This window comes from Croceicoccus sediminis (assembly GCF_007570835.1).
Taxonomy (GTDB): Bacteria; Pseudomonadota; Alphaproteobacteria; order Sphingomonadales; family Sphingomonadaceae; genus Croceicoccus; species Croceicoccus sediminis.
In genome coordinates this window covers 115,343-173,013 of the sequence record NZ_SUNC01000003.1, presented here as the reverse complement: position 1 = coordinate 173,013, position 57,671 = coordinate 115,343, and the positions used below count along the sequence as shown (strand labels likewise).

The following is a 57,671-nucleotide window of genomic DNA, read 5'->3' as shown; positions in this document are numbered from 1 at the left end:
GTGTAAGGCTTGGCCGGGTCCGTCGTTTGGGTCTCCCAAACCGGACTTCCAGTTTTTCTGTCGAGCGCGACTAGGCGGCCATCCAGGGTGCCGACGAAGACTTTCCCCTTCGTCACGGCAACCCCGCGATTCACCACATCGCAACAGGCGTCGTAGCCCTTTTCGCCGGGCACTTCCGGATCGTACTGCCAGAGTTGATCGCCTGTGCGCGCGTCGAAAGCGTAAACCTTGGACCAGGCGGTTGAGAAATAGAGCGTGCCATCGACCATCACCACGTTGGCTTCCTGCCCACGCGCGGTATCAAGGTCGGCATGCCATGCCAGGCCAAGAGCATCGACATTGTCGGTGTCGATCTGGCTGGCGGGCGAATAGAATGTTTCGTTGGTCGATCCCCCAACGACCGGCCAGTCGTTACCGTCCGCAACGCCTTCCCCGTTTGAGAAGCCGCATGCCTGAAGCAGAAGTGCAGCAAGGACGATACCCTTTGTCCCGCGTGGCAAAATAGCGGCTCGGCGGTCGGCTCTATCCAATTTGAACGGCATCGCATCATCCCTGTTTTATCCTCTCCGGGGATTTTGCCGCAAAGCCAATTAAAATGTCAATAAGCTATAAAATGCGTCTGATATGCCATTTTAATCAGATATAGGCATTATCTGACATGTTTGCATGGTGATCCAGATGACTGCCTTGCTTGAAGCAATCGATCATGGGCAATATCTGGGGAGGGGGCGACGGAGGTGACGGCATTGCCTCCGTCTGATCGTGCTGCCTGAACCGTGTTTCGTCCGGCATCCCGTGATGAAGGGCCGAAAGCCGGGCAGCCTGCAAAGAGTATGGCAAAGGCAATTAGACCCGGCCCCAAGAGTTGACTATTGCGGTGGACGTATGAGCAGAATCACCAAATCCTCCGCTGAATCGGTCGAGGACCGCGAGCCTACCAAGACAGACCGCGTCTATCTCGAACTACGTCGGCGCATCCGCGATCTGGAGCTTCCTCCCGGCGCCCAGCTCAACAAGAACGAGCTGGCCGAAGAGTTTGATGTGTCCCGCGCGCCGATCAGCGAGGCACTTGCACGGCTGGCCAATGAAGGGCTGGTCGAAATCTATCGCCAGAGCGGAAGCTTCGTCGCCCCGATCCGAAATCAGGATCTGCGCGAGAGCATGATCATTCGAACCGCGCTTGAGATTGAGGCGGTGCGCAGGGCCACGACAATCCTGACCGATGATGACCTGGAGGTCCTTCGCGAAAATCTCCGCGGACAGGAAGAGGCATTGGAGACACATGACTTGGCGCGGCTCGACGCCCTTGACGCGGCATTTCACGCACAGATTGCCTCTATCATCGAGTGTCCGCGCCTGGCGAGCGAGCTTGAAAGCTGCCGCGCAAGGCTTGACCGTCAGCGTTTCAGCAGCCTTGGTTCCAACGAGAGGCCGGACGACACCTTGCGCGAGCATCAGAGAATCTTCGATGCCATCGCGTCTCGCGATCCGGAATATGCGGCCTCTGCCATGCGTGCACACCTGGGCTATGTTTATACCGCGATCGAACGTTGGTTCGAAGAAGAAGCGGCTGGCTGATTTCAGGCGATTGCCGGGGAAACCACCGGCTCGGCCCGCTCTTCACGCACTTCGCGCATCAGGAAGAGGCCGATGGTCAGCAGCAGTAGCAATGACGCAATGCCGAGTGTCAGGCTATTCGATGCAGCGGTCACACCGGCGACCAGCGCGTGACCGGCGAATGCGGTGGCATAACCCGACAGCGAATAGATTCCGAAGAACTGTGTGGCCATCCCAGGCGGACAGAGTTTGACCAGAAGCGACCGGCTGCTGACCAGAACCATGGTCGCCACCGCGCCTAGAACCAGAAACGCGATGATGAAGACCATCTCGGGAAGACTGGCAGGCAAGGCAAAGAGGCTGGTCCCGCGAAGAAGGCTCGTCACCGGCACGAACAGTATCTGGTCTTGAGAGCATGAAACCATGAGGATGAGCATCGTCCCGATGGCGAAATTGCCATAGACGATAACGCCGCGCGAACCGATTGCGCCATCTGCTCGACTGGCAATCAGGCCGCCCAGTGCGCAAGCCGTGGCGAGCATCAACGCGAAGATCAGGATGTCGCTGCTCTCCCATCCGAAAACGCTGGCCCCATAGATGGCGGCATAGGCCTGAAGCGCGATGATCGCGTCGTTGTAGATCATCCGCGCGAGCAGAAAGCGCCCGATGTTGGCCATACTACGTGCTCTTCGCACCGTTTCCCAAAGCTGAGCTACCCCTTCTGTGACAGCCTTGAATACCGGGACGCCGGATGCGGGCTTGTCCGGCGTGAGCAGCGCGAATGGTACCGTGAACAAGACCAGCCATGCGGCGGCATAAGGTCCGGCCAAGCGGTCATGCTGATGCGAAGCGGCATCCAGCCACTGCCCGATGCCCATGCCCGGGATAAGGATGGTGCCGCTTGCCGGCAGAACGATGAAAACCAGCATTGCGCCCAACGCGCAAAGCGTGCCCGCATTCGAGGCGGCATAGCCAAATCCTGAAAGTCGTCCGGCTTGTGCCGGGGCGGCGACAGTGTCCAACATGGCATTATGCAACATGGCGGTGACTTCGACCAGGAACGCCGATAGCGCCAAGACCATGACGATCGTTCGCCAGCTAAGCCCCCCTTGGCCGGAGGGGAGCGCGAACCAGAGACTGCCCTCAGCCATCGCGAGCAGGACGACGGCGAGGATAAGCCAGGGTTTGCGTCGGCCCATACGATCGACGACCGCGCCGATCACTGGCGCCAGGCATGCAATCAGCACGGCACCGATGGCGTTCGCCATACCCCAGTATTCGACCCCCTTGACCGTATCCCCAACCACGAAGCGGGTAAAATAGGGAGCAAAGACGAACATGAAGATGATCGTGGCGGCAGGTGCCCGCGCGAATTCGAATATCGTCCAGCCCCATTCACCACGATCCAGACCGCCCAGCGACGGGGTGCGGGTGGCCATTGGCAATCCCTTGGAGACAACTTCAGCTGGCATTTATGCTCTCCGCAATTTGGAGTTCGAATTAACATGCCAGATTGCAAACACCTATCGGAATCTTTCCGGGGGCCTATCCGCATATTTTTACGGAGCAAGACCGCCTTTCCACAGTAAAATATGCCATAAGAGGCCGAAATATAGCGATATAATATCGGCAGCATCATATTCGTGAGACGAGAAGGACAACTGTTGCATCGCCCTAACTAACATGTTACACGGGGTCAGATCGAACGAATGGTGAGGGGAAAAGGGAATGGTTCGGCATACCGGGAAATTCGTATCGACGGTGCCTGCACTTGTCCTGGCGGTGGGACTGGCCAGTCCGGCTCTTGCCCAGGAGGCAGAGCGCACCGGGGCGGGTGATGCAGGCGATGGTTTCGGTGAGATCGTCGTTACCGCACAGCGCCGTGCAGAGAGCCTTCAGGAAGTTCCCATTTCGGCCACTGTCCTGACCGGCGCCATGCTGGAAGCCAAGGGCGTGGACGGTATCCAGAGCCTGCAATATGCGGCTCCCGGACTCACCATGGCGGACTATGGTTCGGCCAACGTGCTCAACATACGCGGTATCGGCCGCAGTGCGGTGGATATCGAGTTGCCATCGGGTGTCGTTCTCTACCGGGATTCGGTGCCGACGTTTCCCGGATATTTTCAGAACGAGCCTTATTTTGACATTGCCGGTGTCGAAGTTCTGAAGGGCCCTCAGGGCACGGTCGCCGGCAAGAGCGCGGCAGGCGGGGCCATCTTCATCCGAACTGCGTCCCCCGATCTCAGCGGCTTTAGCGGCAAGGCGCAAGTCGAGTACGGCAACTACCAGCAGTATGGTGGCACGCTGGTTCTGAATGCTCCGCTCAGCGATACGTTTGGCGTGCGCCTTGCCTATCGCCACTTTCAGCGGGACAAGATCCTGGGCGAGTCTCTCACCGGTGATTTTACCGGACGGCCCGGACGGCCAAATCAGGACAGCGTGCGGCTGGGTGCCTTGTGGGAACCGGACACCGCATTCTCGGCGGAATTGCGCCTGGACCTGAGTGATCTGGATTTCGGCGGCAATCTGACGAGCAGTTACGGTGCCGATCTCTACGATTACGTGCAGAATGCCAATTTCGCCTATCGCGACAAGTCGGCTCGTCTCGTAGGCAAGATGTCCTACACGCTGGACAGCGGCGTGGAACTGCGCTCCGTCAGTGGTTATCAGGGCGTTCACACGATCAATAATTTCGATCGCAACGGCGCGGCCCCATCCAACGATCGCTTCGACAGCGCGGGTACATTCAAACTCTACTCGCAGGAACTGAACCTGATCTCACCCGATGATGACGATCATCCGTTCTCGTACATCCTTGGTGCGTTTTATCAGCGCACCGACACGGTGATCGAAGATGTCGAGAACGATGGCTTCAATTTCTATGGCGAACCGGGAGATCTCGGCGGCTTTGTCCAAAGCTCGGAATTTCCCTATCTTGGCCTGGCGACGCCGTACCGGAAACGTGAGAAGGACCTGTCAGCCTTCGTCGACCTCAAATACAAGTTCGACCCGCGTTTCTATGCGGAACTGGGCCTGCGCTATTCGAACTACAAGACGAGAAACCAGACCGACATCGTGTTCGGTGATGGCACAGCGGACCCGACCATTCCGTTCTTTGCCGGTACCCAGAGCCTGAGCGAATCCGATGTCGACGGGAAGTTCACGTTGAGCTTCAACCCCAATCGGGATCACAACATTTACGCCAATGTCGCCCGTGCGCATATCAGCGGGGGCTTCAACATCGTTGGCGGCGCCAAGTTCGATAAGGAACGGGTCTGGAACTACGAACTGGGCTGGAAAGCGAACTGGGCCGGGCGCAAGGTGCAGACGCAATTTGCAGCCTTCTATCAGACGCTCTCAAACTATCAGGCGCAGTTCGCGAACCCCGATCTGGGTGGCCAGAACCTGCTGCAGAACGCGGACGGGCAAAGTAAGATCTACGGTGCGGAATTTGCATTGCAGGCACGTCTTGGCGGGTTTCATTTCGATGCCAGTGTCGCCTATCTGGATAGCAAGCTGGGGGATTTCCCCAATGTCGTCAGCCCGTTTCTTCCCCCGCCGAACAACGTGATTTCGATCAGCGGCGGCAAATCGCCCTTTGCGCCGAAGTTCGCGTTCAACGGCGGTGCCAGATATGAGTTTCTGGTCAGCGAGGACACGACCATCACACCGCGTGTCGATGTCTCGAGCCAGTCCAAGCAGCTGGGCGCCTTGTTCGACGTTCCCGAAACGCGCTTGCCGTCACGTACGCTCATTAATGCGGGTTTGATGGTCCAGAAGGGTCCCTTCTCCGTCGATTTCTGGGTCGAGAACCTGGCCGACAAGCGGTTCGTGGCCGGCATCCAGGACCTTGGGCGGATTTGGTACCCGGCAGCCCCGCGACAGTATGGGGTGAAGCTGGGCTTTGAATTCTGAACCCTGCAATTTGGCAGGCGGTGCACCGCATAGAGTGCCCCGCCTGCCGGGATAATCCACAGCAGGCCCTTGATCATGACGTCAGAGAGTCAGGTGGCAGGTGCCACCAAGCCAGACCTTATCGAAGCCTGTATTGGCGATGTGCTCGCCGATGCGGCAGGCCGTTGGCCCGATGCCGAAGCATTGGTCAGCGTAAGCCAGAGCGTGCGGATGACTTACGCCGAGCTTGCCGCCGCTGTCGATCGGCTTGCGGCGGGGTTGCTCGCACTCGGGCTGGAAAAAGGCGACCGTATCGGTGTCTGGGCACCCAACTGTGCCGAATGGACCTTGTGTCAGTTCGCCACGGCCCGCGTCGGCCTGATCCAGGTCAATATCAACCCTGCCTATCGCCTGTCCGAAGTCGAATATGCACTGAACAAGGTCGGCGTGCGCGCGCTTGTCTGCACCGAAAGCTTCAAGACGAGCCAGTATGCAGATATGATGGAAACGCTCGCCCCCGAAGTGAAATCCAGCGGCGGCGAGGCGTTTGCCTGCGCCCGTTTACCAGCTCTCGAACGGCTGATCCTGATCGGCAGGGCCGAGCGGGTGGGGTGGTTGCCGTTCGCAGCGATAGACGCGGAACCGGGCGACACTATTGATCACAGCGCTGCCGTGCTGGACAATCGTGATCCGATCAACATCCAGTTCACCAGCGGAACGACGGGCAAGCCCAAAGGGGCGACGCTGACCCATCGCAACCTTGTCAACAATGCCTTCTTCGTTGGACGCGCTGCAGGTCTTGGCGCGGGAGACAGGCTTTGCATTCCCGTGCCGCTTTATCACTGCTTTGGCATGGTCATGGCCAATCTGGCTTGCGTCGTTCACGGGGCGACGATGGTCTACCCCTCGGAAGGCTTCGACCCCCTCGCTGTTCTGGAGAGCATCGCGCAGGAACGATGCTCGATGCTCTATGGCGTGCCGACGATGTTCATTGCCGAACTGGAACATCCGGATTTCGAGCGGTACGATCTTTCCACTTTGCGCGGCGGGATCATGGCGGGGTCGCCGTGCCCAATAGAGGTGATGCGGGACACGGTCAGGCGCATGCACATGAGCGATGTGACCATCGCTTACGGGATGACGGAAACCAGCCCTGTCAGTTTTCAGAGCGATACCGAAGATCCGCTGGAACGGCGGGTCAGCACGGTCGGGCGCATTCAGCCCCACCTTGAGGCGAAGGTCGTAAATCCTGAGACCGGATCTGTCGTCCCACGCGGCACAGCGGGCGAACTGTGCGTTCGCGGATATTCGGTAATGCCCGGATATTGGGACGACGAAGCGCGCACGCGAGAAGCCATCGACGATGCAGGATGGATGCATACTGGCGACCTCGGCGTCATCGACGAAGAGGGCTATTGCCAGATTGTCGGGCGCATCAAGGACATGATCATCCGTGGCGGCGAGAATGTTTACCCGCGGGAGATCGAGGAATTCCTGTACAGCCACCCGGCCATTGCCGACGTTGCTGTGGTCGGGGTGCCCGATGTCAAATTCGGCGAGGAAATCTGCGCATGGATAACCCTTCGCAGTGAATGTGGGCTCGATGAATCTGGCGTGCGCGATTTCTGTTCGGGGCAGATCGCCCATTACAAGATCCCGCGTTATATACGCTTTGTAGAGGCACTTCCCATGACGGTGACGGGAAAGGTCCAGAAATTCATTATCCGCGACAGGATGGTCGTCGAGCTGGAACAGCAAACCGGTTGACCGTTCGCCATCCGGCATCGTCAGCTTTGCCAAAACGCCGATCAGGAACCGCCAGGCTCTCAAATCGGAACGGGCGCTTTGTCAGGAATGACGCCCTCGTCCTTCAACGATCGCCAGAACGCGGGCGGTATTTCCTCCTGCAGAAACGCGCCGTTTGAACGAACTTCCTCGACGCTCATCGGCCCAGGTATGACACTTGTGACAACCGATGGCGCATGGGCGAACTGCAGGGCGGCTGCGGGCAGGGTTACGCCATGGTCCGCACAGATCGTCCGGACCTTGGCGACTTTTTGCATGACCTCGTCAGGGACGTCGCCGTAGTTGTAGGTTTCTCCGCCGGCAAGGATTCCGGAATTGTACGGGCCGCCAATGACGATGCCCACGCCGCGCGCTTCGCATTTGGGAAACAGCGTTTCGAGGGGCTCGGTCTCGATCAGCGTGTAGCGCCCGGCGAGCAAAAAGAGATCCGGATCGGCGAGTTCCAGCATCAGCTTGCAAGGTTGCCATTCATTGACACCGATCCCGACGGCTTTCACGTCACCGTTATCCCGCAGCTCGCTCAAGGCTTTCCACCCGCCGGTGTCGAACAGCTCTCGTGTGCGGGCAACCGCCGCTTCGCGCCCACCGTGAACCAGCGCGTCGATGTCATGGACGTAAAGAATATCGATCCGTTCCACACCGATCCGTGCAAGGCTCTCCTCGTAGGAGCGCATGACCCCATCATAACTGTAATCATATTGCGGAATGAAATTGGCCGCACCGAGGTAAAGGTCCTGGTTGGTCTGAGACGGGTCACAAGGTTCCAGGATCCGGCCGACTTTGGTGGAGAGCGTAAAGCTGTCGCGAGGCTTGGCGGATAGCAATTGTCCAAGCCGGCGTTCGGCCAGGGAAAATCCATAAAACGGGGCGGTATCGAAGTAGCGAAGGCCCATCTCCCAGCCCGCTTCCAGCGTGTTCAAGGCCTCATCATCGCTTAGCTTCTTTCGATAGTTGCCAAGGCATGCCGTCCCGAAACCCAGTGCGGTGAACTCAACAGACTGTCCCGCTCGCGTCGTGAACGCGTGAACACTGCCCGGCATGGCCATGGGATCGATCCTTCCTGTGTAAAGTGGCTTGCAATCTAACATGCCAGAATAGAGTGGCGCGTCAAGTGGGCTGGGCCCGCAGATGGTCGGCGATAAGGTTTAAGATAGACGATTTTATGAGAGATATGCGTTTGAAATTTGTCCGAAGCGAGGTGTGCGATAGGCGCTTGCTTGAGCTCTACTAACATGTTAGACAGCACCTAATCATGGGTCAGGCTTGTTGGAAGCCCGCTTGAGGAGGCGAGATGCAAAACGAGGAGGGGATGGGGGATCCGGTTTTCGCTGAGCGCAAGCGGGCAGGGTTAACCGTGCCCCTCACGCTTGGCCGTCAGATGCGCATCGGCATGCAAGAAGGCGCCTTGATCGGCACTTTCCTCATCGAGCTTGCTGCACCGACGACGGTTACGATCATTGCTCAAGCCGGATTCGATTTCGTGGTGCTCGATCTTGAGCACTCCGCCTTCGGATTCGAACGTCTCGAAGCGATGATTGCAGCAGCGCATGCGGTTCGCTTGCCGGTAATCGTGCGTCCTTGGGATAATTCGCCAGGCTTGATCGGAAAGATTCTCGATCTTGGTGCGAACGGGATCATGGCACCGCACATTTCCTGCGCGGAAGAGGCGAGGCAGATCGTTCAGGCATGCAGATATGGCGGTGCAGGCGGGCGGGGGCTTTCACCGATCTGTCGCTTCGCATCGCTCGCCGACCAGGTGGCGGACCTGAACCAATCTGTCTTCACGATCGTCCAGATTGAGGGTGTCGACGGCCTTGCCGCAGCGCCGGAAATCGCTTCGATCGAGGGGCTCGATGCGCTGTTCTTCGGACCTTACGACCTCGCGCTCGCACTAGGGATTTCGCCGGGCGAGCAGCGCGTATTCGGTGCGATCGACGAGGCTATTGCGCGATGCGGAAGCGATGTCCGGTTCGGCATCTACATCGACACGATTGCGGACAGCAATGAGTGGGCGGCGAAGAACGTCACTCTGCAATGCCTCAGCTTTGATGGTCGGATGCTGCTGGATGGCGCGAAATCCGTGCTTGCCGGCCGTTCACCGTCAAATGCCGCCTAGCCCAACAAGAACTTCCGCCCACCACGGGCCGCAACAACGAAAGATCTGAGATACCATGCAGCAATCCACCGTTTCTCGCGGAGACCTGTTGGTCGGTCTTGCCGACAGTCTGCACAATGCGCAGGAAACCCGCGCTCCGATCAAACCCTTGACCGACACGGTTCCCGACCTGTCGCTTGCAGAGGCCTACCGGATCCAGCGGCACAATATCGATCGCGCGGTAAAGAATGGCCAGCGAGTGATTGGTCACAAGATCGGTCTGACCGCGATAGCGATGCAGCAATTGTTCGGAGTGGACGAACCTGACTACGGCCACCTCACCGACGCCATGATGCTTGACCCCGGGCAGCCCCTCGCTCTCGATCGATTGATCGATCCGCAGATCGAGGTCGAGCCTGCCTTCGTGCTGAAAAAGGACCTTAAAGGTCCCGGTCTGACAGTCGATCACGTGCTGGATGCGACCGATTACATATCGATTTGCTTTGAAATCATCGATTCCCGGATCGAGGACTGGCGCATCAAGCTTGAGGACACGGTGAGCGACAATGGATCGTCTGCCTTCGTATTGATGGGGGAAACCAGGTTTGGCCCACGGGACTTCGATCTGCGCGAATTGCGTACCGAGCTTCACGTTGATGGGGTGTTGGTCGAAGAAGGAAATACCAGTGCGATCCTCGGCCATCCTGCCAACGGGATAGCCTGGCTGGCAAACAAGATCTCCGAATTCGGAAACCACCTGCATGCGGGTGACATCGTCTTGCCGGGCACATGCACCCGATCTTACCGGATCGCCGGAAAGGGTTCCGCCACCGGCAGCATTGCCCGATTGGGCGAGGTTGCGTTGAACTTTACCGGCCGGCCAACTGTCGTGAAGGAGGCTTGATGATGCGCGATACGACGGCCGCAGGGATGGAAGCCACCATTCGGGAGTATTTCGACGGTTGCAACGAGGCCGACTTTGACAAGATGGTCGGGTGCATGGAGCCGGAGGCCAATCACTACTTTCCGGCCGGGGCGCCGCAGGGCACGTTTTTCGGTGCCGCGGGAATTGCCAATGGCTGGATCGCTGCAGTGCGCAATCTGGGCTCGATCTGGACCGTTGATCGCGTTCTGGCTGACCCCGCCAAGCGAGAGGCGGTTATCGAGTGGACGCATTTCAAGACCGGGCAGGGCATCTATCTGCGCGGAGATGAGTGGTACATTTTTTCTGAAAGGGGTCTGATCACGCAGATCAGGGCATATTACGCCGCCCCTGCTGTGCCCGATCCGATCCAGAGCCACATGCTGGGTGACTACGACTACGAAGCATTGGGCTATCCGATGGAACCGCCTGTCATCCAGGGGCGCCGCTAGGGCCATTGCCATGAAGATCGCCGATACCGAGACATTTATCCTGCATGTGCCTGTTCCCGGCATCGCAGATAGTCAGCGTTCGGTAGAACGGATCGAGTTTGTCGGCCTGCGTGTCAGAACCGCTTGCGGAATGGTGGGCACGGGATGGTTCGCAACCGTCGGTCACGGGGCCGCTGTCGTCAAATGCGCCCTCGATACCCTGTTGGCGGACGAAATTATCGGCGAAGATCCCCGCAACGTGCGTGACATATGGTCGCGGCTCTATAGCGGAAAGGGGCTGTGGATTGGCCGTGCGGGGGCGGTTCACGTCGCGCTTTCGGCCATAGATATCGCTTTGTGGGACTTGTGTGCAAAGCACGCCGGGTTGCCGTTGTGGCGATTGCTGGGCGGTGATGATGCTTCGCCGTTTCCCGCATACAATACCAATGGCGGGTGGCTGAATTTCTCTGTCGAGCGGCTGCGCGATGAAGCGCTGCGCCAGATCGACGACGGTTTCTCAGCTTTGAAAATCAAGGTTGGTGGCCCTGATCTCGATGCGGATATCGCGCGGGTGGAAGCTGTTCGCGCAGTCATTGGCAACGACATTCTGCTGATGGCCGATGCCAACCAGAACTGGGATCTGACGCGTGCGCAACAAGCGGTGCAGCGGTTGGAATCCTTCGATCTGGGGTGGATCGAAGAACCACTCCATCCAGACGACATCGATGGTCACGCGCGTTTGAATGAGGCTTGTCGAATGCCTTTGGCGCTGGGCGAAAATGTCTACTCTTCGCATCTGTTCGATGCGTTTATCGCGCGTGGCGCCGTGGATGTCGTGCAAGTCGACGCGTGCCGCGTTGGCGGGATTACGCCTTGGCTGGACGTGGCAGAGGCCGCTGCAAAATCGGGGCTCCAAATCTGTCCCCACGCTGGCGATATTGGGCAAATCCATCAGCATCTCGTTCGGGCGAACTCCAATGCATGGATGCTGGAAGTCATTCCGTTCTGGGACGAGGGGCCGTTTGAGGATCAACTGAAGTTGAAGCACGGTGCATGTCTGGCGCCGGACCGGCCGGGGGCGTCCACCGAATTTGGCGAAGAGGCTTTCACGCGATTCCGCGTGGCCTGAGCTGCAACTGGAATATAGATTATGGCCATACTCGCATCCGGTCTCGAATTTCCAGAAGGCCCAGTCATGCTCGACGATGGTGGGTTGCTTGTTGTCGAAATGTCGCCGGCGACAGGCCAGATTTCCCGAATATCGGCTGATGGTCGGGAAAAGGAGGTGCTGGCGCAGACCGGGCGCCCCAATGGGCTGGCGATGGACCGCGCGGGCAATATCTGGGTGGCCGAGACGCGGCAGCGCGCGCTGCTTCGGCTGGCCCCGGATGGTCGGATCGACACGGTCGCGGACGCTTGCGACGGAGAACGATTTCTCTTTCCCAACGATGTCGCAGTGGGACCGGACGGTGCCATCTACATGACGGATTCGGGTGTTCTGGAAGACGATCTTGCACCGAATGGTGAGGTCAATCCCGAGTGGTACAAGCTGCCAGTCGACGGCCGCATTTTCCGCATCGATCCGGCTTCCAGAGAAGTGACATGCCTGTTGTCGGGCATCCAGTTCGCCAATGGCCTGGCGTTTTCAAGTGATGGGCAGTTGTTTGCCAACGAAACGCTGACTGGAGAGATATTTCGTATCGCGTCACAAGGCCGGCGAATACCTTTCGGCAATGTCGTTGCAACGCCGCGTGCGATGGAGGAGGTCAAGGGACCGGATGGCATGAAATTCGCGGCTGACGGTCGATCCTTCCACGCCGTATTCGGGCAGGGGGATATCACCGTTCTGGCGCCTGACGGTACGGTCGAAAGCCGCATCCCGGTGGAAGGAACGCATCCCACGAACCTTGCATTCGGACAGCCAGGAAGCGGCGATCTTTATGTCACCGAAGCGTCGACCAATACGTTGCAAAAAATCCATGTCGGAGTGGACGGCCTTCCGCTGTATCGTTGACGATCCAGCCGGGCATGCCCGTTATTCTTCCGGTTGCGTAGTGGCCCAGGGCACTTCGCCAGGCTGTGGCGGCACGATGTAAAGGCCCGCCCCCTCACGACGGGGAAATGGGAACTTGCCCTTTCCTTGCGGCGGATCGGCCTGCAACATGGCCAGCACGTCTTCACGGACGCCGATGCCAAAGCCCGGGGCCTCGCCCATGACGATATGGCCATCTTCTATCCAGTTATCGAATGTCAGGCAGTGTTCCCGTCCGGGGTCGACCACTTCCATCATGGTATGGTTGGGCAGCGCCGCAGCGACATGCGCCATGAAATTCGCCTGACAATTCATCATCGACACCGATACGCCAAATCCGTGTGCCGCCTGGGCGATCTGGCGGCAACCGGTTACCCCGGAATGGTTGGCCGACAGGTTGAGAATGCTGGCTGACCGGTTCGCGAGGAGTGGAGAGACTTGCTCCAGCGACTTCAGATTCTCGGCGCTGGCCACACTTGCGCGAATGCTATCCGAAACCTGGCGTAAGCCGAGGTAATCATGGCGCGCTGCGGGTTCTTCCACCCAGACGATGTCGAATTTCTCTTCGATCCGGGCCATCCAGCGGATTGCGTGGCGCGCTGACCAGTATTCGTTCGCATCGATCATCAGCTCCGGCTTGTCGCTGGCGATGCTGAGCGCTTCCTGCATGATCCCGATGCGGCGCATGTCGGCCTTCAGGTCCAGCCCGACCTTGAGCTTGCCCGCGCCAACACCCCGTTCGGCCATGCGTCTGTAAAACCGGAACAGGTCTTCATCCGACAGGCAATAGTCCAGCCCCGACGCATAGGCCTTAACCCGGCCCTCGCGCCCACCCAGCAGCTGCCAGAGCGGCACGCCTGCGATCTTTGCCTTGAGATCCCACAGTGCGGCATCGATCGCGCTGAATGAAAGCGAGGCCATGCCCTCGTTACCGGCCTTGTGCAGCCAGTCCCGAATGCGTTTCCAAAGGTGAACGGTGTCACGCGGGTCGCACCCCTCAATCGCCGGGAAGAGTTCGGCAATCCCCGTGCCAAAGCCCAGCGAAATACCTTCCAGTCCTTCGTCGGTCCCGATGCGCAGGATTGCCCCGGGCATCATCTCGGTCCCGTCGGGCAGATTGGCATCGCCGACCAGGCGGTCCATCTTCATGACATAGGTGTCGAGCCTGAAGTCTGTGATCTTCACGAGAACCCCTCCAGCCCAATGCCGGGATCATCGCCAAGCGTGGCATCAAGGCCCGGCACGGATTGGCTCTGGTCGGCCCGACCTGTACCGCTTGCGGTGAGGCGCCCATCCCACATCGCGAAGGCAAAATTGGGCATCGCCCCGCACAAGTGTAGCGCCAGATTGCCCATGGACGGTGCAAGCAAGACCGGCAGATCATAAGCTGCAGCGGCATTCGCGACCACCATCGCGCCGGTCAGGCCAAGGGCGTCCACGTCAAGCAAATATCCGTCCAGCGCCCTGCATTCCAGCGCGGGACGAAAATCCGAGATGCGCCCGAAACCCCTGCCATTGCATAGCGCGGCCCGGATGACTTTGCCGATCGCGAGATGCGCCCCTGTACTGTCTAAAGGAAGGGACAGTTCGATGAAGGCTATGTCGAAGTGGCGTTCTATCGCCTGGGCATGGGCGATAACTTTCGCTGCATCGTCTGGGTGGTTCCAATTGGCAGGAAAAGTGAGAGCGATGACCGGTTCGACGATTTTACGCGCGATCGCACTTTGGGCTGCCGCAATGCGTTCAAGGTCCTGGTCAAGATTGCCTTCCAGCTGAACGTGGATGGCCTGGCCCTTGGCATCGCCGCGCATCACGTTCCATGGCCCCCGACTACCGCCCAGGGTCCGCCAGAGCGGTACGCCCTCCGTCTTCGATTTTGCATCCCACAAGGCGATGTCGAGCGCGGCGATCGCGGGCGGAGCGGCATCGGCAGCGTGGAGTGCGTGATAAAGCGCCGGTGCAGCGCGCGGGTCTTTGCCAGCAATCGCCGAATTGCCAAGCTTTGCGGCGATCAGGCCCGTGGCCTTGTCACACAAGCTCATGCCGACGATGCCGACATTCGTGCCAAGCAACAGCCGGCAGATCTCGGCATTTCCCTCGACCGGGACAATCGTGACTGTTTCGACTCTCAAATCCAGCGCTTCCGGACCTTCGTTCATGCCCGGCGATCAGATGGCGAGTTTCGTCATGCGCGCCGTGGCGGATGCTTCGAGTACGTCGATGTTCCGGCTGAAAGGAAAGACGTCTTTGGCAGGAAGGTCAACCGATCGCGTCGCGATTTGAGGTCGCCCCATTGGGAATGCGCACCTGGTCCCTGTCGGCGTGGTGCTCGCTGCTTCGACCATCGCGGAACCTCTCACTTGCAATCCTTCTAACTAACATGTTAGATAGGCAAATATTGTGCCGATGTCTAGCTATATAACCGATAAAAGTGGCTATCTAACATTGCAGAAGGGCCTATGGGCGAGGTCTGATTGAAGCGGGAGCGTTCCATGTCGATTGATTTCTTTGACAATTACCGAATGACGATCGGGGGCAAATCCGTCGATGCGGAAAGCCACTTCGAAGCGGTAAATCCCGCCACTGAGCAGGTCATCGCGCAGGTGCCTGACGCCAGCCATGAGCAGTTGGAGACGGCGGTCGCAGCGGCGAAGGCCGCATTCGGCCCTTGGTCTGCGCGCCCGGTTGACGAAAGGCAGGCGATGATCGCGCGGATCGGCGACGCGATCGAGGAAAACGCCGAAAGCTTCATGCGGTTGCTGACACTTGAGCAAGGGAAGGCGCGTGCAGGTGCCGAGTGGGAGGTTGGCGGTTCCGCGCATTGGTGCCGCGAAATTGCAACGCAGGAATTGCCGCTGCACCAGGAAGACCTGGGCGAGGGGCGCAGCGTGGAAAACCGGCGCACGCCTTTAGGCGTTGTGGGTGCGATTACCCCGTGGAATTTTCCCTTGCTGCTCGCAGTCTGGAAAATCGCACCGGCGCTGGCGGCGGGAAATACCGTTGTGCTGAAGCCGTCCCCTTACACGCCGCTGTGCACATTGAAGCTCGGCGAACTGGCCAGTGAGTTCCTGCCTGCAGGCGTTGTCAACGTCGTCTCCGGGGGGAATGAGCTGGGTGGATGGCTGACCCGGCATCCCGACGTGCGCAAGATCAGTTTTACCGGATCGACCGCGACCGGACGAAAGGTCATGGAATCGGCCTCCGGCAACCTGAAGAGGATCACCTTGGAACTGGGTGGCAATGACCCCGCCATTGTCTTGCCCGACGTCGATCCGGTGGCGATCGCCGAGAAGTTGTTCTGGGCTGCATTTCAAAACAGTGCGCAATTCTGCGTTTCGGCCAAGCGCATCTATATTCACGATGCGATCTACGACGATGTCTCTCGCGCGCTCGTCGAATACGCAGGCACGGTGAAGACCGGGGATGGTTCGATGCAAGGCACTGATCTTGGCCCGATTCAGAACCGGATGCAGTTCGACAAGTTGCGCGACCTTCTTGCCGATGCGCGAGACACCGGATTGCGGTTCCTTTGCGGAGGCGATGTGCCCGACGGCACCGGCTATTTCGTACCGGTTACGATCATCGATAATCCCCCTGAAGATAGCCGTGTCGTCAAGGAAGAGGCGTTCGGCCCGGTTCTGCCGCTGTTACGGTTTACTGACATCGACGATGTCGTGGCGCGCGCCAACGATACCGAATACGGCCTGGCCGCATCGGTCTGGAGCAGCGACATCGATCGCGCGCAGGAGATCGCGGAAAGGATCGAAGCCGGAACCGTGTGGATCAATGAGATCCACAGTTTCTCGCCCCACATTGCCTTTGGCGGTCACAAGCAATCGGGGGTCGGGATCGAAAACGCCATCGACGGCCTTATCGAATACACCAATTCCCAGACAATTTACACGAACAGGGCGGTGGCTTGATGGGCGGTCGGATAGACGGGGCAGCCTCGATCGAGGCGCATGAATTGAGCGGGAAAATGTTGGTAGCCGGACGCTGGACTACCGGTCGTAATGCGACTGTCAGGTCATGCGAGGCGGCAACAGGACGGCCCCTTGATCCTGAATATCCGACCGCCGGAGCCGAGGAGATTGAAGCCGCGTGTTCCGCCGCAGAGGCCGACTTCGACGATTATCGTGAGCGAAGCCCGGCAGACCGCGCGCGTTTTCTGGAGGCGATTGCGACCGAGATCGAGGCGCTGGAAGATCGGCTGATAGTCAGGGTGATGGCCGAAAGCGGCTTACCCCGCATGCGGCTGGAGGGGGAACGAGGCCGCACATGCAACCAGTTGCGGATGTTTGCGAACCACTTGCGCCAAGGCACTTGGGATCGAACGCGCCACGATGAAGCGCTGCCTGACCGGCAGCCTGCGCCTCGGCCTGAGCTTTATTTGCGGCATATCGCGATCGGTCCGGTGGCCGTGTTCGGCGCTTCGAATTTTCCCTTGGCCTTTTCCGTGGCGGGCGGTGACACGGCCTCTGCGCTGGCGGCGGGATGTCCCGTTATCGTGAAGGCGCATCCTGCGCATCTTGGAACGTCCGAACTCGTTGCTCGTGCGGTCGATAGGGCAAGACAGGCGTGCGACATGCCGCCAGGCGTGTTTTCGATGTTGATCGGCGCCGACAATGATTTTGGCGCAGCCCTGGTTACGGACCACAGGATCAAGGCGGTCGGTTTTACCGGATCGCGTTCAGGTGGTTTGGCCCTTGTGGAGATCGCGGCGCGGCGCACGGTGCCGATCCCTGTCTATGCAGAGATGTCCAGCATCAATCCGGTCATCCTGTTCCCCGGCGCTCTTGATGAGAGAGGTGCCGCGATCGCCGAAGAATTCGCGGCATCGCTGAACTTGGGCGTTGGTCAGTTTTGCACCAATCCGGGGCTGCTCCTCGCGATCGAAAGCCCGGCTCTGGATCGCTTTATCCAATCGGCACGTGCCGCGATTGCCGTTTTGCCGGCCGGAACGATGCTGACGCCGATGATCCATGGGCGGTATGACGAAGCCGTGCAGCATCGACGGAATGATGCAGCAGTCGTTGCGGAAGCCGAGCAAACATGCCGAGAGTATGAGGCGGGAGCGATCCTGTTCGAGGCCAGTGCCCGCGATTTCCTTGCCTCAGAAAGGCTCGGGGAGGAAATTTTCGGACCGGCCTCCTTGCTCGTCAGATGCCACGACGAAAGCGAACTACGAGAAGTCATCGATTCGCTGGAAGGACAGCTTACAATCGCGATACATCTGGCTTCTTCCGATCTCCGCGCGGCAGGATCGCTTATGCCGGTGCTGGAGCGGAAGGCAGGCAGAATCCTGGCCAACGGTTTCGGTACGGGTGTCGAGGTCGCAGACGCCATGGTCCACGGCGGCCCGTTCCCGGCGACGTCCGACGGTAGGTCGACTTCGGTCGGCAGTCTTGCGATCGACCGATTCTTGCGACCGGTCTGTTATCAGGACATTCCAGAAAGACTGTTCCGCTGATTTTGGTGGGTCTGTCAGGTTATTGGCCGGCAGAAGAGCGAGTTTTTGCAGCGGTTCGCAGGATGCAATCACTGCCGAAATTGGCGAATTGGGCCAATTGAAGGCTAGTTGCCATCGGACTGGCAGAACCTTTCAGGATATCGAAGGCGCAGACGATGCCGCATCATGGGCATCGTCCAGCTTGGACCGCGCTTCTGCTGCAATGACTTTTGCAATTTCCGCGTAGAGATCGGCAAACGCGGCGCTCGATCGCCATGCGGCGCCGATGCTGCGGAATTCCTGCCATCCCGGCGGATCGGTGACTGCCACCATGTCGAGCCCGCCCGCACCGGACCTGATGTAGAGTTCGGGAAGGATGGCCAGCCCGACGCCCGACCCGACCATCTGTTGCAAGGCATCGAGGCTGGTGCCTTCGTAATCGGACATGATCGTCGCGCCCAGATCCCGGCAGATTTCCACGAGCTGGCGGTGGTAATGATGCCGGTGATCGAGGGTGAGGAAGGTCCGGTCGGCGAAACTCCTCTGGTTGCCCTGCATCACGGTGTGCAAGGGATCGTCCGGCGGCGAGACGATGTGCAGCGGTTCGCGAAACAGCGGTTCGATATGCAGGCCCCGCCCCTCTATCGGCAGGGGCGAGAGCACCATGTCGAGCTGTCCGGCCGCGAGATCGGCTTGCTGCAATTCAGGCAAGCCTTCGCGAATGAACAGTCGCATGCCGGGATAACGTTCGTGCAGGCGCTTGATGACCGCGGGCATGAGATAGGGCCCCAGTGTCGGCGAAACCCCGAACCGGATCGAGCCGACGAACCTCTCTGCAACACGGTCCGCAACGTCGCTGAAATCGCGCACGGCGCGTAGAACGGTAAGGGCTGCGGGCAGGAGCTGTCGGCCGCCGGGGCTGAGCTGCATCCCTTTCGGGACGCGTTCGAAAAGTTTCGATGTCAGTTCGGTTTCTAGCGCCATCAACTGTTGGCTCAGGGCAGGTTGGCTTAGTCCGAGGAGGCGCGCGGCCTCCCCCATGTTCTGCGTTTCGGCAAGTTTGGCGAAGATGGAAATCTGCTTGAGCGTCGGCATCTTGCACCATTAGCAAAACTTATTGGAACGTTGCAATTGTTCGAATTGGATAATCGCCAGCGCCGAATCCATATTCGCCTTGTCGAACGATGGAGAGTGACATGACGAACAGGTCCCCCGACGAGAAAATCATGAAACCCTATTTGCGCAAACTGATGCGCGAGCATCGTGCGCTCAACCGCATGATCGACACTACGAAAGCGATCGGTGCCAGCGAACAGGTGAAAGCGATGAAGCGCGCACGCCTGCGGCTCAAGGACAAGATCGCGGCGCTGCAACGGCATTATTACGGGCGCGGCCTGACGGGCTGACGCCGCGCGGCGACCGGCGAACCTCCCCGATCTCCGCGCCGGTCGCCGCCTTTATGACGATGGAAACTATGAAACCCACTCCTTTAGACCGGCTGCGCGAATTCATCGCCAGCGAAAGTGCCGGCGGCATCACCCTGATGATTGCCGCCGCTTTCGCATTGGTGATCGCGAATTCGCCCCTTTTCCCGGCGTATCAGAACCTTCTGTCCACCCCCGTCCTGTTCAGTGCAGGCGATCTGGTCAGGATCGACAAGCCCTTGCTGCTGTGGATCAACGACGGGTTGATGGCGCTGTTCTTCTTCCTGATCGGGCTGGAGGTGAAGCGCGAGATCGTGACCGGCCAGTTGCGCAGCTGGAAGCAGGCTTCGCTGCCGGTCTATGCGGCCCTGGGTGGGATGATTGTCCCGGCGCTCGTCTATGTCGCGATCAACGCCGGATCGCCTGAAAACATTCGCGGCTGGGCGATCCCGGCCGCGACCGATATCGCCTTTGCGCTTGGTCTGCTGGCACTTCTGGGAAGCCGAGTACCGGTGGCTCTCAAGGCGCTGCTGCTCGCCATCGCGATCATCGACGATATCGGCGCCATCGCGATCATCGCGCTGTTCTATACCGAGAATATGAACCTTGGTGCCCTCGCCCTCGCGCTAGTTCCGGCTGCTGGCATGCTCCTGCTCAACCGTACAAGGGTCGCTCGCACCATCCCCTATTTCCTGCTTGGCGCGTTTCTGTGGATCTGCGTGCTCAAGTCCGGGGTTCACGCCACGCTGGCGGGCGTCGTCACGGCGATGTTCGTGCCGATCGCCACGGGTGACGAGCAGCCGCTGGAACGGCTGGAGCATGCGCTGCATCCCTGGGTCGCGTTCCTGATCCTGCCGATTTTCGCCTTTGCCAATGCGGGTGTCTCGTTCGCTGGCGGCGGACTGGACGTGCTGTTCGCTCCGCTATCGCTGGGTATTGCGGCGGGTCTTGTCATCGGCAAGCAGGTGGGCATTTCCGGCGCTTGCTGGTTGGCGGTGAAGACGGGTATGGCGACCCTGCCACCGGGGATCGGCCTGCGCCACGTTTACGGGCTGTCGTGTCTTGCCGGTATCGGCTTCACCATGAGCCTGTTCATCGGTAACCTCGCTTTCGCCGATCCCGGCAGCATCGCGGCGGTAAAGCTGGGCGTGCTCAGCGGCTCGGTCGTCGCGGCCATCGTGGGCGTGATCGTCCTGACGCGGGCATCGCGGGAGAAGGTGAAAGCAATCGAGGCATGATCACGGCCATCCTTCTTGTCGTCGGCGGACTGGTCCTGCTGGTCGTGGGCGGCGAACTGCTGGTTCGCGGGGCGGTCGGCCTTGCCGAAAAAGCGGGGGTCAGCGCGCTTGTCATCGGCCTCGTCATCGTCGGTTTCGGCACATCGATGCCCGAACTGGTCACCAGCGTGGAAGCCGCGATGGCTGGCTCCCCCGCAATCGCGTGGGGCAACATCGCGGGTTCGAACATCGCCAACAGCCTGCTCATCCTGGGGGCGGCCGCACTGGTCGCGCCGATGGCGATCACCGCGAAGAACCGCTGGCGCGATCCGGGCGTCGCGCTGGGCGCAAGCGTGGTTCTGCTATTGCTCGCCATAGCCGGGGCGGGGAGCATGTTGATCGGCGTGGCGCTGATTGTCGGCCTTATCGGCTATATCGCCTGGTGCTACCGCGAAGAACGCCAGGCAGAGCCCAACGTCGTTCACAATGCGCCTTACGACCGGGCGCAAGCACTCGAAATGGCGGATACGGGCTTGCATGCCGCCAGGAACGGGTGGGCCAAGCCGGTCCTTTTGACGTTGCTGGGCCTTGCCGTCCTGGTCGGCGGGGGCAAAATGCTCGTCACCGGGGCCATCGACCTGGCGCGCCTTGCGGGCCTGACCGAGACGCTGATCGGCCTTACCATCGTCGCCATTGGGACTTCGCTGCCGGAGCTGGTCACATCCGTGATCGCCGCACGCAAGGGCGAGGCCGAGGTCGCATTCGGCAATGTCGTGGGATCGAACATCTACAACATCCTGCTGATCGGCGGCACGACGATGCTGCTCGCGCCCGGAGCGATCCCCGCGAACCTCTTGCCGCTCGACATCGGGCTCGTGGTGGCCGGTGCGGTCGCGATCCTTTGCCTTGCCTTCTATCGCAAGGTCACCCGTCTGCCCGCACTCATTCTGCTGGTGACTTACTTCGCCTACATCGGGTTCCTTGTCGCGAACGCCTGATGCTCAAGTGACACCTTTTCGGCCCGCGCCGCCCATTTCGCATGGGCGGCGCGGTGCCTTTGGTTCAGAACGAGAACTTGACGCTGGCGTACCATTCACGCGGTCTTGATACGAAGCCGCGGGTATATTCCGAGCTTGTCTCGCCGCTCACGATGTAGGTCTCGTCGGTGAGGTTCGTTCCCCCGACGGTCAGCTGCCAGGCCCGCGATGCGGCCTCGTAGGTCATGCTGGCACCCAGCAGGCCATAGGCTTCCTGGTACAGCGAAGGCTCGTTCGAGAACTCCTTGTACTGGCCGCTGCGATAGCTGTAGTCGCCGCGGGCGAACAGGTGGCCGCTGTCGTTGTCGAACATGGTCAGCGTCGCGCCGACATGGGCGGTCCACTTCGGCGTGTTGGGCAGGGACAGCGATTCCGCGTTGGGGAAATTGGCCAGCGCGTCCTCGGTAAAGCTGACATACTTTGCATCGATATAGCCAAGGCTTCCGTCGATACGCAGCCATTCCGTGGGTACGAAGCTGGTTTCTACCTCGATGCCCTTGATATGGGCCGTACCCGCGTTGGCCAGCACTGGCACGAATTCGCCGATGGGGCCTTCGCCGTCGGGATCGATGACGTAGGTGACCTGGATGTCCTTGTAGTCGGTATAGAACGCGGCAACGTTGAGGCGCAGACGCCGGTCGAACAGTTCGGACTTCAGGCCGACTTCGAACGCAGATGCCTTTTCGGGCCCGGCGTAGGAGATGATGTCGTCGGGATCGGTGCCGGGCTCCGGTACCACCGCCGGGAAGTAGCGCATGGTGAAGCCGCCGCCCTTGAAGCCCTTGGAATAGCTGGCGTAACCCATGACGTCGGGGGTGAAGTCATAGCTGGCGGTGATCATCGGCGTGAACGACTTGCTGGTCCGCTTGTACCACCCGGCCGGGAAGAGGGGCGAACCCGGTGCCCCGAAGGCACCGTCGATCACGTTCACGAAACCGGGAATCTCGAGCGTCGGGTCGTAATCGTATCCGACCAGTTTTTGCAGGCCCGGATTGAAGCGGCGTTCATCGATCGTGTAGCGCGCGCCAAGCGTGAGCGAGAGGGCATCGGTTGCCTCGTAAGTGAACTGGCCGAACGCGGCGTAACTGTCGTTGCGCACTTTGCCGCCCGAGAGGAACTGAACCAGCAGGAGGTCGACCGGGAAGTACTGCGTCGCCTTTTCATGGCTGTAGAAAAGGCCCGCGACATAGGACAGCCGGCCATCGGCGAAATCGCCGCTGGCCTGGAATTCCTGGCTGAACTGCGTCCAGTCGATGTCCTGTTCGATCGTGCCGAAGAAATAGGGCGAGCTGTAGAGATCCTGGCCGATGTCGACCTGAACGTCGCGGTAGGCGGTGATCGACTTCAGATCGACCGCGCCCCCGCTCCAGTCCAGCACGATGCTGCCGCCCTTGACGTCGGTGTCCGACTGGTTCGGACCCGACGTCGCGGTGCGCTTGCTGTCGAGATCGGTGACGTACTGGCTGTTGTAGCAATAGGGGTTGTCGAAACGCGAATCCCCCGCCTCGGGTAGGCAGACGCCTCCCGGAACGCCCAGGGCGAACAGGTAGGGCAAACCATCTTCATCGTTTGCCTTGAGCAGGATCGAACCCGGCGTCTGTTCGCGGATGCGGGTCGCGTCGAGCGCCAGCGTCGCCATGAGATTGTCGGAAAGATCGGCTTCGAGCACGAGACGTCCGCTCAACCGGTTCATGTTGCCCTGGCGTTCGCCGGTGGGTTCTCCGTCGGGGGTGGTCCGCTTAACGAAACCGTCGCGGCTCTGATAGGCGCCCGACAGGCGCAGTCGGACGGTGTCGGCCAGCGGTCCCGAGATATAGCCCTTGGCATCGAAGCGGTTGTACGAACCGGTGGTCAGCTCTGCACCGGCCTCCAGCGTGCTGGTCGGTCGCTTGGAAAACAGCTGGATCGCGCCGCCGATCGTGTTCTTGCCGAACAGCGTTCCCTGCGGCCCGCGGAGCACTTCGATCCGTTCGATGTCGACGGTGTCGAGCAGCGAGCCCATCGATTTGCCGACATAGACGCCATCCATGTAGACCCCGACGCCCGGTTCCACCGTCACGACATAGTCGGTCTGCCCGATACCGCGGATGGAAATCTGGCTCGACGCGCCGCCGCCCGATTCACTGGCCGCGTTGTCGAACTGCACGTTGGGGACGAAATTCGTCAGGTCGGACGAAGACTGCATGTTGCGCTCTTCCAGCGCTTCTGCGCCGAAGGCCGAAACGGCGATCGGGGTCGATTGCACGTTTTCCTCGCGCCGGCGGGCGGTCACGACGATCTCGTCGAGCTTGCCAGAACGGGTCTGTGCGCTGTCCGTCCCGCTACCTTCGGTCGTCTGCGCCATTACCGGGGCGCTGGTGGCCAGAAGGACGGCTGCAAGAGATAAACCCAAGTATCTTGGTGCGTTGTATTCGTAGGCCATGTTTCACCTCCCTAGGTGTGCGGGCGTTCAGGATTGCGTTGTGCGTTCTTCCAGGAACTTCCTCAGGATATTGGCCGTCATCGCGGCCACGTCGTTGTCGCCGCCATTCGACAGCAGGCACGATGACCATGCTATCGACGCGGCGGAAAAGGTCTGGGCGCCGGACGGATCGCGGCGATAGGTCAGGTGGCACGACGGCGCGGCCTGCGGGCCGGTTGCGATCATGTCCTCGATTGCGAGGAAGGCCGGATCGCCCAGCGCGGCGGCACTGGCGACGACGACGGTATCGGTCGGCGTGCCCAGCGAATGGCGGGAGGAATCGACTTCGAATCCTGCCGGTCCGCCTGACAGGGTGCCATGGGCATCGACCGTGTCGCCGACACCTTCGAACATCCAGTCGAAGTCCGCCGTCGCATCATCGGTGCGGCGAAAGGCGCTGCCCTTGCCGAAGGAAACCGCGCTGGTCCCCGTGCCGACCAGCCGTTGGGCCGATCGCCCGCGCCAGCGCCACAGTCCCGACAGTTCGCCGGTGGCCGCCTGTCGCGCTTCGCCCGGTTCCGATTGCCAGGGGATCGTTCCCCCGAAACCCCGACGAATTTCGACGACGTCGCCTTCTTCGGCAAAGACCGAGGTCACGGCATAGAATGCATTGCCGCCCATGTGCAGGATGTTGCCGCCGCGCCGAGTATGTCCGGCCAGGGCGTCGAGGACCTGTTCGCTGACATATTCGGGGTGGCTGCCGGTCATGACGCAGCGGTATCCGGCCAGCGCGTCGGCGCCGCGTTCGTGCAGGCAGAAATCTGTGACGATGTCGACCGGTTGGCCGATCTGGCGCAACCAGTCGAGGATCAGGATATCGCCGCTCAACTGGTGCGGTCCCTGCAGCAGGGGGTGCACGTAGTCGGCCCGCATGTTGACCAGCGGACGGCGGAGGCCTGCATGGGCGACACCGGTGTTGTCACCGTGCCGGTCATAGGGGCTGAGGAGCCTTTGCCCTTCGGCCCAGCGTTCGAGCGGTCCGACGATCTCGTCCAGCGGCGCACCGGCAATGGCCTCGATGTCGGGGCTGCCCCACCAGTGCCTTTCGTTGGCGTAGGCTAGGTAGCTGAATAGCGGCACAAGGAACGCGACAGGCGCGCGTGGCTCGGGCGAAGTGACGAAGAAGGGCAGGCAGTCGGAGCCTTCCTCCCCCTCAACCACAAAGCCATAGGTACCGGGCGGCAGGTCCGCCGGAACCTCGAACGAAAACGTTTCGGGCCAATCGGCGTCGACCAGGTCGTCGTCGTGAAAGGCGATGGCGTCGTATTCCTCGGGCGCCTCGGCCCATCCGGTCGAATTGCCGCGCCAGTCGGGGCCTGTCATGCCCTTTTGCGGGCGATTGAGCAGTGTGCCGTGGCGGCCATCCGGTCCGGCGTCGTGGACGATGCGCGATGCCGGGGCGCGGCCCAGTTCCCAACGGGCGACCGGCCTGTCGCCATCGTCGATGCGGGGACGCGCGATCTTGCCGTCGTAATGGCCAATGCGTGCGTCACCTGCCGCGATGGCGGCAAGGCAGAACGGTCCGGCCTCTTGAAGCGGGACCGCGCTTACCGCCGGGAAGCTGCATTCGCGGCTGATGTAGCCATCGTCGGTCTGTGCTGACAGATGAAGGCTTTCGTTCGCGAACCGCATCTCGCAATGGGTCCAACGGAGCGAGGGGAGGGGTGTCGCGCTGCGCACCCGCTGTCCGCGCCATTCTGCTTCCAAATGGCCCTCGGCATCGAGGAACAGGCCGTGCCCCTCACCCCACGAGATGATGCCTTGCCGATCCCCGCGCGCCGGCCTTGTCGGCCAGACCGAAAGCGAAATGCGAGGGGCCTGAGGGGGCGGTACGCCCGCATCGACGGTCATGCAGCTACCCACGGCGACGGACGGCATTCCGGGTGTGAAGCTTCCCTCTATCTCGCTCGGTACCGTAGAGCGGCGGGCCGGGTCGGCTGTCAGTTCGACAAGCCTGACCCGAACCGCGCCCGGGGCATGAAGGTGCGCACCGATCCGGCCGCCGGGGGCGACGTGCAGGCTACTGGTATATCCTGTGATGCGCGCTTCGTTCATGATTTCACGTGGTGTCCATAGGGTTCGGCAACGGTCAGAACCGGACGCTGCTTCACGACGAGCTTGCCATCCTCGACGTCGAAATATTCGGTCGAGACGTCTTCGTCGGCGTCGCGGTTTTCTTCGCGGTCGAGGTCGTAGCAGTCACCGGCGGGGCCGGTTGAACGGGCCAGGATCGGTTCGATCAGTGCAAGGTCTTCGCTCGTCAGGTCGAAATCGAACACCGACAGATTGGCCGCAAGGTGGCGGGAATGGCGCGATCCCATGATCACGGCGGCAACGCCGGGCTGGTCTAGGACGAAGCGGCTGGCAACCGCGGCGATCCCGACGCCGTGACGCCTGGCGATCGTCGACAGCGCCGAAAGCAGTTCTTGGTACAGTGCCCAGCCGCCGAAATCGACGATGATGCGATAGTATTTGTCGAGCGAGACATTCTCGAACGCGGGCTTGCCCGGATCCGCGATGCCCAGCCATTTCTCGCTCAGCAGGCCGCCTGCGATCGTGCCGTAACACATCAGCCCGATGTCGTTGGCCTGGCAGTAGTCGGCCATCCCGTTCATAGCGCGCCGGTCGGTCAGCGAATACTGCACCTGGTTCGAAACGATATCGACGCCTGCATCGACCAGCTTGGCCAGTTCGACGACGTTGTAGTTCGTCGCGCCGATGTGGTGGATCTTGCCGTCCTTCTGAAGCTCCTGCAGCCAGAGCGCGGTTTCGACGCCGCCGGGGATGTCATAGTTCCACCAGTGCAGCTGGACGAGATCGAGACGCTCGACGTTCAGCCGCTTGAGCGAACGGTCGATGATATCGACGACGTTCTGCCGCCCGTGGGCGCGAAGTTCGTCCTCCTGCAGGAAAGCCGGCACGTACTTGGTATGCACCGCCACCGCATCGGCGGCAGATGCGCCGCGCTCTTCGCGAAGGCGGGCGATGAAGCGGCCGATCCTTTCCTCGACGCCGTAATAGATGTCGCCGCAGTCATAAGCGGTAATCCCGGCATCGAGATGTTCGACCATGTGCGTGTACATGGCTTCGTTGTCATCGACCGAGGGGCTGTGATCGTCGGCGATCTGCCAGTTGCCCTTGATGATGCGCGGAGTGGAGAAATCCGCCCTCAGGTCTATGCGTGGTACGGTCATTGTCACGAGGTTCCTTGTTTACTGTTCGCCGGTCGGAAGGGCGGAGTTCTCGGCATGGCTTTGCATGCGCCGGTCGAGGCGGCGGATGCGGAAACGCCCTCCGCAATGCGGATCGGGACAGGCGATCACCGCGTCGCTCAGCATCCAGTCGTTGGGGTGCAGTTCGCGCTGTTTGGCCGGCAGGATCGGAAGGATCGCAGCCAGCGAATACATCGGGAAACGCACGCCGGGGCCCATCGTGATCAGGTCGTCGTCAGTCACCGTGAACCAGTCACCGACATGATGCCGACAAATCATCGGCACCCCTTCGGCCTGCTCTACCTCGACCCTCAGGTCGTAAAGCGGGTAACCGTCTTGCGGCTCGTTCTGCTCCAAGTCTGCATCCTTTTCGGTGGCGACAGGATTTTCGGTTGAAGGCAGACGCTATGGGAGGGCGTGATATAATTCTCACGCTCCATCGCCAATTTTATAAGATTGTTGCTAATCTTTCATAATTGCCGATAATTCACGTGAACAATGGCGTACGACATGAGGGTGACCCACATGCAATGCACGCATCACCAGGGATTCGACTGGTATCGCGGCCTTCCCGCAGGCTTCGAGCAGAAGACCTCGTTTACCGACGACAGACGCCGTTCGGTAAGCTGGTTCCTGCACCGCCTGCCCGAACGGACGGAGACGATGTCCGACCACTCGGATGACCCTGTCATAAGCCTCGAGATCGATGCCGATGGCACCATTGAGCGGGAGATCGACGGCAAGTGGCAGCACGCAAAGCTGCGCGACGACACCCTGACCCTTACGCCCGCCGGGGCGCCCTGCAACTGGCACTGGATGGGCAAGCCGCTCGATATCGTCGATGTCTACCTGCCCAAGGAACTGCTGCAATCGACCTGGTACGAAATGCATCGTGCGCGCGGGAGTGAAATCAATCTCAGCCCGCTGCTCCAACTGAAGGACACGGGTCTCAGTTTCCTGCTCCGCTCGCTCGTCGCTTCGGGAAACAGCGCGCACACCCACTCCGCGCTTCTGCGCGAAACGCTTACCAATCACATCATCGTCTATGTCCTTGGCCTGTCCGGCGCGATCCTGCGCGCCGACCCGGTCCCGACCAGCCAGTTGTCGCTACCGCAGACGCGGCGGGTCCAGGAATTCGTCGAAGCCAGGATGGACCGGAACATCAGCCTGGACGATCTTGCCGAGATCGCGGGGGTGAGCAAATCGCACTTCCTGCGTCTCTTTCGAAATCGCACCGGTCAGACCCCCTATGCCTACCTGACCGAGAGGCGGCTGCAGCATGCTGCCGACCTGCTTGCGCAAAGCGGCTTGCCGATCGGAGAGATCTCCGCGCGATGCGGTTTCAACAGCCAGGCTCATTTTGCCCAGGTCTTCCGCGCCCGCCACGGAATTACGCCGCGAGAGTACCGCAAGCTCATGCTCAACTGAGCAGGCGGGCGCGCCCCACCGGAAATTCAGCCACAGGAAATTCAGATAGACGCCATGACGACGAATAACCCCGAAGTTCGCGAAATCCCGCGGGGCCTGACGCTCCTGGGAATGTTTCTCGTCGTCGTCGGCATGCAGGTGTTCATCATCCAGCCCGGCCTTATCGCGATCATCGCAGGGCGGCTGAACCTGACGGAGGACTGGGCCGGATACATCGCATCGGGTGAGATGGCGGGAATCGCTGCGGCTACGATCCTTCTGGCATTCGTCGGGACGCGCTGGTCTTGGCCGAAAACGGCCGTGGCAGGCGCGGCGCTGGCCCTGGCCGGAAACCTCGCCTCCGTGTTCATCACTGATCCGGCGCTGTTCCTGGCGTCCAGAACCGTCGCCGGCTTCGGTTGCGGTTTCCTGATCTCCATCGGCTATTCGGTCGTGGGCCTGTCGAGCAATGCCGATCGCGATTTCGGGCGATTGATCAGCCTCGTCCTTGTCTATGGCGCGGCAGGCGTCTTCGTCCTGCCGACCGCCGATGCCCTGATCGGTCTTGGCGGGATCATGGCCGTGCTGGCGGCGCTCAATCTCGTCGCAATCCCGATGGCCATGCGCCTGCCCACGTCCGGACACTCGGCAGTGACGGCCCATGGCGAGCTTGCCGCAGAAGCGCCGATGGAAAGTGCCCGCATGCGGCCGGTGCCCGTGCTGATCGCCGGGGGGCTGTTCTTCCTTGGTCAGGGCTTTGTCTGGGCATTCCTCAGCCTCATCGGACTATCCTTCGGTATCGCGGAACAGGCGGTGGCCAACGGGCTGATGGTGGCCCAACTGGCCGGTATCGGGGGCGCGTTCTGCCTGGCGTGGCTGGGCGGGCGATATTCGCAGTCCACGTTCCTGATCGTGGGTTCGCTTGCCTCGTTCCTCCCGCTGCTCGCCCTGCTGGGCGGCGCTTCGGCGGTCGGCTACGGGGCGGGGGTCACGGTCTTCAACTTTGCCGCGAACCTGCTCACGCCGTTGCTGATGGCGATGGCCGCAGTTGCCGATACCAGCGGCAAGACGGTACAGCGGGCTGCCGCCGTGCAAATGATCGGCCTGGCCGCCGGCCCCGCGCTGGCGGCGCCGCTTGCTGCCAGTTTTGGATTTCCGACAGTGCTGGTCGTCGCGTCCGCGCTATTCGCCTCGACCGCGATTGCCGGGATCTATGCCCTGCGCAGTCGCCAGCATCACGCGGCGAAAACGGAAGGGCTGGCCGCGTGATCGGTCCGCGAAATGCAATGGACAGACGCGCTTCGGCATTAGGCTGAGCAAACCGCCCTGAGGACACATCCGTAATTCCATCCTCAAATCGCGCGTTTTGCGAAATACCTGTCCCAATTAATTTCCGAATCGGAATAAATGGGAAAAATCTCTCCTACCCCTCGTCCGCTATCGTCGCGGTGGAGGAGAGGTGATGTCAAACCGTGCCAAGCTAAGCCTGTACGTGCCGGAGCCGAATGCGCGCCCCGGTGAGCGACCTGGCTTCGAACATTTCGAGATTCCGGCTGCCGGAGCAGTCCGCTGCCCCGATATCGGCGCGCCGGAGCGCGAGTTGCGTGATCTCCCCTATACCCTGATCCGGGTACTCGACGATCAGGACGCTGCCGTTGGGCCCTGGGACCCGAAGTTGTCGACCGACACGATGATCGCGGGTCTGCGCGCCATGATGTTGACGCGCACGTTCGATGATCGCCTGTTCCGCGCACACCGTCAGGGCAAGACCAGCTTCTACATGAAGTCCACCGGGGAAGAGGCGATCGGCGCTGCCCAGTCTCTGGCGCTTGACGAGGGGGACATGAGCTTTCCCACTTATCGCGTTCTCAGCTGGCTCATGGCGCGGGGCTATCCGCTGAAAGACCTGGTGAACCAGATTTTCAACAACGCCGAAGACCCGCTTCAGGGGCGGCAGCTGCCGATCCTCTATTCCGCGCGCGACTACGGGTTCTACTCGCTGTCCGGCAACGTGGGCAGCCGGTTCGGCCACGCGGTGGGTTGGGCCATGGCGTCGGCCTATTCCGAAGACGACAAGATCGCGCTGGCGTATATCGGCGAGGGGACCACGGCCGAGGGCGACTTTCACGAGGCCCTGACTTTCGCCTCGGTCTATCATGCGCCGGTCATCCTGTGCGTCACGAACAACCAGTACGCGATTTCTTCCCATGCCGGGATTGCAGGGGCTGACGAGACGACTTTCGCGGCCAAGGCGATCGGTTACGGCATTCCCGGCCTGCGCGTCGACGGTAACGATTTCCTCGCTGTCTGGGCAGCGACCGAATGGGCGGCCGAACGGGCCCGCAGCAACCGCGGCGCGACGCTGATCGAGTTTTTCACTTATCGCGCCGAGGGGCATTCGACTTCGGACGACCCGACCAAGTATCGCCCCGCCGACGAGCCGTCCGCCTGGCCACTGGGCGATCCGCTCGACCGTCTGAAGCGTCACCTGATCGCGATCGGCGCATGGGACGAGGAACGACACGCTGCGCTGGCGGCAGAGCTCGATACCGCGGTGCGCGCCGCCGTGAAGGAGGCTGAGAAGATCGGCACCCTGGGCAAATCGAAACCCCCGGTCGAACAGATGTTCGAAGGCGTGTTCGAGGAACCCGATTGGCGCCTGATTGAACAGCGCCGCGAAGTGGAGGGTTTGTAATGCCCTCAATGAACATGATCCAGGCGCTTAATTCCGCGCTCGACGTCATGCTGGAGCGTGACCCCAAGGTGCTGATCTTCGGCGAGGATGTCGGCTATTTCGGCGGCGTCTTCCGGGTGACCGACAAGTTGCAGGAAAAGCATGGCCTGAAGCGTTGTTTCGACGCGCCGATTTCGGAAGGCGGCATTATCGCGACCGCCATCGGCATGGGTGCCTATGGCCTGAGGCCGGTGCCCGAAATCCAGTTTGCCGACTACATCCTGCCCGCGTTCGACCAGCTCGTGTCCGAGGCGGCGCGACTGCGTTACCGCTCTGGCGGCGAATTCTGGGCCCCGATCACCGTGCGTTCGCCCTATGGCGGCGGCATCTTCGGCGGACAGACCCATAGCCAGAGCCCGGAGGCGATCTTTGCGCATATCACGGGATTGAAGACGGTGATCCCGTCCAACCCCTACGATGCCAAGGGGCTGCTGATCTCTTCGATAGAATGCAACGACCCGGTCATCTTCCTTGAACCCAAGCGGCTTTACAACGGGCCGTTCGACGGGCGTCACGATCAGCAGGTGAAGCCCTGGGCCGGACATCCCGATGCCGAAGTGCCCGAGGGGCACTATACCGTGCCGCTGGGCAAGGCCGCCGTCGTCCGCGAAGGCGAGGCGGTGACCGTGCTGGCATACGGCACGATGGTTCACGTCGCGCTGGCGGGAATAGAGGACAGCGGCGTCGATGCCGAATTGATCGACCTGCGCTCCATCGTGCCGCTCGACATCGATACGATCGTCGAATCGGTGAAGAAGACCGGGCGCTGCGTGATCCTTCACGAAGCGTCCCGATACGGCGGTTTCGGCGGCGAGCTTACGGCCCTGGTGCAGGAACGCTGCTTCCATTGGCTGGAAGCGCCGGTGGAACGCGTGGCCGGCTGGGACACGCCGTACCCCCACGCATTCGAATGGGACTATTTCCCCGGACCAAAGCGCCTTGCGACCGCGCTTCACAAAGTCATGCAGGATTGATCGGCCATGGGCACCTTTAGCTTCAAGCTTCCCGACATCGGAGAAGGCATCGCAGAGGCGGAGATCGTCTCCTGGCACGTCGCGGTGGGCGACATGGTCGAGGAAGACGCGCCGCTGGCCGACCTGATGACCGACAAGGCGACGGTCGAGATGACTTCGCCGGTGACGGGCCGGATCACCCGGCTTTCGGGCGAGGTGGGTGAAATGCTCGCGATCGGCTCCATCCTCGCAGAACTGGAAGTCGAAGGCGACGTCGACGCCCAGCCGGAGCCAGAGCCTGCGCCCGAAGCACCTGCCGCACCGGCAGAGGTTAAGGAGCCCGACCCGGTTCCCGAACCCGTCGAAGCCAAGCCCGAGCCCGAGCCCAAGCCCGAGCCGGAACCTGCACCCGATCCGGCCCCGGTGGCCGAGCGTCAGCGCGTTCTTGCATCGCCTGCTGTCCGCAAGCGGGCCAAGGACCTTGGCATCGATCTCGCCGACGTGAAACCCGCCGAGGACGGGCGCGTCCGTCATGGCGATCTCGACGCGTTTCTGAGCTACAATGCGGGCGGCGGCTATCGTCCCGCCGGCGGCAAGCGAGAGGACGAGCAGGTCCGCGTGATCGGCATGCGCCGTCGCATCGCGGAAAGCATGGCGGCGTCGAAGCGCCATATCCCGCACTTCACTTATGTCGACGAGATCGACGTGACCAAGCTGGAGGAGCTGCGCGCCGACCTTAACGCTACGCGCGGGGCCAAGCCGAAGCTCACCATGCTGCCGTTGCTGATCACCGCGATCTGCAAGACGCTACCCGATTTTCCGATGATCAACGCCCGCTATGACGACGAGGCCGGGATCGTGAATCGTTCGGGCGCGGTCCATCTGGGCATGGCGACGCAGACCGATGCCGGGCTGATGGTGCCAGTGATCCGCAACGCCGAGAGCCGCAATATCTGGCAGCTGGCGAGCGAGATCGTTCGCCTTGCAGAGGCGGCACGCAGCGGCAACGCGACCTCGCAGGAACTGTCAGGCTCGACTCTGACACTCACCTCGCTCGGCCCGATGGGCGGCATTGCCTCGACCCCGGTCATCAACCGGCCCGAAGTGGCGATCATCGCTCCCAACAAGGTGGTGGAGCGGCCCATGTTCCGCGGCGACAAGGTCGTCGCCGCCAAGTTGATGAACCTGTCGATCAGCTGCGATCACCGCGTCGTCGATGGCTGGGATGCGGCAAGCTATGTCCAGGCTATCAAGCGCCTGCTCGAAACGCCTGCGCTGCTGCTGGCCGATTGACTGGAAGGCATGCCCATGTCCGACAAGCCCCGCACGCTCTACGAAAAGATCTGGGACGCGCATGTCGTCCAGCGCCGCGATGACGGCACGTGCCTGATCTACATCGACCGCCATCTCGTTCACGAGGTGACCAGCGCGCAGGCCTTCGAAGGTCTGCGCCTTGCCGGGCGCAAGCTGCGCCGTCCCGACCTGACGCTGGCGGTTCCCGATCACAACCTGCCCACGACAGCGCGGCTGGACGCGGATGGCAAACGCATTCCCATCGCTGACGCGCAATCGGCAACGCAGCTCGCCGCTCTGGAAGCGAACGCGCCTGCCTTCGGCGTGCGCTATATCGATGCCGTTGCGGCGGAACAGGGCATCGTCCACGTCGTGGGGCCGGAGCAGGGTTTCTCGCTGCCCGGTGCCACTATCGTCTGCGGCGACAGCCATACTTCCGCGCATGGCGGGCTGGGCGCGCTGGCGTTCGGCATCGGCACCAGCGAGGTCGAACATGTCATGGCGACACAGACGCTGTTGCTCGCCCCGTCGAAGACGATGGAAGTGCGCGTCGACGGTGTGCTTGGCCTGGGCGTGACGCCCAAGGACGTGATCCTGCACGTGATCGGCGTGATCGGCGCGGCAGGCGGCAACGGCCATGTCATCGAATATACGGGCAACGTCTTTCGCGAGATGTCGATCGAGGGGCGGCTGACGGTTGCCAACATGTCGATCGAGGCCGGTGCCCGCGCCGGTCTGATCGCGCCGGACGAGACGACGTTCGCCTATCTGCGCGGACGGCCGATGGCGCCCACGGGCGACAAGTGGGACAAGGCGCTGGCCTGGTGGAAGACGCTGCCCACCGATCCGGGCGCGCAATACGACAAGGTCGTCGTAATCGACGCGGCCGATATCGCACCGTGCCTGACATGGGGGACCAGCCCCGAGGACGTGGTGCCGATCACCGGCGTCGTGCCCGACCCGGCCAGCTTTGCCGATCCGTCGAAGCGGGCGGCGGCGCAGAAGTCGCTCGAATACATGGACCTGGCCCCCGGTACGCCGATGCAGGAAATCCCGGTCGAGAATATCTTCATCGGCAGTTGCACCAACAGCCGGATCGAGGATTTGCGCGCCGCTGCAGCGGTGGTGAAGGGCCGCAGGATCGCCGCCAACGTGCGGCAGGCGCTGATCGTGCCCGGCTCCGGCCTCGTCAAGCGTCAGGCCGAGGCAGAGGGGCTGGACCGCTTGTTCATCGATGCCGGGTTCGAATGGCGCGAGCCGGGATGTTCGATGTGCCTTGCCATGAACCCCGACAAGGTGCCGCCGGGCGAACGCTGCGCCTCTACATCGAACCGCAATTTCGTCGGACGGCAGGGACCGGGGTCACGGACTCATCTCGTCAGCCCGGCCATGGCCGCGGCGGCGGCGGTTACCGGCCATCTCGCCGATGTCCGCGACCTTGCTCCCCTGGGAGAGAACGCATGAAGCCGATCCAGGTCGTCGAGGGGCGGGCCATCCCGCTCGGCCTCAAGAACGTCGATACCGACGTGATCATTTCCGCGCAGTATCTCAAGACCATTACCCGCAAGGGGCTGGGCCAGGGGGCGTTCGAGACGATCCGTGCGCAGCCCGGCAACATCTTCGACGATCCTGCATTCGCCAGGGCCAACATCCTGATCGCGGGCGACAACTTCGGTTGCGGATCCAGCCGGGAACACGCGGCCTGGGCGCTCACCGACATGGGCATCGTCGCGGTCATCGCGCCGAGTTTTTCGGACATCTTTTCGGGCAATGCCTTCAAGAACGGAATTCTCACCGTCGTGCTGTCGCAGGAGGTGGTGGACCGGCTGCTCGAAGTCGCGAAGACCGACCCGATCAGGATCGACCTCGAAGCGCAGACGGTGACGACGCCGTTTCAGGATCGCTTCGAATTCGAGATCGACCCATTCCGCAAGCATTGCCTGATCGGCGGTCTCGACGAGATCGGCATGACGCTGTCCGAAGACGCCGCGATTGCCGAATTCGAGACGGCAATGGCCTGCGACCGGCCCTGGCTGTGAACATAGACATGAATGAAAAGGACCAAGAGATGTTGATTGCACTGCTGCCCGGCGACGGGATCGGTCCCGAAGTCATTGCCGAGGCGGTCCGCGTTCTCGAAAAGGTGACGGGCGACCGGCTGAGTTTCGAAACCGGCGCGGTCGGCGGTGCGGCGTACAAGGCATCGGGACATCCGCTGCCGCCCGAAACGCTCGACATCGCACGGCGTGCGGACGCGATCCTGTTCGGCGCGGTTGGCGATCCCGATTGCGACCGGCTGGAGCGTCACTTGCGGCCCGAACAGGCGATCCTGGGCCTTCGCAAGGAACTGGGCTTTTTCGCCAACCTGCGGCCCGCGACGCTGTTCAAGGAACTGGCCGATGCCTCCGCGTTGCGGCCCGAAGTGGCGCAGGCGATCGACATGGTGATCGTGCGCGAACTGGGCGGGGACGTCTATTTCGGCGAAAAGGGTATGCGCAAGACCGCGTCGGGCCGCCGCGAGGGCTATGACATCATGTCCTATGACGAGGACGAGGTCGCCCGCATTGCCCGCGCCGGTTTCGAAACCGCGCGCGCCCGGCGCAAAAAGCTGTGCAGCGTCGACAAGGCCAACGTGCTCGAAACCTCGCAGCTGTGGCGCGATGTCGTCATCGAAATCTCGGCCGAGTATCCCGATATCGAGCTTAGCCACATGTACGTCGACAATGCCGCGATGCAGCTGGTGCGCAACCCCGGTCAGTTCGACGTGATCGTTACCGGCAACCTGTTCGGCGACATTCTGTCTGACCTTGCCTCGATGTGTGCAGGTTCGATCGGCATGCTACCGTCCGCCTCGCTCGATGCGACGCAGAAGGGACTTTACGAACCCATCCACGGATCGGCCCCCGATATCGCCGGGCAGGGCAAGGCCAACCCGCTCGCCACGATCCTGTCGGCGGCCATGATGCTGCGCTACTCGCTGTCGATGGGCGAGGAGGCGGACCGCATCGAGGCGGCAGTGGCAAAGGCGCTGGAAGGCGGGGCCCGCACGCCGGACCTGGGCGGTGCATTCACGACAAGCCAGATGGGCGATGCCGTCCTGGCGGCGCTTTGATGGGCGCGACCGACAGCCTCGACAGTGCAGGACGCGATGGAGAACCGAACGCGATGATCGACCCCCGCTATTTCCGCGAAGTCCTCTCGGCCTATCCGACCGGGGTCTGCGTGATCTGTGCGCAAGGCGAGGACGGACGCAGGCACGCGATGGTCGTCGGCTCGTTCTCGTCCATCTCGCTCGATCCGCCGCTGGTGGGGTTCTACCCGGCGAAGACTTCGTCAAGCTGGCAGGAAATTGCCAAGGTCGGTCGGTTCTGCGTCAGCGTGCTGGGCGATCACCAGCTCGAATATTGCAAGCGTTTTGCCGCCAGCGCACCAGACAAGTTCGCCGGGTTGAGCCACAGGTCGAGCCCGGCCGAACAGCCGGTTCTCGATGACGTGCTGGCCTGGATCGACTGCGTCATCGAATTCACCCACGAGGTCGGCGATCACCTGCTCGTGGTCGGGCGCGTGGAGCAGCTCAAGAAAGAGAGCGATGGCCTGCCGCTCCTCTTCTTTGGCGGCGGGTATCACAAGATAGAGGGCCTCACGGAGTAGAGCCCGGAGCGGAACAAGAAGGTTGCGCTCGGCCTATATTTAATACATGTATTATTTGAGGGTTCCGGAGTGGTCATAGCCAACCGCCCGGCAAAGGAAAGAAACTGCCGACCGATACGGTTCGTGGCAGGACGACAGGAGGAGAGGAAAACCCGGGAGCACCCGATCGATTGCAACCGGTCGAGCGTGCGCAACATGTTCGGTGGCCACGATGCGGTTACGCGGGAATGGCAACGAATCCTGAAATAGCGACTGGCGAAAAAGGTTCTTCGGAATGGCCGAATATCCGCCGCAGGTGCGTTGACAAATTAATACCCGTATAATATCGCTCCCGGCGATAAGTATGGGAAACTTCTGCGCCGACAGGTCAGTCCAAAGTCGGATCAGGTAATTGTTTTCTCTGACAAAAAATCAATCTCATTGGGATGAGGGCATTGAAATGAAGGTAAGACTTTCACTGTTGTGCGGGGCTGCGGCCCTTACCGTTCTGGCGCAGCCCGTCGCGGCACAGACCGCCGATGAACCGCAGGCCGATACCACGGCCAGCGAGCCGGCCCCTTCGATGATGGGCGACATCATCGTCACTGCCCAAAGGCGCGAGCAGCGTCTTCAGGACGTGCCGATCACCATCAGCGCGATCGGTGGATCGACCCTTGAGAATACCGGCGTTTCCGGCACGTCTCAGCTGCAGTCCGTTGTGCCGAACCTGGTCGTCAACAGGTCGGTCGGCACGGCCAGCCCGTTCCTGCGCGGGATCGGAACGGCGTCTGCCGACATCGCCGCCGAAAGCTCGGTCGCGATCTATGTCGACGGTGTCTACCAGCCGTCCATCTACGCCAACGTCTTCGAGTTCAACGGTGTCGAGCGTATCGAAGTGCTGAAGGGGCCGCAGGGCACCTTGTTTGGCCGCAATGCGACAGGTGGCGTGGTGCAGGTCGTCACGAAGGCGCCCAGCTTCAATCCCGAAATGAACTTTGCCGTCAGCTATGGCAATTACGAAACGGTGGGTGCGAACGCCTATGTTTCGGGCGGCCTGAGCGACAGCGTGGCGGCAAACCTGGCCGTTCAGTACCAGAACCAGAACGATGGCTGGGGCAAGAACATCACGCTGGGAACGGACGATTACTACGCACGCGATTTCAATGCGCGCGGCAAGATCCTGCTTACGCCCGGTGTCGACACCGAAATAACGCTCGCGGGCAACTATTCGGATTTCAAGCATCACAACATCGCGGCGCAGAATCCTCCGGGCGCAGGCGTGGGCGACTTTATCGGCGAATACCGCTTCGCGGGGAACGTCGATGCGTTTTCCAATGGTGAGAGCTATGGCGGATCACTTACCGCAACGCATGATTTCGGCTCTTTCCAGATAAGGAATATCGCGGCCTATCAGAAATTCGATGGAACCCAGGCGATCGATCAGGATGCTTCGCCAGCGCCGATCGTCAAAGGTGACTTCGTCATCAACACCCGCATGATTTCGGAAGAATTTCACGTCCTGGCCCCCTCCGATGCCGATTTCCAGTGGCTGGCGGGTGTCTACTATTACAACTACAATGCCTCGACCAATCCTGTGCAGATCACCGGGTTTGCTTTCGACCCGAATTTCCCTTTGGGAGATCCCACCCTCTTCAACCCCAATGCAGGTGTTGATGTTCGCGGGTTGAGCAAGGTGCGATCGATCTCCGCATTTGCCCAGGCGACATATCCGGTGACCGACCAGCTCAGCGTGACCGGCGGTATCCGGTACACCCGGGACAAGGTGATCTATACCGGGTCACTGGCTGTGGCGAACACGTCGATATTCATCGATCCGGAGCAGACCAAGTCCACAGTATTCGAGAAGCCGACATGGCGGCTTTCGCTGGACTATCAGTTCAATCCCGAAGTCCTGGGGTATGTTTCCTACAACCGGGGCACGAAATCGGGAGGTTTCGCCCTCGGCACTTCGCCGAGCTTCAATGACGGTTATGAGCCGGAACGGCTGGATGCTTATGAAGCCGGTCTGAAAACCCAGATCTTGGGTGGTTCCGTCACGTTCAACACGGCGGCTTTCTACTATGCGTTCGAGAACATCCAGTTCCAGCGCGTCGTTGCCGGTGTCGTCGAGACGGTGAACGGGCCGTCGGCGAAGCTCTACGGTCTGGAAGCGGAACTTAGTGGCAGGGTCACGCCCGAACTGACGCTGCGCGCCAATGGCGGCTATCTGCACACGCGGATCGGCGACTTCCCCGGTGCCCCGAACACGAACCGCTTGCCCAGCGGCTTCAACGACCGCGGCGATCCGACGTACAACGCGAAAGGCAATCGCCTGCCCAATGCTCCGAAATTCTCGGGCAACATCGGTTTTGAATATCGCCAGCCGGTCGGTGCCGGTGCGGTCCGGCTGAGCAGCAATCTGCTCTATGCCGGGAAGGCCTACAACGAACTGGACAACCGCCTTTTCGTGAAGGAGCACGAGGTGCTGTCCGCGTCGCTCGGCTGGGAAGGCGACGATGGCCTGCGGGTATCGGTCTGGGGCAATAACCTCACCGACTCCTACTACTACGTGTTCCAGGCCGGTGTGTCCGGAGGAACGGACATCGCACAGCCTGCCGCACCCCGTACTTACGGCGTGACGCTGGGATACGATTTCTAAAGATGGATCGGCGTCGGCGGGGAGAGATTCTTCGCCGGCGCCATACCTTTTTTGCGGATAGCCTGCGTTGGCACGGGCTTCTTGCCGCATGGCAGAGATGCCCGGTTCGTCTGGCCGCGACGATACCAGTTTCCAGCACAGATGCTGCGCCGAATGGCCCGTTATTTTGCGAACGTTCTGACCAGTGATGTCGTGCCGCTGCGGTTGCTCCAGCCTCTCGTCCGCTTTTTGCAACCGCTGGTCCATAACGATTGCCTGCGTTTAATTTTCATGTAAGTTAATTAACCAAGAGACAAGCCGGGTCGATCGGATACCGCGTAAACCGACGGATTCGACTGGATGAAATGGCGTGGGGTTTCCTCACCCTCTGGACATTCGGGCCGCCGGCATAATTGGGAAGGAAATTGAAATGGCTACGTTCCTGCCGGATGAATCGTTCGAAAGCTATTCCGAGCGTCTGTCCCAGTTCTTCAAGATGAAGCGCGAGGACGGCATCATCGAAGTGCGGGTGCATACGAACGGTGCAGAGGCGCTGTTCGGTCTCGAAATGCATCGTGCCTTCGCCCAGATGTTCCGCGCCGTCGGCGCAGACCGCGAGAACGAGGTCATGATCCTGACCGGAACCGGCGACCACTGGGTCAAGTCGGTCGACCCCGACACCAGCGTTGGCAAGGAGATCGACGGCAAAGCCCCGCCGCCGTTCACCGATATCATCTACGACACGTTCCACATCGACGGGACCAAGATCGTCGAGGAGATGATCTGGAGCGTGAACATTCCGGTCATCGCCGCGATGAACGGGCCGGGCTTTCACGCCGAATGTCCCCTGCTGGCCGACATCACGCTGTGCACGCCCGATACCACCTTCGTTGAGCCGCACTTCACCCTGGGCCTCGTTCCCGGGGACGGCAATTTCCTGATCCTGCAGGAACTCATGGGCATGAAACGTGCGAACAAGGCGATGTACCTGGGGCAGCCGGTCACCGCGGACCAGGCGCTGGACTGGGGCCTGGTGACCGACATCGTGCCGCGCGACGATCTGATGAAGCAGGCATGGGCCATGGCCAGGCATCTGATGGCGCGCCCCCGCGAGGTTCGCGGCTTTACGACCAACGTTGCGCGGCAGCGCTGGAAGAGCCTGTTCACCCGCGAATTCGCGCTGCACCTGTCGCATGAAGTGACCGCGGCGCTGATCCGACCGGTCCATATCGACGGACAGCCCGATGTCGTGTCGGGCAAGACGGGCTATTTCGAAATGAAGTGATTGCGCCCGATTGCCTGCACTCAACAGGCAATCGGGTCGAGATCGCCTTTAGGGCCGAAGAGTTGCGCCCAATATTAACATTAGTGACAATAAACTGTGCAAGCCGAAGCGTTTCGGCAAACTGCATGAATCCATCTTGGGAGACGGAACGATGAAAGTACTGGTCACAGCTGCATACGGTCATCAGGGCAAGATCCTGATCCCCAAACTTGCCGCCGCCGGCTTCGATGTCCGCGGTGCGCGCGGCACGCCGGGGCGCGATGAAGAAGTGCTGGCGCTGGGCGCCAAGGAAGTCTTCGTCGGCGATCTCAGCGATCCCAAGGTCTATGCCGAGGCGCTCGACGGCTGCGATTCGGTCTACCATATCGGCCCGGGCGCCCACCCGCGCGAACAGGCGATGGGCTACGCCATGGCAGAAGCCGCCAAGAAGGTCGGCACGAAGCACGTCGTGCTCCTGTCGCTGCTGCAGCCTTTCATCGACATCATCCAGCACCGCTACAAGCTGGATCACGAACTGGCGCTGGTTCAGGCAGGCCTCAATTTCACGGCCCTGCGGCCCTGCGATTACATGATGCCCGAAGTCTACGTGGCCCCGGCGGTCGAGGCGGGTATCCTGCCGACCTTCCACGAAGACCTCACTCGCAAGCACAGCTATCTCTCGCTCGAAGACCTGACCGATGTTGCGCTCAAGGTGCTGGTCGAAGGCTCGGCGCACTATTTTGCCACATACGAGCTGGCCGGCCCCGACAAGATCGACTCTCTCGCGATGGCCCACATCCTGTCCCGTGTGATTGGCCGCGAAGTCACGGCGGTCGCGAAGACGCCCCAGGACCTGATCGACGCGCTGTGGGCGACGCGCGATCCCAATGCCGATTTCTCGCACCAGGAGAAGATCATCCGGTCGATCATGGCATGGTACAAGGATTACGATTTCGTGGGCAATCCGCGCACCCTGGAATGGCTGCTGGGACGCCCCGCGACGACGTTCGAGCAATTCGCGAGCAAGGCCTACGAAGACATCTCCGCCGGTCGGCAGCCCTGAGGACGAGATCATGAAAGCAATCTGCTATACCGACGATCGCTCGCTCGAAGTGCGGGAGGTCCCGACCTTGACCGAGCCTGCCGCGGGGCATGTCCTGGTGGACATGGAGGCGGCCAGCATCATGCACGGGGACAAGTTCTTCCTCACGCATCCCTTGCCCAACGGCACGTGGGCAACCGCCTTGCACGACATCTACGGCACGAATGGCGCAGGCACGATCGCTGCGATCGGGGAGGGGGTTCCGGAACGCTATCTCGGCCGCAAGGTGGCGATCTGCAAGGCGCTGAAGCCAAGTGCGGAAACCACCGGCGTGTGGTGCGAAAGAGCGCAGGTGCGCTACGAAAGCTGCCTCATCCTGCCCGACGACCTGCAGGCGCGGGACTATTCCGGCTCCTTCGCGCATATCATGACCATCCTCTCCTTCCTGGTGCAGGCCAAGGCCGAGGGGCATCGCGGCATCATCGTCACGGCAGGCTCCGGCGCGACCGGACTGATCGCTGCATCGCTGACGCGCCGTCTGGGCGTGCCGGCGATCTTCCTCGTCCGGTCGGAGGCATCGCGCGACGATCTCGTGGGCCGGGGCATCGAGAATGTCCTGCTGACGACCGAAGCCGATTTTCCGCAGAAATTGCAGGATCTGGCCGCGCGCCTTGACGCGACCGCCGTGTTCGACGCCGTTGGTGGAGAACTGATCGGTGACATGATCCCGGCCCTGCCGAATGGCGGTACGATCTATGTCGCAGGCATCATGAACGCATTGGCGCCGACGACCTTTTCGACGATGCATGTCGTGGAGAAAAACCTCACGATAAAGCGCTTCTCCCTCCTGGAGACGGAGACGGTTCTCGATCCCGAAAAGCTCGATGCCGCGACCCGCGAAGTCGAAGCCCTGGTCGACGATCCGCTTCTGCGGACCAAGATCGGTAAGGAATTTCCCCTCGACCAGATCGATGAGGCGATGAAATACAATTCGTCGTCATGGGCACGGGCCGTACTGGTCGTTCGCTGACGATGAACCCTATCCCTCGTTCGGCGATGTGATGTCGTCGGTAGCGGAGACTGGCCGATCGATCATCGGCGCGGGAATGCTGCCGCCGACTTCCCCGCCCGCCTTGGACTGGCCGGGGCATACTCCTGAGTTCAGTTGCGACGACAGCCTTTACACGGGCGTCGTCAGTCTGACACAGAGTTGGTAACCGGTATGGTTTCAGGGGGCCGCGCCGCGGCTTTGTCGATTTGAGGATTGGGGCGTGAGTAGCAAGACCACCAAGGCTGTCGATGACAAGCCGCACCGGGCTCCGGCGCGCGGGTCGGGCCGCCGTCCGGGACGTCCAGCCGCCAGCGAACAGGGTGGGGTCAGCCGGCGCAGCATCCTTCAAGCCGCGCTCAAGATGGCGAAGACGGTTGCCTTGCAGGACCTGTCGATCGTCGCCGTCGCCAAGTCGATGGGCGTTACGCCTGCGCTGATCCATTATTATGTCGGTGGCCGCGACTGGCTCACTTCGGGCGTCATGAACCTGTTCTACAAGAGCATGATCAGGAAGTGGCCGGCCACGACCGACGACTGGGAGCAGGACGTTCGCAACGCGGCCAAGGCCTTTTTCGACCATCTCGTGGCCTATCCGGGCATCTCCGCCTATCTCGTTATGAACCACCAGTTCCGCGTCTTCCAGCTGACCGCGTTCGGGGACCGGGATTATGGTGCCGAAATGCTCGACCGCTTCGTCGGTGCGATCCGTCTGGCGGGGCTTTCGGCGGAACGCACGGGTATTCACTCGCAGCTCATCCACGAATTCGTGATGAGCACCGCGCATCAGGCAACGCACGCGCTGCTACCTGCCGACCACCGCCAGTTCCTTGAAGACAAGCTGGCGAGCCTGGACCCTAGCCGGACGGAGAATATCGTCTTCGGCAAAGTCGCCCCTCTACAGCTCAATGCCGATCGCTTTTTCGAAGAGGGGATGTCCCTCTTCATCCTGGGCATAGAGCGTGATCGCCAGATCGAAGGCGCTGCTGACCCGGCGAAATCCGGCTCGCGGTAACCGAGCGGGTCGGCGACCACAGCGCATCCAGGGCAGCGAGGCGATCCCGCAATGTCGGGCCGCGTTGCTGCACTGCTGATTTGACGACCCCCTAAATTACTCTACATTGCCTTACTAACGGCGATGAGCGGTGGGGTTCTGCACGCTCAATCGTGCAAGGGTGAGGACCAGAAATGGCAAACAAGCTTACGAGCGATCCACGTTCGTCGATCCATCGGCGCGATTTCCTTGGCGGTTCTGCGGCGCTCGGCGCGGCGGCTTTGAGCCCGGTTGCCAAGGCGCAGGGGCAACCCACGGCCGATGCTTCGCCCCACCGCATCGACGTGCACCATCATTTCATGACGCCGCGTTCGGTAGAGGAGACGCGCCCAAAGTTCATGCGCGAGATTTCCGGCATGAACAATTCGCACGTGCTGGAGTGGACGGTTGAAAAGAGCCTTGCCGCGATGGACGAGGCCGGTGTTGCCACGGCCATGTTGTCGTTGAACAGCCCCGGTCCGTGGTCCGAGACGAAGGAGGGCTCGCGCTCGCTGTGCCGGCACTGCAACGAATTTGCCGCGCAGGCACAAGCGGACCATCCCGGCCGTTTCGGGCATTTCGCCAGCCTGCCGCTTCCCGATGTCGATGGTTCGCTTGCCGAAGCGGCCTATGCGCTGGACGTGCTGAAGGCCGACGGCTTCGTCATGCGGACGAGTGACGAGGACAAATGGCTGGGAGAGCCGTCCTACTGGCCACTTTATGAAGAGCTGAACCGGCGCAAGGCGGTCGTCTTCGTCCACCCCGCGACCCCGGCGTGCTGCCAGGAAATGAACATGGTCAGCCCACCTGCGCTGCTCGAATATCCGTTCGATACGGCGCGGGCGATCACGAACTGGATCTATAGCGGGGCAGGGGCGCAGTTTCCCGACATTCGCCTGATATTCACGCACGGCGGCGGCGCCATGCTCATGATCCTCGATCGCCTTGCCGCGGTCGTCCGCGTAAAGCCGGAACTGGCGGAACGCGTTCCGCAAGGCGCGCTGGAAATGCTCAAGTCGTACTTCTTCGATACCGCGCTCGTATATAACGAACCGGCCTTTGCCGCCATGCGCGCGGCGCTGCCGCTGTCACAGATCCTGCTCGGTTCCGACACGCCTTATATACCGATCGCCCCATCCGTGGCGGCGCTGTCGAACCTTGTTCCGGAGCCCACGGCGCTGCGCGCGATCGAGCGGGACAACGCGCTCGCCCTGTTCCCTCGGCTGGCATAGTTCGCCTGCCCTGACGGGCCGCGCACCGAGCTCCGGCTGACACAAATAAAATGGCGCTTTCGAGGGCATCGCTGGGCTGGATATTTAACGCCCGTGTCAATACAACGATGCTCCGATAGAATTCAGGGAGTGAGAGATGTTTGCATGGCAGGCCGACAAGTTCGGCGAACCGCTTGATGTTCTGGAACTGAAGGACATGGAAAAACCGGTTCCGGGGCCGGGCGAGGTCGTGATCAAGGTCAGCGCCGTGGGATTGGGCCTGCCCGATATGATGTCGGTGCAGGGCCGCTATCCCTTCGTCAGCGCATGCCCCGCCATTCCGGGACATTCCTTTTCGGGCACGATTGATTCAACCGGGCCCGACAGCGCGTTTTCTCCGGGCACGCGCGTCATGGCGCGCACGATGTACAAGAACCAGGCGGGCGCGCTGGCCGAATATGCGGTTGCGCGCGAATTCGACACGTTCCCCGTGCCCGACGCGCTCGACGATGCGCAGGCCGCAGGCTTCGTCGTTCCGTACCACACCGCCTATGTCGGTCTCGTCAGCCGGGGCCAGCTTGCGGCCGGTGAAGCGCTGCTGGTCCTTGGCGGGTCCGGGGCCAGCGGATCGGCTGCGATCGAACTGGGCAAGGCGCTGGGCGCGCGCGTGATTGCAACCGCTCGCGGGGATGCCAAGGCTGACTTCTGCCGAAAGCTGGGCGCTGACGAGGTTATCGATCCCACGCAGGTCCACGTCGGCCAGGCGGTCCGCGAACTGACCGACGGTCACGGGGCGGACCTGATCTTCGACCCTGTCGGCGGCGAGCCGAGCGATCAGGCGGTTGAGGGCATTGCTTTCAAGGGCAGGCTCGCGCTCATCGGAATCTCGGCCGGTTTTCCAACCCTGAACCCGCTCGACATGATCGGGCGGACTTATTCCGTGATCGGTGCCGCGCTTCCCAATCGCACGGCGGCAGAGCGGGAGCAGGCGATCAAGGACCTGGATGAACTGGTCACGAGCGGGAAGATCTCGGTGCCGATCGAAGGGCAGTACACCTTTGACGAGACTCCTCAGCTGATCGCTCGGCTGGGCGGCGAAATCATGGGCAGGCACATCATCAAGATCTAATCCGCGCGGCTCGAACCTGGCGTGACGTGGCGAACCAAGGCCGCGTCACGCCTTTGGTTCAGCGCGTTCCCGCAAGCCCTCCGTCGACCGGCAGAACGATGCCCGTAAGATAGGCGCCGGCCCGGCTCGACAGGTAGATGATTGCCCCTGCGATATCGTCCGCCTTGCCCACTCGGCGCATGGGGACCTTGCTTGCAAGAGCATCCGATCCGTCGAGCAGATGTGCCGTCATGTCGGACGGGAAATAGCCCGGTGCGACGGTGTTGACGTTGATATTGTGCGAACGCAGATCGGAGGCGAGCTGGCCGCCCAGGAAATGGATGGCGGCCTTGCTGGCGCCATAGCTGTAAGCGGTGAGATCGTTGACCGCCGTGCCCGCGTAGGACCCGATGTTGATCACGCGCGAGGGATCACCATTACTGCCTGCCGCTTCCAGCTCGGGAAGAAATTCCTGGATCATGCGAAACGGCCCCTGGACATTGACTGCCATCACCCCGGGCCATCCTTTGTCGGGGAAAGTTTCGAACGGTCCGCCCCACGTGCGGCCTGCGTTGTTGACCAGGATGTGCAGCGCCTTTTCACCCTTCTCGCGGAAAAGCGCGCCCAGTGCGGCGATACCCTCCGGGCTCCCGGCGTCACCGGGCAGGGCTTCGCATTGGCCCAGCGCGCTCAATTCCTCGGCCGCCGCGCGAACGTCTTCTTCCTTGCGCGAGGTGATGTAGACCTTCGCCCCGGCCTGCAGCAAACCGGCGGCGATCATCTTGCCCAGACCGCGCGCACCGCCGGTGACCAGCGCGACCTTGCCGGTCAGCGAAAACAGGTCGGCGATATCCAGGGTGTTGGGTTTGTCGGCGGTGTCGGCCATTATGGAACTCTCCGTTGTCTTTATCTTGAAAATGGCAGGCATTCAGAAGGCGGGATAGCGCGCGGGAAATTCGGCGCCGTCCATCAAATCATCCCCCCGATCGCCTGTTGTCCGGCCCGCCGCCGACAAAATCGCGCTCTCGGCCTGGGCAACCCCTGCCGGATCGGAATTTCATCGAACCTGTCGGAAATGGCAAGCCGGCCGAACTTCGGTTGCGTACGTAATGTGGTTGACGATATGCCTTTTAATAGGCATGTCAATAATTACCAGTCGCAAGGCATGGTTTCCGATCGATGGCAGCGGCCACGAATTGCAAAAGCAGGATGCAGGATGACAGAGGCTTTAATCTACGATCACGTCCGCACGCCCCGTGGGCGCGGCCGCGCGGACGGCTCCCTTCACGAAGTGACATCGGTCGAGCTGGCGACGCAGCTCCTGAAGGCGCTTCGCGAACGTAACGAACTCGATACCGCGCTGCTCGACGATGTCATTCTGGGCAGCGCGCAGCCGGTGGGTGAACAGGGCGGCGTGCTGGCGCGCGCGGCGGTTCTCAATGCCGACTATGCGCAGACCGTGGCGGGCCAGCAGGTCAACCGGTTCTGTGCATCGGGCCTCGATTCGGTGAACCTGATCGCGGCGCAAGTGATGGCCGGCATGATCAAGGGCGGCATCGGCGGCGGTGTCGAGGCGATGAGCCGGACGAAGCTGGGCCACGACAGCGGACCGTGGGTCGCCGATCCGGCGATCACGATCGACAATCACTATGCCCCGCAAGGCATCGGCGCGGACCTGATCGCAACGCTTGACGGCTATACCCGCGAGGATGTCGACAACTACGCGATAGAGAGCCAGCGCCGCGCGGCGGAAAGCTGGGAAGAAGGCCGTTTCGACCGTTCCATCGTGCCCGTGCGCGACGTTCTTGGCGACGTCCTGCTCGACCATGACGAGGCCGTTCGACCCGGCACCACGCTGGACCAGCTGGCCAAGCTGAAGCCTGCATTTGAAGGGTTTGGGAAGGCCGGGTTCGAAGCCGTGGTCAAGGACCGCTATCCCGAAGTCGAAAAATTGAACTACGTCCACCACGGCGGCAACAGTTCGGGCATCGTCGACGGGTCCGGCATGGTCCTCGTCGGGTCCGAGGAATTCGGCAAAAGCGCGGGGCTGAAACCGCGCGCCCGGATCCGCAGCTATGCCAGCATCGGGTCCGAACCCACGATCATGCTCACCGCCCCGGCGGCGGTCAGCGAAAAGGCCCTGGCCATCGCGGGGATGAGCAAGGACGATATCGACCTGTTCGAGCTGAACGAGGCGTTTGCCAGCATGATGCTGCGCTACATGCACACGCTCGACATTCCGCACGACAAGATCAACGTGAACGGCGGCGCGATCGCCATGGGCCACCCGATGGGTGCGACCGGCGCGATGATCCTGGGCACCGTCCTCGACGAGCTGGAGCGCCGTGATCTCAGCACCGCTCTCGTCTCGCTCTGCGCGGCGAACGGCCTGGGATCGGCCACGATTATCGAGCGCGTCTAATCGCGCCATCGGAACGAACGGGAAGAACATGCGACATCTGAACATCTCGAAAGACGCCGATGGCGTAGCCACGATCACCCTCGACAATGCCGACGCGCCGATGAACATCATCTCGCTCGATTTCGTCGCGGACATGGAAGAGGCGATCGCCAGCGTGACCGCCGATGCGGACGTGACGGGCGTGATCCTGACCTCGGCCAAGTCGGCCTTCATGGCGGGTGCCGATCTCAAGTACATGGTCAACGCCTATGACGGCATGACCAAACGCGAACATCTCGGCTTTTCGCAGAAAGTGTCGGGCATGCTGCGTTCGATCGAACGGTCGGGCAAGCCGTGGGTCGCGATCATCGACGGGCTGGCGCTGGGCGGCGGGCTGGAATTGGCGCTGGCTTGCCATCGCCGCATCGCGACCGACAATCCGGGCACGGCTGTCGGTCTGCCAGAGGTCAACGTCGGGCTTCTGCCGGGCGCGGGCGGGACCCAGCGTCTGCTGCGCATCGCGGGCGTGAAGGCGGCGCTGGACCTTCTGCTCTCGGGCCGCCAGATCGATGCCGAGGAAGCGCTGTCGCTCGGCATCGTCGACGAGATCGCACCGGCGGGTGATGCCGCGGCCAAGGCAAAGGCATGGCTTGCGACGAACCCCGACCCGGTGAAGCCCTGGGACGTCAAGCGCGCGAAGGCCCCGCAACCGCTGGGCATCCTGGTTCCGTCCGATGCGGCCGACTATTCGATGGCAGCCGCCATGGTGGCGAAGAAGGCGGGCTATAACCAGCCTGCCGCAGCTGCGATCCTGAAGACCGTTTACGAAGGCGCGCAGCTGCCCATCGACAAGGCCCTGTCGGTCGAAAGCAAGTACTTCGCGCAGCTGCTGGGCAGCCCGGTGGCGCGCAACATCATGCGCACCAGCTTCATCAGCCGCAAGGCGGCCGAAAAGGGTGCGCGGCGCCCTGCGGGCGTGCCGAAATCGAAGGTGTCAAAGGTCGGCGTGCTTGGCGCGGGCATGATGGGGGCAGGCATCGCCTACGTCTCGGCCAAGGCGGGCATCGAGGTCGTCCTGATCGACCGCGACGTCCCTGCGGCGGAGAAGGGCCGGCAGTATTCGGCCAAGGTCACGCAGAAGCTGATCGCGAAAGGGGCCATGTCGCAGGACAAGGCCGATGCCATCCTCGGCCGGATCACCGCGACTGATGACTTTGCCCTGCTCGAAGGCTGCGACCTGATTGTCGAGGCCGTTTTCGAAGACCTGGCCATCAAGGCGGAAACCACCGCCAAGGCCGAGGCGGTCATCCCGGAAACCGCGGTGTTCGGCTCCAACACTTCGACCCTGCCGATCAGCGAGCTGGCCAAGGCGTCCAAGCGTCCCGACCAGTTCATCGGTATCCACTTCTTCTCGCCGGTCGACCGGATGAGCCTTGTCGAAGTGATTATGGGGCAGCAGACCTCGGCGGAAACGCTGGCCAAGGCGCTCGACTACGTGGCGCAGCTGCGCAAGACGCCGATCGTCGTCAACGACAGCCGCGGATTCTACACCAGCCGCGTGTTCCAGACGATGATCCACGAAGGCGCGGCCATGCTGGGCGAAGGCGTGCCGCCCGCGGTGATCGAGAATGCGGCGAAGTCCATCGGCATGCCGGTAGGTCCGCTGGTGCTGCTGGACGAGCTGAGTTTCGACCTGCCGCTGATGATCGTCGATCAGGCTATCGAGCAGGAGGGCGACAAGTATCTCGTCCCCGCCGGTGTCCAGACGCTGCGCCGGATGCGCGACGAGATCGGCCGTGGCGGCCGCAAGTCGGGTGGCGGTTTCTACGAATACAACGAGGACGGCACGAAGCAGCTCTGGAAAGGGCTTGCCGAGCATTTCCCCGTGAAAGGCGACTGGAACATCGACGACCTCAAGGCGCGCTTCCTTTACACGCAGGCTGTCGAGACGGTTCGCTGCCTTGAAGAACGCGTGCTCGAAACGCGGGAAGATGCCGACCTTGGATCGGTCTATGGCTGGGGCTTCCCGCTCTGGACCGGCGGGACGATCAGCTACATCGATACGGTAGGTGTTCCCGCCTTCGTGCGCGAAGCCGACCGTTTGGCACAGCTTTACGGCCCGCGTTTCTCGGCTCCGAAAATGCTCCGCGACATGGCAAGCGAGGGTAAGCAGTTCTACCCTGCGGGTGAGGCCGAAGAGGCCGTCGCACAGGATCGTGCCGAGCTGGCCAGCAGCTAGATACCGATCGAGCAAGAATGAAAACAAGACTATCGGGAGAAGAATGATGATCGGTGGCGAAGTACCGAACGGAGATTACCCGCTGATTATCCGTAACCTGCTGCCGACCGTGAACCGGTCGACCGTGGCGGGTGAGATCGTCGACGCCAGCGGGTTGCGCTTCACTTACGCGCAGTTCGAGGAACGGGTCGCGAAACTGGCCGGCGCGCTGGCAGCGTGCGGGGTGGAGCAGGGCGACACCGTTGCGGTGATGGACTGGGATACCCACCGGTATCTCGAATGCTTCTACGCGATTCCGTCGATGGGTGCGGTCCTGATGACCGTCAACATCCGCCTGTCGCGCGAACAGGTCCGTTATACGATCGGCCACGCCGGGGCGACGACGGTTATCGCGTATCCCGAATTCCTGCCGTTGCTTGTCGGCGGTGGGCCGGACCTTGATCTCAAGCGAATCATCGTCGTCGGCGATGCGGGCGATTTTGTGCCGCCGCCGGGGGTGGAAATGTTCGAATTCTACACCATCACCGATGAGGCACCGTCCGAGTTCGACTATCCCGAAGTGGACGAACGGTCGCGGGCCACGATGTTCTACACATCTGGCACGACGGGCAATCCCAAGGGCGTCTATTACTCGCACCGGCAGCTGTTCCTGCACACGATGTCCGTACTCGCCACGTTCGGCACGGCACCGGCGCAAGGGCGGTTCGGCGCGGACGACGTCTACATGCCAATTACGCCCTTGTTTCATGCCCACGCATGGGGATTTCCTTATGCTGCGACATTGCTGGGCACAAAACAGGTCTATCCGGGGCGTTACAAGACCGACGTGCTGCTCCGCCTGATCAAGGAAGAGGGGGTCACATTCTCCCACTGCGTCGCATCGGTGCTGCGCATGATGCTTGACGAGGCAGAGGAAAGCGGCGTCAGCCTGGCGGGCATGAAGGTTCTGATCGGTGGCGGTGCGCTGCCCGAAGGGCTGGCCCGCGCCGCGCTTGAACAAGGTATCGACATCTTCAGCGGCTACGGCATGTCCGAGGCCTGCGCCGTCCAGACCATCAACCACCTGACGGCAAGCGAAGTCGCCGCCCCGGTGGAGCAGCAGCTCAGCCTGCGCACCCGTCCCGGTCGGCCGATCCTGCTTTGCGACATCCGCACGGCCGCGCCCGATCTCAGCGCGACGGCGGTTGGCGAAGAGGGCGAGGTCGTGTTTCGCGGTCCGTGGCTGACCCCCGGATACTGGCGCAACGAAGAAGCGTCGAAGGAACTTTGGCGCGGCGGCTGGCTGCATTCGGGCGATATCGGCAAGTTCGGCGAAGACGGCGCCTTGCGGATTACCGACCGGGTCAAGGACGTGATCAAGTCGGGTGGCGAATGGATTTCCTCGCTCAAGCTCGAAAGCCTGATCTCGCAAGTCGAAGGCGTTGCCGAGAGCGCGGTAATCGCAATTCCCGACGACCGTTGGCTGGAACGGCCCATGGCGCTGGTCGTGCCGCGAAAGGGCTACGATCTCGATGTCGAGACCATTCGCGCCGCGCTCCAGGCCGCGGCAGCGGCGGGCGATATCCCGCGTTACGGCGTGCCGGAACAGATCAGGCTCGTCGACGAACTCGACAAAACCAGTGTCGGCAAGCTCGACAAGAAAGCCCTGCGTGCGCGCTATGTCGAGAAGGTCGACTGAGATGATCGCCGCAAGCCACCAACCCTGCACAACCCAATCCGGGGCTAACTCATGCAACGTCTGATCTTCGAACCCGAGCACGAGCAATTTCGCGACAGCGTTCGCGCCTTCATGCAAGCCGAAGTCGGCCCCAACGCCGAACGCTGGCGCGAGGCGGGCATGGTGGACCGCGAAGTCTATACCAAGGCCGGCGAGGCCGGTCTTCTGTGCACCTGGGCGGACGAGAAGTACGGCGGCGCAGGCGTCGACGATTTCCGTTTCGAGCAGATCATCGTCGAAGAGAATATGCGCCACGGCGACATCGGCTTCTACATCAACCTGCACAGCAACCTTGTCGCGCCCTACATCGCCAAGCTGGGCAACGAGGAGCAGAAGGACCGGTTCATGCCGGGCATCGTCAGCGGCGAGACGATCCTTGCCGTTGCAATGACCGAGCCGTCGACCGGAAGCGACCTTGCCGGCATGCGGACCACTGCGGTGCAGCGCGGCGACGACTGGGTGTTGAACGGGGCCAAGACCTACATCTCGAACGGAATCCTGGCCGACGTCGTCATCGTCGCGGCGCGGACCGATCCCGACAAGCCGCACGGGGTTAGCTTGTTCATCGTCGAACGCGGGATGGAAGGGTTCGAACGCGGGCGCAAGCTCGACAAGATGGGCCTGAAATCGCAGGATACCGCCGAACTCTTCTTCGACGATGTCGTCATTCCGGCCCGCAACCTGATCGGCGAGGCGGGCAAGGGCTTTCAGTACCTGACCCGCCTTCTCGCGCAGGAACGGCTGGTCGCCGCGATCGGCTTCATGGCAACCTCGCAGGTCGCTTTCGACCTCACCCTCGATTACGTGACCGAGCGAAAGGCGTTCGGAAGGCCGATTGGAACGTTCCAGAACAGCCGCTTCAAGATGGCCGAGATGCGCACCGAACTCGACGTTGCGCAGACTTTCATCGATCAGTGCGTCCTGCTGCTGAACGCTGGTGAACTCAGCGGTGAAGATGCCGCCAAGTGCAAACTGCACGCCAGCGAAGTCGAAGCGCGCGTGATGGATGCCTGCGTCCAGCTTCACGGCGGTGCGGGATACATGGACGAATACCGGATCAGCCGCCTCTATACCGATGCCCGCATCAGCCGGATTTTCGCAGGCACGAGCGAGATCATGAAAGAGATCATCGGGCGCGGACTGGGTCTCGACGAACGCAAGGTGGCTTCGCGGTAATGTCCCGGCCTTTGGATATCGAAAAGCTGCGGGCCTACACCGTGCCCGAGGTTCGACAGGCATACGACCCGAAGGACGTGATGCTCTACGCGCTGGGCGTCGGGGCGGGGCTCGCCGATTTCGACGAACTGCGCTTCGTCTACGAAGACGGCCTTATCACGCTTCCAACGATGGGACTTGTCCTGGGGTCGGCCGGGTTCTGGGCGATGGATCCGCAATCGGGGATCGATCCGGCTTGCGTGCTGCATGGCGAACAATCGATGCGGCTGCACCGGCCGCTGGATGTCAGTGGCGAAGTCGTTGGCCGGACGACGCTTGGCGATGTGATCGACAAGGGGCCCGGGCGGCCCGCGCTTTTGCCCATCACGCGCGAACTGACTGACGTCCACACGGGCGAAGCTATTGCGACGCTCGACGAGATATGGGTTCTGCAGGGGGCGGGCGGTTTCGGCGGCGCCAATGGCGCTGCAGGGGCGCCGAAAACCGATCTGCCGCAGCGCGATCCCGACGGGACGCTGTTGCTGCCTACCGCCATCAACCAGGCGATGATCTATCGGCTGTCGGGCGATTACAACCCGCTGCACATCGATCCGCGCGCTGCGGCGAAGGCGGGTCTGGCCAGCCCGATCCTGCATGGCCTTGCGACTGCGGGCGTCATCGGGCGCGCGCTGGTGCGCCTGTGCTGCGACGATGATCCGACGCGCGTTTCGGCGCTGCGCTTCCGCTTCACGGCGCCGGTCTTTCCGGGCGAGGTGATCCTGACCGAGACGTGGGCGACCGGCGATGGCCGCCACCTGTTTCGCGCCAGCATTCCGTCGCGCGGCATCGTCGCGGCGATGGGCGAGGTTGAGTGCGACGGGTTTCAAGGACACGACAAAGAAGATTTGATCGAAAGGGTTGCGGTATGACGGGGCAGGGCGCGTTGGCGGGCGTAAGGGTCGTCGAAATCGATGCGATCGGACCGGTGCCGCTGGCGGCGACGATGTTGGCCGACATGGGGGCCGAAGTGCTTCGCATCATGCGCCCCGCGCGGGCGGACAACCCGTGGGACGACGTCGGCGATTCGGTCCTTCATCGCGGAACGCAGAGCGTCGAACTCGACCTAAAGGCAGAACAGGACAAGGCGCTGGCGCTGATTTCGAATGCCGACATCCTCATCGAGGGGATGCGGCCCGGCGTCATGGAGCGGCTCGGCCTTGGCCCCGATGCCTGTTTCGAAGTCAATCCGGCGCTCGTCTATGGACGCATGACCGGCTGGGGTCAGTATGGTCCGCTTGCCCGGCAGGTCGGGCATGATCTCAACTACGTCGCGCTTAGCGGCGCGCTGCGGGCGATGGGTAACCCCGGTTCGCCGCCGCCGGTGCCGCTCAACCTGATCGGCGATTATGGCGGCGGAACGATGTTCCTGCTCACCGGCGTGCTCGCCGCGCTGGTCAGCGCCCGCACCACCGGCAAGGGCCAGGTCGTCGACGCGGCGATGGTCGACGGCATCGCGATGATGACGTCGGTGTTTCAGGCATGGCGCGCAAGCGGCGAGTGGACCGACGAGCGCGGTGCGAACCTGCTTGACGGAGCAGCGCCCTATTACCGCTGCTACGAATGTGCCGATGGCGAATATATCGCGATCGGACCGATCGAACCGGCGTTCTTCCGCGCGTTCCTGCGCGGGCTCGGCCTGCCCGAAGACACGCCACAGGGGAATCGCGAAACCTGGCCGGAAATGACTGCTCTGTTTGCAGAGCGCATTGCACAGCGCACGCGCGACGAATGGGTGGAAGTGTTCGATGGGACCGACGCCTGCGTCACCCCGGTGCTGAGCTGGGACGAAGCCGCACGCCATCCGCACAACGTCGCGCGCGAAACCTTTGGCGAGCGGGACGGCGTCGTGCATCCGGCGCCTGCGCCGCGGTTGTCGGGAACGCCTTCTTCAATCAGGGAGCGTTCAACCGCGTCGTATGACGAGATGCTGGCACGCTGGGCGCGCTGACCGCTCTGCCCCGACGAAGGGGCGAGCGACAGGTGGCGCGCAAAACAACGGCGCACCGAAGGGAAACTTCGGTGCGCCGATCGGCCCGTAATCGGATCAGCTATCTGCGCCTTCGAGAGACTTTTTCGACTTGGCGTTCGGCTCGGCCGCATTCGCCGATTGCTCGCTCTCGATCATCTTCTTGAGGATTTGCCGGGCACGACCTGCGGCACGGTCGGTGGTCAGGAAGATCGGATTGAGATCTTCGAATTCACGACCGGCCATCCGATCCCGGACGAGACCGATCATCGGTTCGTCTTCGTTGCGGAAAGCGTTGTCGGTGATCTGCCACACCAACTTGGTCATTTCCTCATCGTCGATCAGGCGATTGCGACCGTTCGTCCAGAAATAGTGGGTGCTGTCCTTGGTTTCCGGCGTCAGGAAATGCGACGCGGGGAATATGATCGCGTCGTCGTCGACGGGTGCGCCGCTTTCCTTCACGATGACCTCGAGATAGAGGTTGCTGGGCGCTTCCCAGCGCATGTTTGCCCAGCGGTCGCAGCGTTCCGACGAACTGGTCCAGAACGGCTGCACGGCAGGTGAAACCGGCTCATCGTCGAAGCGATAGTTGGCATAGACGGTCGCGCCTTCCAGCCTCGTTTCGAACTTCGTCGATTCCGGGCTGCCGAAAGCGGGGTGCAGGAATTCTCCGTGCGTAAGGTCCAGCAGGTTGTCCACGACGAGCTGGTAATTGGCGTGCACCATGAGACTGCCCTTGGCCGCGGTGAAATCATCACCGGTCAATCGCGGGCCGAAATCGGGAAGCTTGGCTTCATCCGCCTGCTCCGGGTCGCCCATCCAGATCCACGTCAGGCCATACCGCTCCATCAGGGGATAGCGGGCAACCGAAGCCGCCTTGGGCACGGGTCCGTGATAGTTGTAGATACAGCTGCCATCGGTGCCGAACCGCAGGCCGTGATAGGGACACTGGATGGCATCGCCGACGAGCGTGCCCTTGGACAGGGGGGCAAAGCGGTGCGGGCATCGATCCGACAGGGCGATCGAATCGCCATTGGTATCGCGATAGAGGACCACAGGCTCGTCCAGGAATGTCTTTGCAAGCGGTTCGCGTCCGATCTCTTCGGACCAGGCGGCCGCATACCAGGCATTGCGCAGATAAGTCATTTTTCCCTCTTCCGTCGAATTGTTCGACTTTTATCGCATCAAGGCGTTTGTCAATTTAGATCACTATTAAAAAGATGATGCAAGTTTTC

The 57,671-nt window shown here is 61.6% G+C and carries 47 protein-coding genes (1 of these 47 cut by a window edge); 35 read left to right on the top strand and 12 right to left on the bottom strand.

Annotated features, from left to right (window positions below; translation table 11 throughout):
* Positions 1-542, bottom strand: partial view of a PQQ-dependent dehydrogenase, methanol/ethanol family gene (locus FAX90_RS11505; protein ID WP_144097564.1) — the start only. Its footprint begins 1,570 nt before the window's first position; the window shows 542 of its 2,112 coding nt (coding positions 1-542); its start codon is at positions 540-542; its stop codon lies beyond the left edge, outside the window.
* A 256-nt stretch (positions 543-798) separates the two neighbouring features.
* Between FAX90_RS11505 and FAX90_RS11500 the strand changes: the two genes are divergently transcribed.
* The gene (locus FAX90_RS11500) at positions 799-1,578 is read left to right on the top strand and encodes a GntR family transcriptional regulator (protein ID WP_144097563.1); all 780 of its coding nucleotides are present in this window, start codon (positions 799-801) and stop codon (positions 1,576-1,578) included.
* A gap of 2 nt (positions 1,579-1,580) precedes the next feature.
* On the opposite strand, the gene FAX90_RS11495 is transcribed toward FAX90_RS11500, so the two are convergent.
* Positions 1,581-2,996: an MFS transporter gene (locus tag FAX90_RS11495; protein WP_170234961.1), complete on the bottom strand. Its 1,416-nt coding sequence runs from the start codon at positions 2,994-2,996 to the stop codon at positions 1,581-1,583.
* 289 nt (positions 2,997-3,285) lie between these two features.
* Here FAX90_RS11495 and FAX90_RS11490 point away from each other — a divergent pair, with 289 nt between their 5' ends.
* Positions 3,286-5,472 (top strand): TonB-dependent receptor, encoded by a 2,187-nt coding sequence (locus FAX90_RS11490; RefSeq protein WP_144097561.1) that lies wholly within the window; start codon positions 3,286-3,288, stop codon positions 5,470-5,472.
* Between the two features lie 75 nt (positions 5,473-5,547).
* The gene (locus FAX90_RS11485; protein ID WP_144097560.1) at positions 5,548-7,218 is read left to right on the top strand and encodes an AMP-binding protein; all 1,671 of its coding nucleotides are present in this window, start codon (positions 5,548-5,550) and stop codon (positions 7,216-7,218) included.
* 59 nt (positions 7,219-7,277) lie between these two features.
* Here FAX90_RS11485 and FAX90_RS11480 read toward each other — a convergent pair whose 3' ends face one another.
* Positions 7,278-8,303 carry an aldo/keto reductase gene (locus FAX90_RS11480; protein ID WP_205700679.1) on the bottom strand — a complete coding sequence of 342 codons (1,026 nt, stop codon included), beginning with the start codon at positions 8,301-8,303 and terminating at the stop codon, positions 7,278-7,280.
* Positions 8,304-8,548: 245 nt separating this feature from the next.
* On the opposite strand from FAX90_RS11480, the gene FAX90_RS11475 reads away from it, so the two are divergent.
* Genes FAX90_RS11475 through FAX90_RS11455 form a run of 5 tightly spaced genes read left to right on the top strand, consistent with a single transcriptional unit; the run spans position 8,549 to position 12,719 of the window.
* Complete coding sequence (locus FAX90_RS11475; RefSeq protein ID WP_144097559.1) at positions 8,549-9,373, top strand: HpcH/HpaI aldolase family protein; 825 nt, start codon at positions 8,549-8,551, stop codon at positions 9,371-9,373.
* 55 nt (positions 9,374-9,428) lie between these two features.
* On the top strand, positions 9,429-10,256 hold the full coding sequence (locus FAX90_RS11470) for a 2-keto-4-pentenoate hydratase (protein WP_144097558.1): 828 nt from the start codon (positions 9,429-9,431) through the stop codon (positions 10,254-10,256).
* Positions 10,256-10,726, top strand: a complete 471-nt coding sequence (locus FAX90_RS11465) for a nuclear transport factor 2 family protein (RefSeq protein ID WP_205700678.1) — start codon at positions 10,256-10,258, stop codon at positions 10,724-10,726. Before FAX90_RS11470 ends, FAX90_RS11465 begins: the two co-directional genes overlap by 1 nt.
* A 10-nt stretch (positions 10,727-10,736) precedes the next feature.
* On the top strand, positions 10,737-11,834 hold the full coding sequence (locus tag FAX90_RS11460) for a mandelate racemase/muconate lactonizing enzyme family protein (RefSeq protein WP_144097556.1): 1,098 nt from the start codon (positions 10,737-10,739) through the stop codon (positions 11,832-11,834).
* Between the two features lie 21 nt (positions 11,835-11,855).
* Complete coding sequence (locus tag FAX90_RS11455) at positions 11,856-12,719, top strand: SMP-30/gluconolactonase/LRE family protein (protein ID WP_144097555.1); 864 nt, start codon at positions 11,856-11,858, stop codon at positions 12,717-12,719.
* Between the two features lie 21 nt (positions 12,720-12,740).
* Here the strand turns inward: FAX90_RS11455 and FAX90_RS11450 are convergent, their stop codons facing one another.
* Together FAX90_RS11450 and FAX90_RS11445 are read right to left on the bottom strand one after the other, a co-directional pair.
* A complete protein-coding gene (locus FAX90_RS11450) occupies positions 12,741-13,922 on the bottom strand; it encodes a mandelate racemase/muconate lactonizing enzyme family protein (RefSeq protein WP_144097554.1) in 1,182 nt (393 codons plus the stop codon).
* Positions 13,919-14,896: an enolase C-terminal domain-like protein gene (locus FAX90_RS11445; RefSeq protein ID WP_144097553.1), complete on the bottom strand. Its 978-nt coding sequence runs from the start codon at positions 14,894-14,896 to the stop codon at positions 13,919-13,921. The genes FAX90_RS11450 and FAX90_RS11445 overlap by 4 nt, the downstream gene beginning before the upstream one ends.
* A gap of 363 nt (positions 14,897-15,259) precedes the next feature.
* Here FAX90_RS11445 and FAX90_RS11440 point away from each other — a divergent pair, with 363 nt between their 5' ends.
* Both FAX90_RS11440 and FAX90_RS11435 read left to right on the top strand, forming a co-directional pair.
* The gene (locus tag FAX90_RS11440; RefSeq protein WP_240704876.1) at positions 15,260-16,660 is read left to right on the top strand and encodes an aldehyde dehydrogenase family protein; all 1,401 of its coding nucleotides are present in this window, start codon (positions 15,260-15,262) and stop codon (positions 16,658-16,660) included.
* Positions 16,660-18,207: an aldehyde dehydrogenase (NADP(+)) gene (locus FAX90_RS11435; RefSeq protein WP_144097551.1), complete on the top strand. Its 1,548-nt coding sequence runs from the start codon at positions 16,660-16,662 to the stop codon at positions 18,205-18,207. The genes FAX90_RS11440 and FAX90_RS11435 overlap by 1 nt, the downstream gene beginning before the upstream one ends.
* Before the next feature lie 132 nt (positions 18,208-18,339).
* Here FAX90_RS11435 and FAX90_RS11430 read toward each other — a convergent pair whose 3' ends face one another.
* Positions 18,340-19,281, bottom strand: coding sequence for a hydrogen peroxide-inducible genes activator (locus FAX90_RS11430; RefSeq protein ID WP_144097550.1), 942 nt, complete (start codon positions 19,279-19,281; stop codon positions 18,340-18,342).
* 101 nt (positions 19,282-19,382) lie between these two features.
* On the opposite strand from FAX90_RS11430, the gene FAX90_RS11425 reads away from it, so the two are divergent.
* The 3 genes from FAX90_RS11425 to FAX90_RS11415 are packed head-to-tail and all read left to right on the top strand — an operon-like array spanning position 19,383 to position 21,825.
* Positions 19,383-19,592: an HP1242/YdcH family protein gene (locus FAX90_RS11425; RefSeq protein WP_170234959.1), complete on the top strand. Its 210-nt coding sequence runs from the start codon at positions 19,383-19,385 to the stop codon at positions 19,590-19,592.
* Positions 19,593-19,645: 53 nt separating this feature from the next.
* Positions 19,646-20,848, top strand: a complete 1,203-nt coding sequence (gene nhaA, locus FAX90_RS11420; RefSeq protein ID WP_144097548.1) for a Na+/H+ antiporter NhaA — start codon at positions 19,646-19,648, stop codon at positions 20,846-20,848.
* Complete coding sequence (locus FAX90_RS11415; protein WP_144097547.1) at positions 20,845-21,825, top strand: calcium/sodium antiporter; 981 nt, start codon at positions 20,845-20,847, stop codon at positions 21,823-21,825. Before nhaA ends, FAX90_RS11415 begins: the two co-directional genes overlap by 4 nt.
* 64 nt (positions 21,826-21,889) lie before the next feature.
* Here the strand turns inward: FAX90_RS11415 and FAX90_RS11410 are convergent, their stop codons facing one another.
* From FAX90_RS11410 to FAX90_RS11395, 4 genes are all read right to left on the bottom strand, one after another.
* Positions 21,890-24,208 (bottom strand): TonB-dependent receptor, encoded by a 2,319-nt coding sequence (locus FAX90_RS11410; RefSeq protein ID WP_144097546.1) that lies wholly within the window; start codon positions 24,206-24,208, stop codon positions 21,890-21,892.
* 105 nt (positions 24,209-24,313) lie between these two features.
* A complete protein-coding gene (locus tag FAX90_RS11405; RefSeq protein WP_144097545.1) occupies positions 24,314-26,380 on the bottom strand; it encodes a N,N-dimethylformamidase beta subunit family domain-containing protein in 2,067 nt (688 codons plus the stop codon).
* Positions 26,377-27,519, bottom strand: a complete 1,143-nt coding sequence (locus FAX90_RS11400; protein ID WP_144097544.1) for an aldo/keto reductase — start codon at positions 27,517-27,519, stop codon at positions 26,377-26,379. The genes FAX90_RS11405 and FAX90_RS11400 overlap by 4 nt, the downstream gene beginning before the upstream one ends.
* 18 nt (positions 27,520-27,537) lie before the next feature.
* Positions 27,538-27,894 (bottom strand): TIGR04076 family protein, encoded by a 357-nt coding sequence (locus tag FAX90_RS11395; protein ID WP_240704874.1) that lies wholly within the window; start codon positions 27,892-27,894, stop codon positions 27,538-27,540.
* A gap of 153 nt (positions 27,895-28,047) precedes the next feature.
* Between FAX90_RS11395 and FAX90_RS11390 the strand changes: the two genes are divergently transcribed.
* From FAX90_RS11390 to FAX90_RS11315, 16 genes are all read left to right on the top strand, one after another.
* Positions 28,048-28,965 carry an AraC family transcriptional regulator gene (locus FAX90_RS11390; RefSeq protein ID WP_170234958.1) on the top strand — a complete coding sequence of 306 codons (918 nt, stop codon included), beginning with the start codon at positions 28,048-28,050 and terminating at the stop codon, positions 28,963-28,965.
* A 54-nt stretch (positions 28,966-29,019) separates the two neighbouring features.
* On the top strand, positions 29,020-30,213 hold the full coding sequence (locus tag FAX90_RS11385; protein WP_144097542.1) for an MFS transporter: 1,194 nt from the start codon (positions 29,020-29,022) through the stop codon (positions 30,211-30,213).
* A gap of 193 nt (positions 30,214-30,406) precedes the next feature.
* Positions 30,407-31,639 carry a thiamine pyrophosphate-dependent enzyme gene (locus FAX90_RS11380; RefSeq protein WP_144097541.1) on the top strand — a complete coding sequence of 411 codons (1,233 nt, stop codon included), beginning with the start codon at positions 30,407-30,409 and terminating at the stop codon, positions 31,637-31,639.
* An 8-nt stretch (positions 31,640-31,647) separates the two neighbouring features.
* On the top strand, positions 31,648-32,652 hold the full coding sequence (locus FAX90_RS11375; RefSeq protein ID WP_276612321.1) for an alpha-ketoacid dehydrogenase subunit beta: 1,005 nt from the start codon (positions 31,648-31,650) through the stop codon (positions 32,650-32,652).
* A gap of 6 nt (positions 32,653-32,658) precedes the next feature.
* The gene (locus tag FAX90_RS11370) at positions 32,659-33,924 is read left to right on the top strand and encodes a dihydrolipoamide acetyltransferase family protein (RefSeq protein WP_144097539.1); all 1,266 of its coding nucleotides are present in this window, start codon (positions 32,659-32,661) and stop codon (positions 33,922-33,924) included.
* Positions 33,925-33,939: 15 nt separating this feature from the next.
* Positions 33,940-35,388, top strand: coding sequence for a 3-isopropylmalate dehydratase large subunit (gene leuC, locus FAX90_RS11365; RefSeq protein ID WP_144097538.1), 1,449 nt, complete (start codon positions 33,940-33,942; stop codon positions 35,386-35,388).
* Positions 35,385-35,963, top strand: coding sequence for a 3-isopropylmalate dehydratase small subunit (gene leuD, locus FAX90_RS11360; RefSeq protein ID WP_144097537.1), 579 nt, complete (start codon positions 35,385-35,387; stop codon positions 35,961-35,963). Before leuC ends, leuD begins: the two co-directional genes overlap by 4 nt.
* A 29-nt stretch (positions 35,964-35,992) precedes the next feature.
* Positions 35,993-37,036: a 3-isopropylmalate dehydrogenase gene (gene leuB / locus FAX90_RS11355; protein WP_144097536.1), complete on the top strand. Its 1,044-nt coding sequence runs from the start codon at positions 35,993-35,995 to the stop codon at positions 37,034-37,036.
* A complete protein-coding gene (locus FAX90_RS11350) occupies positions 37,036-37,575 on the top strand; it encodes a flavin reductase family protein (protein ID WP_420810974.1) in 540 nt (179 codons plus the stop codon). Before leuB ends, FAX90_RS11350 begins: the two co-directional genes overlap by 1 nt.
* 439 nt (positions 37,576-38,014) lie before the next feature.
* A complete protein-coding gene (locus tag FAX90_RS11345; RefSeq protein WP_144097535.1) occupies positions 38,015-40,213 on the top strand; it encodes a TonB-dependent receptor in 2,199 nt (732 codons plus the stop codon).
* A gap of 409 nt (positions 40,214-40,622) precedes the next feature.
* Positions 40,623-41,477: an enoyl-CoA hydratase/isomerase family protein gene (locus tag FAX90_RS11340; RefSeq protein WP_144097534.1), complete on the top strand. Its 855-nt coding sequence runs from the start codon at positions 40,623-40,625 to the stop codon at positions 41,475-41,477.
* Between the two features lie 151 nt (positions 41,478-41,628).
* The gene (locus FAX90_RS11335; RefSeq protein WP_144097533.1) at positions 41,629-42,519 is read left to right on the top strand and encodes an SDR family oxidoreductase; all 891 of its coding nucleotides are present in this window, start codon (positions 41,629-41,631) and stop codon (positions 42,517-42,519) included.
* A gap of 10 nt (positions 42,520-42,529) precedes the next feature.
* On the top strand, positions 42,530-43,528 hold the full coding sequence (locus tag FAX90_RS11330; RefSeq protein ID WP_144097532.1) for a zinc-binding dehydrogenase: 999 nt from the start codon (positions 42,530-42,532) through the stop codon (positions 43,526-43,528).
* Between the two features lie 241 nt (positions 43,529-43,769).
* Positions 43,770-44,561, top strand: coding sequence for a TetR/AcrR family transcriptional regulator (locus FAX90_RS11325; RefSeq protein WP_144097531.1), 792 nt, complete (start codon positions 43,770-43,772; stop codon positions 44,559-44,561).
* Positions 44,562-44,734: 173 nt separating this feature from the next.
* A complete protein-coding gene (locus tag FAX90_RS11320) occupies positions 44,735-45,811 on the top strand; it encodes an amidohydrolase family protein (protein ID WP_144097530.1) in 1,077 nt (358 codons plus the stop codon).
* A gap of 136 nt (positions 45,812-45,947) precedes the next feature.
* The gene (locus FAX90_RS11315; protein ID WP_144097529.1) at positions 45,948-46,919 is read left to right on the top strand and encodes a zinc-binding dehydrogenase; all 972 of its coding nucleotides are present in this window, start codon (positions 45,948-45,950) and stop codon (positions 46,917-46,919) included.
* A 58-nt stretch (positions 46,920-46,977) separates the two neighbouring features.
* On the opposite strand, the gene FAX90_RS11310 is transcribed toward FAX90_RS11315, so the two are convergent.
* Entirely contained in the window at positions 46,978-47,784 is an 807-nt protein-coding gene (locus FAX90_RS11310) for an SDR family oxidoreductase (protein WP_240704873.1), read from the bottom strand.
* A 330-nt stretch (positions 47,785-48,114) separates the two neighbouring features.
* Between FAX90_RS11310 and FAX90_RS11305 the strand changes: the two genes are divergently transcribed.
* Genes FAX90_RS11305 through FAX90_RS11280 form a run of 6 tightly spaced genes read left to right on the top strand, consistent with a single transcriptional unit; the run spans position 48,115 to position 56,418 of the window.
* The gene (locus tag FAX90_RS11305; protein WP_144097528.1) at positions 48,115-49,320 is read left to right on the top strand and encodes an acetyl-CoA C-acetyltransferase; all 1,206 of its coding nucleotides are present in this window, start codon (positions 48,115-48,117) and stop codon (positions 49,318-49,320) included.
* A 28-nt stretch (positions 49,321-49,348) separates the two neighbouring features.
* Positions 49,349-51,538: a 3-hydroxyacyl-CoA dehydrogenase NAD-binding domain-containing protein gene (locus FAX90_RS11300; RefSeq protein ID WP_144097527.1), complete on the top strand. Its 2,190-nt coding sequence runs from the start codon at positions 49,349-49,351 to the stop codon at positions 51,536-51,538.
* A 43-nt stretch (positions 51,539-51,581) separates the two neighbouring features.
* Positions 51,582-53,216, top strand: a complete 1,635-nt coding sequence (locus FAX90_RS11295; protein ID WP_144097526.1) for a long-chain-fatty-acid--CoA ligase — start codon at positions 51,582-51,584, stop codon at positions 53,214-53,216.
* Between the two features lie 51 nt (positions 53,217-53,267).
* Positions 53,268-54,431: an acyl-CoA dehydrogenase family protein gene (locus FAX90_RS11290; protein WP_144097525.1), complete on the top strand. Its 1,164-nt coding sequence runs from the start codon at positions 53,268-53,270 to the stop codon at positions 54,429-54,431.
* Positions 54,431-55,339, top strand: coding sequence for a MaoC/PaaZ C-terminal domain-containing protein (locus FAX90_RS11285; protein WP_144097524.1), 909 nt, complete (start codon positions 54,431-54,433; stop codon positions 55,337-55,339). Before FAX90_RS11290 ends, FAX90_RS11285 begins: the two co-directional genes overlap by 1 nt.
* The gene (locus tag FAX90_RS11280; protein ID WP_144097523.1) at positions 55,336-56,418 is read left to right on the top strand and encodes a CaiB/BaiF CoA transferase family protein; all 1,083 of its coding nucleotides are present in this window, start codon (positions 55,336-55,338) and stop codon (positions 56,416-56,418) included. Before FAX90_RS11285 ends, FAX90_RS11280 begins: the two co-directional genes overlap by 4 nt.
* Before the next feature lie 96 nt (positions 56,419-56,514).
* On the opposite strand, the gene FAX90_RS11275 is transcribed toward FAX90_RS11280, so the two are convergent.
* Entirely contained in the window at positions 56,515-57,582 is a 1,068-nt protein-coding gene (locus tag FAX90_RS11275) for an aromatic ring-hydroxylating oxygenase subunit alpha (protein WP_144097522.1), read from the bottom strand.
* Positions 57,583-57,671: the final 89 nt, after the last annotated feature.

What these genes read in the sequence shown, in the direction of transcription:
- FAX90_RS11500 (WP_144097563.1), top strand. Translation starts at nt 799, where the DNA reads ATGAAGGGCCGAAAGCCGGGCAGCCTGCAAAGAGTATGGCAAAGGCAA.
- FAX90_RS11495 (WP_170234961.1), bottom strand. Translation starts at nt 2,996, where the DNA reads ATGGCCACCCGCACCCCGTCGCTGGGCGGTCTGGATCGTGGTGAATGG.
- FAX90_RS11490 (WP_144097561.1), top strand. Translation starts at nt 3,286, where the DNA reads ATGGTTCGGCATACCGGGAAATTCGTATCGACGGTGCCTGCACTTGTC.
- FAX90_RS11485 (WP_144097560.1), top strand. Translation starts at nt 5,548, where the DNA reads ATGACGTCAGAGAGTCAGGTGGCAGGTGCCACCAAGCCAGACCTTATC.
- FAX90_RS11480 (WP_205700679.1), bottom strand. Translation starts at nt 8,303, where the DNA reads ATGGCCATGCCGGGCAGTGTTCACGCGTTCACGACGCGAGCGGGACAG.
- FAX90_RS11475 (WP_144097559.1), top strand. Translation starts at nt 8,549, where the DNA reads ATGCAAAACGAGGAGGGGATGGGGGATCCGGTTTTCGCTGAGCGCAAG.
- FAX90_RS11470 (WP_144097558.1), top strand. Translation starts at nt 9,429, where the DNA reads ATGCAGCAATCCACCGTTTCTCGCGGAGACCTGTTGGTCGGTCTTGCC.
- FAX90_RS11465 (WP_205700678.1), top strand. Translation starts at nt 10,256, where the DNA reads ATGATGCGCGATACGACGGCCGCAGGGATGGAAGCCACCATTCGGGAG.
- FAX90_RS11460 (WP_144097556.1), top strand. Translation starts at nt 10,737, where the DNA reads ATGAAGATCGCCGATACCGAGACATTTATCCTGCATGTGCCTGTTCCC.
- FAX90_RS11455 (WP_144097555.1), top strand. Translation starts at nt 11,856, where the DNA reads ATGGCCATACTCGCATCCGGTCTCGAATTTCCAGAAGGCCCAGTCATG.
- FAX90_RS11445 (WP_144097553.1), bottom strand. Translation starts at nt 14,896, where the DNA reads ATGAACGAAGGTCCGGAAGCGCTGGATTTGAGAGTCGAAACAGTCACG.
- FAX90_RS11440 (WP_240704876.1), top strand. Translation starts at nt 15,260, where the DNA reads ATGACGATCGGGGGCAAATCCGTCGATGCGGAAAGCCACTTCGAAGCG.
- FAX90_RS11435 (WP_144097551.1), top strand. Translation starts at nt 16,660, where the DNA reads ATGGGCGGTCGGATAGACGGGGCAGCCTCGATCGAGGCGCATGAATTG.
- FAX90_RS11430 (WP_144097550.1), bottom strand. Translation starts at nt 19,281, where the DNA reads ATGCCGACGCTCAAGCAGATTTCCATCTTCGCCAAACTTGCCGAAACG.
- FAX90_RS11425 (WP_170234959.1), top strand. Translation starts at nt 19,383, where the DNA reads ATGACGAACAGGTCCCCCGACGAGAAAATCATGAAACCCTATTTGCGC.
- nhaA (WP_144097548.1), top strand. Translation starts at nt 19,646, where the DNA reads ATGACGATGGAAACTATGAAACCCACTCCTTTAGACCGGCTGCGCGAA.
- FAX90_RS11415 (WP_144097547.1), top strand. Translation starts at nt 20,845, where the DNA reads ATGATCACGGCCATCCTTCTTGTCGTCGGCGGACTGGTCCTGCTGGTC.
- FAX90_RS11410 (WP_144097546.1), bottom strand. Translation starts at nt 24,208, where the DNA reads ATGGCGCAGACGACCGAAGGTAGCGGGACGGACAGCGCACAGACCCGT.
- FAX90_RS11405 (WP_144097545.1), bottom strand. Translation starts at nt 26,380, where the DNA reads ATGAACGAAGCGCGCATCACAGGATATACCAGTAGCCTGCACGTCGCC.
- FAX90_RS11400 (WP_144097544.1), bottom strand. Translation starts at nt 27,519, where the DNA reads ATGACCGTACCACGCATAGACCTGAGGGCGGATTTCTCCACTCCGCGC.
- FAX90_RS11390 (WP_170234958.1), top strand. Translation starts at nt 28,048, where the DNA reads ATGAGGGTGACCCACATGCAATGCACGCATCACCAGGGATTCGACTGG.
- FAX90_RS11385 (WP_144097542.1), top strand. Translation starts at nt 29,020, where the DNA reads ATGACGACGAATAACCCCGAAGTTCGCGAAATCCCGCGGGGCCTGACG.
- FAX90_RS11380 (WP_144097541.1), top strand. Translation starts at nt 30,407, where the DNA reads ATGTCAAACCGTGCCAAGCTAAGCCTGTACGTGCCGGAGCCGAATGCG.
- FAX90_RS11375 (WP_276612321.1), top strand. Translation starts at nt 31,648, where the DNA reads ATGAACATGATCCAGGCGCTTAATTCCGCGCTCGACGTCATGCTGGAG.
- FAX90_RS11370 (WP_144097539.1), top strand. Translation starts at nt 32,659, where the DNA reads ATGGGCACCTTTAGCTTCAAGCTTCCCGACATCGGAGAAGGCATCGCA.
- leuC (WP_144097538.1), top strand. Translation starts at nt 33,940, where the DNA reads ATGTCCGACAAGCCCCGCACGCTCTACGAAAAGATCTGGGACGCGCAT.
- leuD (WP_144097537.1), top strand. Translation starts at nt 35,385, where the DNA reads ATGAAGCCGATCCAGGTCGTCGAGGGGCGGGCCATCCCGCTCGGCCTC.
- leuB (WP_144097536.1), top strand. Translation starts at nt 35,993, where the DNA reads ATGTTGATTGCACTGCTGCCCGGCGACGGGATCGGTCCCGAAGTCATT.
- FAX90_RS11350 (WP_420810974.1), top strand. Translation starts at nt 37,036, where the DNA reads ATGGGCGCGACCGACAGCCTCGACAGTGCAGGACGCGATGGAGAACCG.
- FAX90_RS11345 (WP_144097535.1), top strand. Translation starts at nt 38,015, where the DNA reads ATGAAGGTAAGACTTTCACTGTTGTGCGGGGCTGCGGCCCTTACCGTT.
- FAX90_RS11340 (WP_144097534.1), top strand. Translation starts at nt 40,623, where the DNA reads ATGGCTACGTTCCTGCCGGATGAATCGTTCGAAAGCTATTCCGAGCGT.
- FAX90_RS11335 (WP_144097533.1), top strand. Translation starts at nt 41,629, where the DNA reads ATGAAAGTACTGGTCACAGCTGCATACGGTCATCAGGGCAAGATCCTG.
- FAX90_RS11330 (WP_144097532.1), top strand. Translation starts at nt 42,530, where the DNA reads ATGAAAGCAATCTGCTATACCGACGATCGCTCGCTCGAAGTGCGGGAG.
- FAX90_RS11320 (WP_144097530.1), top strand. Translation starts at nt 44,735, where the DNA reads ATGGCAAACAAGCTTACGAGCGATCCACGTTCGTCGATCCATCGGCGC.
- FAX90_RS11315 (WP_144097529.1), top strand. Translation starts at nt 45,948, where the DNA reads ATGTTTGCATGGCAGGCCGACAAGTTCGGCGAACCGCTTGATGTTCTG.
- FAX90_RS11310 (WP_240704873.1), bottom strand. Translation starts at nt 47,784, where the DNA reads ATGGCCGACACCGCCGACAAACCCAACACCCTGGATATCGCCGACCTG.
- FAX90_RS11305 (WP_144097528.1), top strand. Translation starts at nt 48,115, where the DNA reads ATGACAGAGGCTTTAATCTACGATCACGTCCGCACGCCCCGTGGGCGC.
- FAX90_RS11300 (WP_144097527.1), top strand. Translation starts at nt 49,349, where the DNA reads ATGCGACATCTGAACATCTCGAAAGACGCCGATGGCGTAGCCACGATC.
- FAX90_RS11295 (WP_144097526.1), top strand. Translation starts at nt 51,582, where the DNA reads ATGATGATCGGTGGCGAAGTACCGAACGGAGATTACCCGCTGATTATC.
- FAX90_RS11290 (WP_144097525.1), top strand. Translation starts at nt 53,268, where the DNA reads ATGCAACGTCTGATCTTCGAACCCGAGCACGAGCAATTTCGCGACAGC.
- FAX90_RS11285 (WP_144097524.1), top strand. Translation starts at nt 54,431, where the DNA reads ATGTCCCGGCCTTTGGATATCGAAAAGCTGCGGGCCTACACCGTGCCC.
- FAX90_RS11280 (WP_144097523.1), top strand. Translation starts at nt 55,336, where the DNA reads ATGACGGGGCAGGGCGCGTTGGCGGGCGTAAGGGTCGTCGAAATCGAT.
- FAX90_RS11275 (WP_144097522.1), bottom strand. Translation starts at nt 57,582, where the DNA reads ATGACTTATCTGCGCAATGCCTGGTATGCGGCCGCCTGGTCCGAAGAG.